This is a genomic window from Nocardia sp. NPDC004340 (assembly GCF_053602575.1).
Genome location: NZ_JBSGDW010000003.1, coordinates 54,622 through 110,159, shown reverse-complemented (window position 1 = coordinate 110,159; position 55,538 = coordinate 54,622). Strand labels below are relative to the sequence as shown.

Here is a 55,538-nt window from a genome sequence, read left to right as displayed (position 1 = left end):
TGGACAGCGGCTCCCCGCACAGCGGACACGGCGGGCGGCCCGCCGCGATCACCCGCGCCGACCGCAACGCGAACTCCCGCGCCTGCACCGGGGTCAGGAACACCCGCACCGCGTCGGGACCCTCCTCGGTGTCGTCGAGAACCACCGATTCGTCGACCTCGGTCTCGGTAATCGCCAACAGCTCCACCACCACCGCGCCCGCGTCGGCGTCCCAGCCCAAACCCATGGTGCCGACCCGGAATTCGGCGTCGATCGGCGTCACCAGCGGCGCGGTGTCGGCCACGTCGGCGGCCTGTGGGGGCACCGAGGTCCCGAAGCGCCGTTGCACCTCGTCGAGCAGCAGACCCATCCGATCGGCCAGCACCTTCACCTGCTGCTTCTCGAGCAGCACGCTGATCACCCGCGGCTCCTGCACCGCCTGCAGGTAGAACGCGCGGTCGCCCGGCTCGCCGACGGTGCCGGCGACGAAACGATCGGGGGTGCGGAAGATATGGATTGCCCGGCCCATTGCACCTCCATTCGGTTCACTCACACTGATGAATCGGGGCGTTCGCCAGCCCCATTATCCGTACTGTCGGTGGTACCCGTTTCTCCGCCGGGAACCGGCCCCGAGCGCGATTCGCCGCCAGTTCGCGGTGAAATCGCCGCCAACCCGGACAGATCGGTACCCGTGTCATTGAGCCGCCACACATAAGGGGCGTTCGGGGTGTAGCGGACGACGCTGATCGACGCCGGTTCCACCACGATCCGCTGGAAGCCGTCGAGGTGAAGGCCGAACGCGTCGGCCAGCACCGACTTGATGACATCGCCGTGCGTGCACGCAATCCACAACACATCGCTACCATGCCGCTCGGCGAACTGCCGATCTCGTTCGCGCACAGCGGACACGGCACGGAACTGCACCTCCGCCAGCGACTCACCCGAGGGGAACCGTGCCGCCGACGCCTGCCGCTGCACCACCTTCCACAACGGCTCGGTGACCAGGTCGGCGAGCGCCTTGCCCGTCCAGTCGCCGTAGTCGACCTCGAGCAGCCGCTCGTCCGGGTCGGCCTCGATGCCCAGCTTGTCCGCGAGGGGGGCGACGGTGCGCTGGCAGCGCAGCAGCGGCGAGCACACGATGTGCTCGATCGGCAGCGATCCCAGCCGCTGAACCAGGCTCGCGGCCTGCTCACGGCCACGGTCGGTCAGATCGACGCCGGCGCTGCGCCCGGCCAGGGTGCGGGCAATGTTCGACGTGGACACGCCGTGCCGCAACAGGATCACCGTCACCGGGACAGCCTACCGACTAGGTCGCCGACACGACGCCGGTCGCCAGCAGCGCGATCACCGTCAACCCCAGCACGATGCGGTAGCCCACGAACCAGTCCAGCGAATGGCGCGCCACGAACTTCAACAGCCACGCCACCGACGCGTAGCCGACCGCGAACGACAGCACCGTGGCCACCAGCAGCTGCGGTCCCGACGCATTGAGGCCCTCACCAGCGGGTTCGAAGGCATCGGGGAGGCTGAACAGGCCCGAGGCCAGCACCGCGGGAATGGCCAGCAGGAACGAGAACCGCACCGCCGCCTCACGAGTCAGACCGCAGAACAGGCCCGCCGAGCTCGTCGCGCCCGAACGCGACACGCCCGGGATGAGGGCCAGGCACTGGGCCAGGCCCATGATCAGGCCGTCGCGGGTGGTGAGCAGTTCGATCGGGCGGCGCGCGCGCCCGTAGGTCTTGCCCGAGTAGTACTCCGCCGCCGCGATCACCAGCGCGAACACGATCAGCATGATCGAGATCAGCCACAGATTCCGTGCGCCGGTACGGATCTGGTCCTTGAACAGCAGACCCAGCACCCCGATCGGGATGGTGGCGATGATCACATACCAGCCGACCCGGTAGTCCAATTCGCGCTGGGTGTCGGGATCGGGGCCGTAGGCGAAGGAGCCGTCCTCGGTCAGCACCGGCAGCTGCGTGGTGGCGCGCTCGTGCAGCGGCACCGAATCGCGTTGACGCCCAGCGACCTTCATCCACACCGTGGTGCACCAGGCCACCAGGATCCGCCAGATGTCCTTGGCGAAATACACCAGCACCGCCGCCTCGGTGCCCAGCTGGGTGACCGCGGTGAACGACGCGCCCGCGTCATCGCCGAAGAACACCGCCGAGACGATCCGCAGATGCGCCGAGGAAGAGATCGGCAGAAATTCCGTCAGACCCTGTACCAGGCCCAGCACCAATGCCTGCACCCACGTCATCGACTCGCCCACGCAGCCTCCAGTCCCGAATCATCAGCTCCCGGTGAGCATTTCGACGCCCCGGGCCGCCACCGGCGCGGCGTTCGCGCCCCGCCGCAACGCTGCGACCCTACCGGGCCGTGATGGCGCGCCCGATACCCCCGGGTGAAATCGGGTTCCGGCTCGCGCGCGCCGGAATTCGCCGCGCTCGGCGCGGGCCGTAGCCGGGCGCGGGCCGCCGGTGCGCCTAGGCTGACGCGTGTGACGAAAGGGCAAGCGCGGTGATGCAACAACGGACGGTCGGCCGCAGCGGACTGCGGGTGTCGAGGCTCGGGCTGGCCACCCACACCTGGGGCAGGGAGACCGACGCCGAGGACGCCGCGGCCCAGCTGCTGGCGTTCGTCGAAGCCGGCGGCAACCTCGTCGACACCTCCCCGGCCTACGGTGACGGCGCCGCCCAGCACATCCTCGGCGAGCTGATCGCCGAAGTCGGCCGCGAGGACCTGGTGCTGTCCGGAAGTGCCGGATACACACCGATACTCAGCGACGCCGCCGCCGACGCGCCCGCCGCCGTGCGCTGGACCGTCGACGCCTCCCGGCGCACCATGCGCCGCCAGCTCGACCACACCCTCACCCAGCTCGGCACCGACCACCTCGACCTGTGGACAGTCGCCGCGTGGGACCCGCACACCCCCCTGGAGGAGATCGCCGACACCTTGTCGTGGGCGGTGCGCTCGGGACGCGTTCGCTACGCCGGAGCGCGCGGCTACGACGGCTGGCAGCTGGCCACCCTCGCCGCCGCCGCGCCGCTGACCGCCGCCAAGACCCCCTACTCGCTGCTGGCGCGCGGCGTCGAGCACGAATTCGTGCCCGCCGCACAGCATCACGGCATCGGCGTCATCGCCACCGCACCCTTGGCCGGGGGGATCCTCACCGGCAAATACCGCGACGGGGTGCCCGCCGATTCCCGCGGCGCCGACGAGTCCACGGCCGCGGAGATCACCGCCCATCTCGACGACCGGGCGGTGCGGGTGGTCGACGCGGTCGTCACGGCCGCCGACGGGCTGGGGACCTCGCCGCTGGCGGTGGCGCTGGCGTGGATCCGAGACCAGCCCGCGGTCGCCTCGATGCTGGTCGGGGCCCGCGACATCGGGCAGCTCACCGGCATTCTGGCCGCCGAGACCCTCGAACTGCCCCGCGCCATCGCCGCGGCCCTCGGAGACGTGAGCGCACGCACAGAATGAGCCAGGCTAGCCTTGCCTGCATGAGGTGTCTCGTGAATGCCCGCACCGCCGCCCGCACGCTGGTGATCCTGCTGCTCGGTGTCGGTCTCGTCGCCGGGGTCACCGCCTGCGGCTCGGGCACCACCACGAGCACCGGCGGCCGCGGACCCGTCACCGCCGAGATCGGCGACCTCGACCCGGTCACGCTGGGTCCCGAACCGGTTGCCACGCTGCCGGTCACGGTCACCTCCTTCGACGGCACCCCGGTCACCGTCACCGACACCTCCCGCATCATCGCCGCCGACCGCTACGGCACCCTCGCCCAAACCGTCGTCGCCCTGGGGCTGCGCTCGAAGCTGATCGGGCGCTCCAACTCCGCGGCGTTCCCCGCCGTGCGAGACCTGCCCACCGTGTCCTCGGGCAGCGGCACCCTGAGCGTGGAAGCTGTTGCGGCACTGCGGCCCACGGTGTTCCTCACCGACACCACCACCGTCACCCCCGCGCTGCGCGACCAGCTGCGCGCCCTGGGCATCACCGTCGTCTACTTCGACACCGGACGCACCATGGCCGGAGTCGTCCCGCAGATCGAGGCCGTCGGCGCCGCGCTCGGTGTGCCCGACGCGGGCAAGGCGCTGGGGCAGCGCACCCGCACCGAGATCGACGCCGCCATCGCCTCGGTGCCGCATCAGGACGCCAAACCCAAGATCGCGTTCCTGTACCTGCGCAGCGCCGCCATCACCATGATCGCCGGACCCGGCTCGGGCGCCGACTCGCTGATCACCGCGATCGGCGGCATCGACGCCGGAACCGCGTCGGGCATCACCAAGGACTTCCTGCCCATCACCAGCGAGGCCATGATCGCCGCCGCCCCCGACGCCCTGCTGCTCATGAGCGACGGCCTGGCCTCGGTCGGCGGCGTCGACGGCCTCGAGAAGGTCCCCGGCATCGCCCAGACCCCCGCCGGACGCGACCGCCGCGTCATCGACATGTCCGACGCCGTCCTGCTGTCCTTCGGCCCCAACACCGGCCGCGTGCTGTCGGCCCTCGTGAAGGCCGTCTACGGCCCCGCCGCCGCATGAGCAAGCGCCCCGGAGCGGCCGACAACCAAGGCCCCCACATGGATTCACCGAGCAACACACACGACGACCGCACCGCAGCGCACAACGGCGCTGCCACCGTGCTCGGCCCCGGCGACCCGGCACACGATGCGCCCGCCGACTCAGCACACGATGGTCCCGCCGACGCGGGACAGGGCGGTCCCGCCGATCCGGAGCACGGCGGCCCGGCGGCCCCCGCGCAGGACGGCCCGGCCGAGCGCTCGTCCGGCGGGAGTGCCGAACAGGCAACGGCGGCGGCGGCGAAGACGCCGGCTGGGTCCAGCGCACCGATCAGCGGCGACGAGGCGATGACCGCGGAGTCGGCGGTCAAGGCGCTGCCCAGCGCACGCCGCAAGTGGTCGCGCAACGCGATCATCTTCACCGGCGCGCTGGCCGCGCTGGTGGTGCTCGCGCTGATCTCCGCCGCCATCGGCCAGGTGCCGACCAGTCCCGCCGAGGTCGCGGGCGCGTTCCTGCACCGCATCGGGCTGGACTGGGGTCCCATGCCCGCCCACCCCGCCGGATACGTGACCCTGTGGGAGGTGCGGTTCCCGCGCGTCGTGCTCGGCATGCTCGTCGGCGCGGCCCTGGCCACCGCCGGCGCCCTGCTGCAGGGCGTGTTCGCCAATCCGCTCGCCGAACCCGGCGTGATCGGCGTGTCCGCGGGCGCGGCGGTCGGTGCGGGCACCGTGATCGTGGCCGGGGGCGCGTTCGTGGCCGCCTGGTCGGTCGCGGCGGGCGCGTTCGCCGCCGGACTGGCCACCACCCTGCTGGTGTATCTGCTGGCCCGCTCAAACGGCCGCACCGAAGTGGTGACCCTGGTGCTGACCGGTGTCGCCATCAATGCCTTCGCCGGCGGACTGATCTCGTTCCTGCTGTTCTCCGCCTCGCCCGCGGCGCGCGACCAGATCGTGTTCTGGCAGATGGGCAGTCTCAACGGCGCCACCTGGCAGTCGGTGAACGTGGTGTGGCCGCTGACGCTGCTGGGCCTGGCCGCCGCGATCTGGATGGCCCCGCGCCTGGACCTGCTCGCCCTGGGAGAGTCCGCGGCCCGGCATCTGGGCGTGGACGTGGAACGGTTGCGGCGCAATGTGATCGTCGTGGTCGCGGTGCTGGCCACCGCCGGGGTCGCGTTCACCGGCATCATCTTGTTCGTCGGGTTGATCGTGCCGCACCTGGTGCGCATGCTGGTCGGGCCCGGCCACCGGGTGCTGATCCCGCTGTCGGCCATCGTCGGCGCGGTGGTGCTGGTGGCCGCCGACATCGGCGCCCGCGCCCTGGTCCACAACGCGGACCTGCCGCTGGGCATGATCACCTCACTGGTCGGCGGGCCGTTCTTCTTCTGGCTGCTGCGCCGCACCCGCTCACGATCGGGAGGCTGGGCATGAGCGGCCTACGCGAGCTCACCACCATCTTCGGGCGCACCCCCGCCCTGCCGGAAACCCCCGAACCGGGTGCGGCGACCCTGCGCGCCCGCAAGGTCAGCGCCAAACGTGGCGAACGCACCGTGCTCGAGGGCATCGACTTCGATGTCGTCGCCGGGCAGATCGTGGCGTTGGTCGGTCCCAACGGCGCGGGCAAGTCGACGCTGCTGGCCGCGCTGGCCGGGGAGCTCGAATTGAGTGGCGGCAGCGTCGAACTCGACGGCCACGCCCTCACCCACTGGACGCATCTGGACATGGCCCGCCGCCGCGCGGTGCTACCCCAGTCGCACACCGTCGGATTCCCGTTCAGCGCCCGCGAAGTCGTCGCCATGGGTCGTTCCCCGTGGGCGCGCACGCCGCGTCAGGTGGACGACGAGCGGGCCATCGCCGCGGCCATGGCCGCCACCGACGTCGAACGCTTCGCCGCACGCCCGTTCCCGGCCCTGTCCGGCGGTGAGCGTGCCCGTGTCGCCCTGGCCCGCGTCCTGGCCCAGGACACCGCGACGCTGCTGCTCGACGAACCCACCGCCGCACTCGATCTCGGCCACCAGGAACAGGTCCTGCGCCTGGCCCGCGAGCGCGCCACCGCGGGCGCGGCAGTCGTGGTCGTGCTGCACGATCTGGGTGTCGCCGCCGCCTACGCCGACCGCGTCGCCGTGCTCGATGCCGGACATATCGCCGCCGACGGCCCGCCCCGCGAGATCCTCACCGCCGAACTGCTCACCCGCGTCTACCAGCATCCGGTCGACGTGTTCGACCACCCGGTCACCGGCGCCCAACTGGTGCTGCCCGTCAGAGGCTGAGCGCCCGGGGTCAGAGCTGCTGCTGACCCCACACCAGCCGCAGGACGCCGTTGGCCAGCCAGATCGCGAAGAACACGATCCCGGCCACCGGCGTCCACGCCAGACCCAGCAGCACCGCCGCCGCACCGAACCACACGACCTCCAGGGCGATACGCCGCCACCCGGTCTGCGGGAACCGCGCGTCCTTGGCCGCGCCGAACAGCGCCCACACCACGATGAACACCGCCGGAACCGCCAGCCCCGCCACGATCCGCACCACCAGCGGCGTGGACACGGTGAAACCCCACCACGCGCCCGCGGCCAGCACCCCCAGTTCCAGCAGGAACATCAACAGCAGGTTCGCGCCCTTGAGCACGTTCATCGCCAGACCAACCTCAACACCGCAGGAGTCAACAGCATGCGAATCACGGTGGCGTCCAACACCAATGCCGCGATCATGCCGTAGGCAATGTATTTCATCAGCACCAGATCCGAGAACCCGAACGCACCGGTCACCACGATCAGGATCGCGGCCGCCGAGGTGATCACGCCACCGGTGTGGGCGATGCCGTAGCGGATCGCCTCGGGCGCGTCAGCGCCGGACGCGCGAGCCTCGGCCATGCGCGATTGCAGGAACACCTCGTAGTCGGTCGACAGGCCGAACAGGACCGTCACGATCAGCACCAGCACCGCGAACATCAAAGGGCCCGGCGTGAAGTCGAACAGTCCCGCCCCATGCCCCTCGACGAAGATCCAGGTCAGCACACCCAGCGTCGCGCCGAGGCTGAGCGCGCTCATCACCACCGCCTTGATCGCCAGCACCAGCGACCGGAACGCCGCGTACATCAACGCGATCGCCGCCGCGACCAGGATCAGCACCAGCAACGGCAGACCCTTGATCAACCCCTGGATGCTGTCGCGTTCCAGCGCGGGCACTCCCGCCACCATCACCGCGACCCCGTCCGGCTGCGGAATCGAGCGCAGCGCCGCGATCACCGAGTCGGCGTCGCGTTTGTCGGACAAGCCGCTGGCCAGCACCGTCACCTGATCCTTGGTCGGCGCGGCCGGATCGAACGGACCCGTCATCCGCGGACCGACCAGCTGGTTGGCCTCGTAGCGGATATCGGAGAGCTGCTGCGGATTGGCGCCCACCACCACCAGTTTCAGCGGCTCGGTGCGGAAATGCGGGAACAGCCGATCGAAGTCCTGCTGCGCCACCCGCGCCGGATTGTCCGCGGCCAGATACCGCTCGCTCAACCCACCGAACTCGATACTGCGGAACGGCAGGATCAACGCCAGCAGCATCAACACCACCGGCACGATCACCAGCCACGGCTTGCGCATCGCGAAAACCGCCAGCCGCGAGAAGAATCCGCGATCGATCTGCTCGGCGGTGCGGATACTGGCCAGCCGATGCCAGCCCCACAGATCGATACGCGGCCCCACGATCGACAACACCGCCGGCAACGCCGTCACCGACAGCACCGCGGCCAGCAGGACCGAGGAGATGCCGCCCAACGGCACCGACCGCAGCACCCCGTTCGGGTAGATGAACAACGCGCCCAGGCTCACCGCGATGATCGCCGCCGAGAACAACACCGTGCGCCCGGCCGTGGCGATCGTGCGCGCGGTCGCCTCCTCCACGCTGCGCCCAGCCGCCAGCTCCTCGCGGAACCGGGTCACCGCGAACAACCCGTAGTCGATGGCCAGACCCAGGCTCACCAGCGTCACCACCGCCGAGGCGAACACATTGACCTGCAGATGATTGGTCAGCAGCCGCATGATGCCCTGGCTGCCCAGGATCGTCATGCCGCCGATCAGCACGGGCAGCAGCGCCCCCACCACGCCGCCGAACACGAAATACAGCAGGATCGCCACCAGCGGCAGCGCGATCAGCTCCGCGCGCTCGATATCGCGCTGCATGCCGGTGTTGATGCCCTCCACCACCGGCTGCAGGCCCGCCAGCTGCACCGTCGTGCCGCCCGGGCCGGAACCGGTTGCGCCGGCATGGAATTCGTTCTTGATGGCCAGATAGTTGTCGACGGTGTCGGTGCCGCCGTCACCGCGCAACCCGATACTGGCGAAGGCGTGGGTGCGGGAGGCGTCGGCGAACTGTCCCATCAGCGCGCCGTCCCAATACGAGTCGATCTTGAGGATGCGGTCGGCGTGCTCGGTGCGCAACCGCGTCAACTCCGCCGCCACCGCCGACCGCACCGGCTCGTCGTCGACGGTCATCCCCGCCGGGGCGGTGTAGATCGCGATCAGATCGGCGTCGGTGTCGCGGCCGAAGGTGGAGTCGGCCAGCTTCGACGCCGCCACCGACTGACTGGATTCGTCGAACCAGCCCTCCTGGGTCAGATGATCGCCCAGGTCGCGCCCGTAGAACCCGGACACCAGCACGGCCAGGCCGAACACGGCGAACACCAGGAACCGGAAGCGGTGGATCAGGCGCCCCCACCGCAGGGATCCGGCCTCGAGCATCAGCCGCAGGCCGCGGTCTTGTAGTCGGCCGACCGCAGAATCCCGCACAGATCCGTGCGCGAGATCTTCCAGTGCCCGTCCTTGGCCACGAAATGCACGACCGTGGTGCGCACGTTCGTGCCGGTGCCGTCCTTGTCCAGGCTCAGCGTCGCGGTCAGCGTGCCGTCATGGTTGTCGAACACCGGGTCCTTGACCCCGTACACCGCGCGCGGATTGTCGGCCAGCGCCTTGTACATGTCGGGGATCGCGTCCTTGAACGCCTCCCCGTCCTCGATCAGCGCGGTGCGATCGCTGTCGGGCAGGTTCGGGTCCAGCGCCCGCTTGATCTGCGAGTCCAGCTCCGCGGCGCTCGGGATCCCGGGCCGGTTGACGCTGCTCTGCGCTGCGGCGGCCTGCGAGGACGAACTCAACGCCGCGTACGCCGAGGACCGCGCTTCGGCGATCTTCGATTCGTCGTCGGAGCCGCCGCACGCGGCGAGCGATGCGCCCAGCACGGTCAGCAGCAGCACGGTGGCGGCCGGTCGTCGAAGTCGCATCAACATCCTCGGAAGTTCGAACTGCGGTTGTGTGCCGTTAGTTTGGCACGGCCCGCGCCCGGAAGTGATCTCTGTGTCACAGACAGCGCCGCCCACGGGCGTCAGCGGCCCTCGATCACCGCGCCCAACCGGCCCAGCAGCGCGCGCACCGTCGTCGCCTCCCGCGGCTGGGCGGCCGGGACCGGGACGGCCTGCGGGATCAGGTCGCGGACCAGGGCCACCACGCTGCGTTCGTCGTCGAGATCGATATCGGTGACCGGGGCCACCGCGATCGCCTCGACGTCCTCCGGCGCCGGAACCGCGGTGGTCACGCCCGGGCGGTAGATCTCCACGGTGAGGGTGGATCGATGGGTTCGGAAGGCGAAGGACCGCCCGTCCCCGGTGACACCGAAGCCGTGCGCGTAGCGCCCGACGGTCACGTCCTCGACGGTGAACCCCGCGCTCTGGTCGGCAACCAACAGATCTCCCTGATACAGACCGCTTTTGCACTCCACGGTAACCGCATGCCCCGACACCGCCACCGAATCCCCATGTCACATCATGCAAGTCGGCGCCGGATGCACGCGGGAGATCGGCACGCGGACCCCCGGTCACACGGTTGGAACCCGGGACATGGTCAGATTAGAGAGCACGCATGATTTCGTCGGTCAGTTCGGTCAGTAAGGAGTTCGCTGCATGCGCCGTCGCGGCTGGATCGGTTCAGCCCTCGCGGGTGTGACCGTGGTGACCCTGCTGACCGGATGTTCGGACCAGCCGGACAACGCGAACAACGCCACCCGCGACCCGGCGACCCCGGCCGCCGCGCCCACCGCCACCCCCGCCCCGGCGGGGCAGGTGAGCGCGAGCGCGCCCATCGCGCTGCTGCTCGACGAACCTGCCACCGGCATCCTGGCCGCGGTCGTGGACTCCGGCACCACCTTGAACCTGATCGACAAGGGCGTCACCCGCCCGGTCACCCTGCCCGGCAAGGCCGCCGCCCTGGTCGCGGGCAAGCCCGGCGAGGTGCTGATCGCGGTGCCCGGCAAGATCGTTCGCGTCGACGTCGCCAGCGGCGCGCTGACCACGGTCGCCGTCGACGGCGACCTGCACTCGGTGGGTCTGCGCCCCGACGGGTCGCTGGTGGCGGGGCTGGCCGACGGCCGGGTGCTGCTGCTCGACGCGGACGGCACTGTGCGCCACACCATTACGGGCCTGTCGGCCGCCGACGCGATCGACACCGGCGAGGGCAGGGTGGTCGTGGTGGACCGCCGTCAGTCCGCGATCGTGGAGCTCGACCTCGACGCCCACAAGCTCGGCCTGGCCCTGCGCGCCGGTGACGGGGTGACCAACATGATCGGCGACCACTTCGGCCGACGCCTGGTCACCGACACCGCCGGCGCCGAACTGCTGGTCTACACCGCTGATCCTTTGGTCCTGCACCAGCGTTTCCCGGTAGGCTCTTCGCCCTACGCGCTCGCCTACGATCAGCGGTCGGAGACCGTGTGGGTGACGCTGACAGGCAGCAACGAAGTCGTCGGCTACGAGCTGTCGACGGGTATACCGGTAGAGGTGGGGCGTTACCCGACGGTGCGCCAGCCCAACTCGGTCACCGTCGATGCCCGCACCGGTGACCTGTTCGTGGGATCCGCGACCGGCGACGGTCTGCAGCGGATCGGCGCGGACCAGCGGAAGAGAGGGCAGTGATGGCTCGGGCCTCACGATCGGCGCACCAATCGCGCACATTACCGGAAGGCTGGGAGGAATCCAGCGACGAATGGGAGTACGTGCCCCTGCGGCTGCCACCCGGCATCACCAGGGTCACCGCCACCATGCGACTGTCCATTCACGCCGAATTCGGCGGCTGGGAACTCTCGCGGGTGCGCGCCTACACCGACGGCAGCCGCCGCGTGCTACTGCGCCGCCGCAAGACCACTCCCCTGCTATCCCCGACACCCGAGGCGGTGATGTAACCCCCTATGTATGAGCGCCTGTACGCCCTGCTGCTGAAGCTGATGTTCCTGCTCCCGCCGGAACGCATCCACCATCTGGCCTTCGCCGCGATGAAGCTGGCGACCCGGTTCACCCCGGGCCGCGCCTTCACCAGCAAGGTCCTGGTGGCCGACGATCCGATCCTGCGCACCCGCGTGTTCGGCGTGGACTTCCCCGCGCCGCTGGGTCTGGCCGCCGGCTTCGACAAGAACGCCGACGGCGTCGACGCGTGGGGCCCGCTCGGTTTCGGCTACGCCGAGATCGGCACCGTCACCGCCCAGGCCCAGCCCGGCAATCCCGCGCCGCGGCTGTTCCGCCTGCCCGCGGACCGGGCGCTCATCAACCGCATGGGGTTCAACAACTTCGGCGCCGACGCCGCGGCCGAGCATCTCGCGCACCGGCTGCCCGGCGGCGTCCCCATCGGCGCCAATATCGGCAAGACCAAGGTCGTCGAACCCGAGGACGCCGCCGACGATTACGCGATCTCGGCGAAACTGCTGGGCCCGCTGGCCGACTTCATGGTCGTCAACGTCAGCTCCCCCAACACCCCCGGTCTGCGCGACCTGCAGGCCGTGGCCTCGCTGCGCCCGATCCTGCAGGCCGTGCTCGACTCGGTGTCGGTCCCGGTCCTGGTGAAGATCGCCCCCGACCTGTCCGACGACGACATCGACGCCGTGGCCGACCTCGCCGTCGAACTCGGTCTCGCCGGCATCGTCGCCACCAACACCACCATCCGCCGCGACGGCCTGGCCACCCCCGCCGCCACCGTCGACCCCATCGGCGCCGGCGGCCTCTCGGGCCCACCGGTCGCCGACCGCTCCCTCGAGGTCCTGCGCCGCCTCTACACCCGAGTCGGCGACAAACTGGCCCTCATCTCCGTCGGCGGCATCGAAACCCCCGACCAGGCCTGGTCCCGCATCCTCGCCGGCGCCTCCCTCCTGCAGGGCTACACCGGCTTCATCTACGGCGGCCCCCTCTGGGCCAAACACATCCACCACGGCCTCGCCGCCAAACTCCGCGAACACGGCTACACCAACCTCTCCGAAGCCGTCGGCGCCGAACACCGCGCCCGCGCCTGACCCGTTCGCGGTCAACACCTTTCGAATCGCCGGGGAGACCGCACGGCCGGTTGGTCGTGCGGTCAGCCCCACAGATGCTGGGAGCGGGCCCCCGTCGACGCCGCCCCGTGCGCGGCGGTGCCCCAACCCGACAGCATCGCCGCCGGCGGCCCGGGCTCCTCGTCGAGCAGCTCCCGGTGCAGGCGTTCGGCCAATCGCTGTGCCAGCAGAATCACCGCGCGCTCGACCCCGATCCCCAGCCGGGTCGCCAGATCGGCGGCCCACAGGTGTGCGGCCTCGTCGTAGACGACCTCCGGATCGGAGAGCACCTCGTCGAGCTCCATCCCCGCCCGGGCCTGATCGTGGGTGAGGTGCTGTGCCGGAAGCCAACTCAACCGCCACACCACCTCTCCGCGCCGGTATTCGCGCAGCGCGTATTCGGGGCTGATGTCACTGGTCATCGCCCGCGTCGTGATATCGATCGTCATCAGGACCTCCCAAGGCCATCGGCGCACGCCACGGGATCTCCGTCCGTCCACCGTCTTCGGCCCGCCGCGACCGGTCGCCGCCGCGGGCCCTGCCATCCCCTCATCGACTCTGCCCCACCCCTCGGATCCGATCGGTCGGTACCTCAAGCCGTCCGCCGTCGCAGCAGCAGAAACACCGCCTGCTCCAACGGAATCCCCAACTCGCCCGCCGCGGCGACCATCCGCCCCTGTGCGGCCTCCCCGCGCGGATACGGGTCGACGGCCACCACCTCGGCCAGCACCATCGCCGCCAGCGCCTGCGCGCGGGTCAGCAACCGATCCGGCATCCAGCTGCACCGCCACGCCAGCATCCAGCGGTCGGCCACCCGGACCGCGCTCTCCTCGGTCAGATCGCTGGTCATCGCCCAGTCGTCGGTGGTGTAGATGGTCATGACTCTCCCCGTTCCCTGCGACGCGCGCGCAAGACGATGCGGGCATCCTCGAGATCGATGCCCAGGGCGGCGCCGAGGGCGCACGCGCGCTCCCAGGCCGCGCCGTGATGACCCGGCTCCCGCCGCAGGAGCTCGGTCAGTTCCATGGCCGCGAGCGCTTCCTCCCGCGTCAGCAGCGGCGACTGCCGCCAGCTGAGCTGCCATGCAGGTTCCGGGTGGCGGGGCAGCCGTTCGGCGCACTCGCCGGTGATGCTGCTGGTGATCGAGCTGGCACTCGGGTAAATCATGATGGCCTCCGATGAGACGAGGAGGCGTCACCGCCGGATCGAGTGTGACGCGGAGCAGGGCCGAGGCGACCTGGACGGGCGAATTCGCCTATCGCACTTGGATGTTCGCCCGGAGTTCGGGATCGGCCGCACCACAGGCGCGGGGCGCGCGCCGCTGGATCCGCCGGATCGTGGGTAGTCCGGTCATCGGGAACCTCCCGGTACATCTGGTCGGGCGGCGCTCATTTGCCAATTCCAGGATGGCATTTGGCACTTCCGAATCGCAGTTTGACGCTGTCACAATTGGATTGCCGTTTCCGCCGACGTTCAAACGTGGACGGTCTTATGGTTGGGGCGAATGATGATGCAGCCGAACCTGGGAAGCAGTGGCGCCGACACGGCCGCGCAGGACAACGACGTGCGCGCCGTGCGTGACACCCTGCTGCAACTGCGCAAGCGCTGGGCCATGGGCGGTGACCGCGACCGCTCGGTCGACCTCGGCGCGCTACTCGGCCTGGTCATCGTCCGCCGCGTCGCTCACCTCACCGGCCGCGACCCGAAAGCGGCACTGCCCGAAGCGCTGCGGTTCATCGCGGGCACGCTCGACCCGGCCGACCGCCTCATCGTCGACGCGGAACTGAACCTGTCCATGCTCGCCGACCAGCTGCCGACATCGATCGCCGAAGAGCTCTACGGCCCTGAACTGGGGCAGCGACGAGACAGTCTCGCCCTGCATTGGATGACACTGCACGAACATCTGGGCGTGCCGGTCGCTCAGGTGCCGCGCAATAATCGCGCCTTGCGCGGTCGGCGGGAAGAGGACGCGTTCACGGCGCTGGCACGCGGGCTCACCCTCGAGTCCGTTGCCGCCGAAGGCCTTCCCGGTGCGACGATACGGCCGAGCGCCGTGGTGATCGGCGACGCCGCCTGGGACCGTATCTGCACCGTCGATGTGCTGCCGCAGGCCGGGGACTCGCTGTACGGGGAATTCTCCGAGCACGCCGGAGGCAAAGGACTGAACCGCGCGGTCGCCTTGGCCAGGCTAGGAGTGGACGCGCGTCTGTTCGCCGCCGTCGGTGACGACGACAAAGCCGGGCTGATCGTCGACTACCTGCGTGCGCGCGGTGTCGATACCAGCCTGTTGCGTGCGAGGCGCGGACCCACCCCGACTGCGGCGGTGACTGTCGCCCGCGACGGCGGGAACTACTCGGTGGCAGGCAAGGACGATCGGATCCGCTTCGACGCCAGGGATATCGCCGATATCCCGATCACGCGTGCGCTCGTCCACGCCGACGCCGTGCTGTTGACCTTCGAACAGAACGTCGAAGTGCTCGCGGCGGTCGCGGACGCGATCGCCGACCGGGAGTCGCGGCCGTGGCTGTTCGTCAGTGCCACCCCACCACCGAAACGATTCCCCGCTCTGTTGCCCGGCTACCTCCAGACGGTGGACTACCTGATCGCCTCGGTCGGCGAGCTCGCCGCGCTGCGACCCGGGGTCGAATCCGCCGACATCGCCAGGCAATTGGTGAAGCACGGGGTCGGGTCGGTCGTGGTGCTGTATGGCGACAGTTGTGCGATGTACTCGGCCGAAGATCCCGCCGCGGAGCCGGTGTGGGCCGACATCCAAACCGATCGCCCGGGAGCGCCCGGGGCCTCATCGGCGTTCGCCTCCGCGTTCATTGCCCGATTGATGACCCAGCCCCGGCCCGCCGATCCGGCCCGCCGCCGACAGGCCGGGCACGCCAACCTGGTGTGGGCCGCCGCGGCGATTCAGGCGCGCGCCAGCAAAGAGACGAGCATCCCCGACTCCATGCCCACCCGCGAGGCGATCGACGCGACCCTGGACGCGTCCTAGAGGTCGGGCGACCACGGTGGGTCGTCGGTTGGAATCCAGTGCCCGTGACGGCGTTTGGCCTGCTGATAGTCGGCTTCCCGGCGAGTCCGCGGCTGGGTGCGCAGCGGGATCACGGTGGCGTGGATCTCGGCGTCGCGCACGGCCTGCAGTTTGTGCGGATTGTTGGTCATCAACCGCACCTCGGTCAGTCCGAGTGCGACCAGCGCCTGCGCGGCGTGGGTGTAGTCCCGCTTGTCCTCGCTGTACCCCAAAGTCCGGTAGCTGTCGTAGGTGTCGAGGCGGTTGCGCTCGCTGATCTCGTAGCCGCGCGCCTTCGCCAGGAGCCCGTACCCGCGGCCTTCCTGCTCGAGGTAGACCAGGATCCCTGATCCGGCGGCCTGGATCAGGTCGAGGGAGCGTTCGAGTTGCGGCCCGCAGTCGCAGTCCTGGAACGACAGCGATTCACCGTAGAGACACTGCGAGTGGATGCGGACCAGGCAGTCGTCGTCGATGGACCCGAAGGCCAGAATGTGCCCGGTTTCGGCGTCGGTCGGCAGGTCGGTGACCCGGACGCGGAGCTCCTGGCCCTTGCGGGAGATCCAGTGGCTGGCGTGGTCGAGGCTGGCCCATATCGCTTGTCGGCTAACGTCTTTCGCCGGCCGAGAACCCATCAGTGAATGGTATGTCCCGATGCCGTCCTGATTGTCCGGATCGCTGAACAGGGCATAGCGGCGCGCGCCGGAATCGGTGGCCGATAATTCTCTCCGGATACGCTCCGTGATCGCCGGGAAAGGGTAGGCTTCGGCACCGTCTGCGTGTGCCGCCTGGCAACTCCGCAGCAACGGTCGGATCGCTGCCCCCGCGCACCGTCCTGACCGGCGGTTACCACACACCAACGGACACTGTCGGGCGGCGGATCGCGGCCCGCGGGGATACGAGGCGGTCACGTGAGCGTTGCGGACGAGTCGATTGCTGTTGCGGGTCTGGTGAATTCACAGAAACTCGCCTGCACCAGTCATCTACTCACCCGCAAGGGTGCCGAGATCCGCGTGCGGGTCCACTCGATACCGGGACGCGACGGCGGCCAGGCCCTCATCTTCGGCGATATCGGTCGTTTCCCCGCCCCGCTGGTGCGCATCCACTCCCGCTGCCTCTACGGCGACGCCCTGCACTCCGACGACTGCGACTGCGGCCCCGAACTCGACCAGGCCATGGATATGATCCAGCGCGCCGACGCCGGCGTGCTGCTCTATCTCGAACAGGAAGGCCGGGGCGCGGGCCTCGAGGTCAAAGCGGAAGGCCTGCGCCTCACCCAAACCGAGGGCCGCAACACCTTCGACGCCTATCGCGCCCTCGGCTTCGACCCCGACTACCGCGAGTTCGACACCGCCGCCCGCTTCCTCACCGACCAGCTCGGCCTGCGCTCGGTCAGCCTGCTGACCAACAACCCCGACAAGGTGCACGCCCTGCGACGAGGCGACATCACCGTCACCCGGGTGCCCCTCATCACCGAGCCCCGCAGCCATTGGGCACGGGAGTACATGGAAGCCAAGCGAATCCACCGCGGCCATCGCCTGCCCCCCTTCTCCTTCCGCCGAATCGGCCGAAGGATAGAGCAAACCTGCTTCACCCTCGGCGTAGTGGCCACCGCCGTCGCGATCTACTGGGCCCCACGCGAACTCGCGGTCCTCGCCTTCATAACCCTGGTCGCAACCGCCGCAACCTGGCACCCCGCCCGCACCTCCATCCGCCTCCGACTGCGAGCATGGCGCCGCCAACTCACCCAGCGTCCACACAACGCCCCCACCCCCGTCATCTGAGCACCGTCCCCGGCGCGGTTCGGACGCCGGTGCGGTCGACCGATCAGGCAATTGACAATTCCGGCCACGCTTCTGGCCCATGTAGCCCGCGACACAGTCGTGAAAGTCTGGTTACGATGAGTGAGCCGCGCCACAGGTGACGCGTGGCCATCGCGTGACGGGTTGGTCGTGGTCTCGGACTTCGAAGGTTCGCGCTGGTGGGCGCGCGGGTGGACGGCGAAGCGAGAGGCTATCGGGAAAAGGGCTTATGACGACTGACATCGGGTATGCGCACGCATCGGGCAAGACCGTTCACACGATTCCGGAGGCGTTCCAGGAAACCTTGACGCTGCGGCCGGGGCAGGTGGCGTTGCGGACCGTGGGGGGTACGCGGCAGGTCACCTGGCGGGAGTACGGGGAGCGGGTGCGCGCGATCGCCGCCGGGCTGGCGGCGCTCGGGGTGGGGCGCGGGGACGCGGTGGGCATCATGCTCACCAACCGGCCCGAGTTCAATCTGGTCGACACCGCGGCGCTGCACCTGGGTGCGACGCCGTTCTCGATCTACAACACCAGCTCCCCGGAGCAGATCGCGCACCTGTTCACCAATGCCGAGAACCGGGTGGTCATCACCGAACCGGCGTTCCTGGACGTGGTGCGCGGCGCCGGCGTCGAGATGGAACACATTGTGCTGGTGGAGGGTTCGGCCGCGGGCACGCTGACGCTGGCCGAGGTGGAGGCCGCCCCGCAGCCCGATTTCGACTTCGACGCCGCCTGGCGGGCCGTGCAGCCCGACGATGTGGCGACGCTGATCTACACCTCCGGCACCACCGGCCCGTCCAAGGGCGTGGAGCTGACCCACCGCAATGTGGTCGCCCAGATCGTGGGCCTGGTCGACGGCCCGCTGACCGTCGGCCTCGACGACCGTTCGGTGTCCTACCTGCCCGCCGCCCATGTGGCCGACCGGATCTCGGGGCACTGCGCCAACCTGTTCACCGGCGTCCAGATGACGTGCGTGCCTGACCCGCGCGAGATCGCCGCCGCCCTGCCCGACGCCCGCCCGACCGCGTTCTTCGGTGTGCCGCGCGTGTGGCAGAAGATCAAGGCCGGTATCGACGCCAAACTGGCCACCGAGGCCAGCCCGGTGAAGAAGGCCCTCGCGAACTGGGCGCTCGGCGTCGGTGCGCAGGCCGCGCGCGCCGATCTGGCCGGCACCGGCCGCGGCGCCCTGCTCGATGTGCAGCACAAGCTGGCCGACGCGCTGGTGCTGTCGAAGCTGCGCCACGCGCTGGGCTTCGACGAGCTGCGCGTGGCCGCCTCCGGCGCGGCCGCCATCCCGCCGGAGACCCTGGAATACCTGCTGGGCCTGGGCTTCACGGTGACCGAGGTGTGGGGCATGTCCGAGACCAGTGGTGTCGGCACCTACACGCCGCTGGCCAAGCCGAAGCCGGGCACCGTCGGCATCCCGCTGCGCGGGGTCGAGGTGCGCCTGGCCGAGGACGGGGAGCTGCTGCTGCGCGGCGGCATCGTCACCCACGGCTACCGCAAGATGCCCGACAAGACCGCCGAGGCCATCGACGCCGACGGCTGGCTGCACACCGGCGACGTGGCCACCATCGACGGCGACGGCTACGTCTCCATCGTCGACCGCAAGAAGGAACTGATCATCACCGAGGCGGGGAAGAACCTGTCTCCCACCAATATCGAGAACACCGTGAAGGCGGCGTCCTCGCTGGTCGGCCAGGTGGTCGCGATCGGCGACGCCAAGCCCTTCATCTCCGCGTTGATCGTGCTGGACCCCGATATCGCGGTGGTGCGGGCCAAGGCGCTGGGCATGCCCGACGCCGACCTGAAAACCCTTGCCACGCACCCGGAGATCATCGCCGAGATCAAGGGCGCCATCGCCGAGGCCAATGCCAAGCTGAACCGGGTCGAGTCGATCAAGCGGTTCACCATCCTGGATCAGGGCTGGGAGCCCGGCGGTGACGAACTCACCCCGACCCTCAAGCTCAAGCGCAACCCGATCGCGGCCAAGTACGCCACCGAGATCGCCGCGCTGTATCTGACCCCCGCACCCGAGGGCGTCATCAACCTGAGCTGATCCCGGGGCGCTGCACCCCCGGAATCGATGTGGGCCCGGACGTGATGTCCGGGCCCACAGCCGTTCCCAGCCGGGCCCGGCGAGTCTCAGCCGCGCACCGCGACCCGGGTGACCCGTGCGAGCCGATCACTCATCGCCTCGGCGACCCGGCCCATGCGGGTGTGACTGTGCTCGGCGGTGTCGTACTCCACCTGCACCGTCAACCGCCCGCCGACGGTGAAGATTGTCATCTTCGGCGGCATGCCCGCCGCCATCGCGAACACCTCGTCGCGCACGAACTCCAGCCCGTCGGGCATCGGATGCGCGGGCAGCCGGCCCATATTCGACAACGCGATCGCCGGCGGCTGCGACAGCATCGCGGCCACCTGCGGCGCCAGCGGGCGCTGCGCGGCGCGCATGAACAAGGCCGGGAACCGGCTCTCGCGCAGCACTCGCATGGTGGTGTCGACGACCGCGCCCACCGCCAGCGGATCGGCATCGCGATCGACCAGCGCCGGAGTCCCCGCGCCCGAAGCGCAATTGAGGATCGTCGACACCGGCACCGGCGGCGACAGATCCGGCCGCAGATCCGCGGCATGCCCGCACATCAAGGGAATCGGACCGTCCCCCGCGAGTTCCCCACGCACCGCCGCCAAGGCGGCCCCGGCCAGCACACTGTTGACCGAGATCCCCCGCCCCCGAGCCACTTCGACCAACTCCGCGGTCTGCCCCGGCGACAACTCGATGCGCCGCAACGCCAATCGCCCTCCCGCGTCCCCGACCCCGTCCCCGTCGTGAGGCATCGTGTGCGGCGCGTCCGCCGGCGAGGCCTCGGCGATCTCCTGCGCCAGGTGTGCCAGGAACCCGTCGACCTCCGCCTCACCGACCACTGCGGCCAGCAGCTCGTCGACCCCGCCGAGCAGTGCGTCGTCCGAATCATGCAGCGGCGGTTCGGTACCCGCCGCGTGCGCGGCATACCGCCGCCACATCTCCTCGAGCAGCGCGAATGCCGAACGCCCGTCACTGATCCCGTGATGGATGACCAGCACGATCCGGCTCTCGCGCACCCCGCGCAACAGCACCGCCCGGAACAGTCCCGCCGCCCAGTCCTGCGGACTGTTCACCAGCTCCCAGTACTCGTCCACGCCACCCTCGCGCACGGTCAGTGTCGGCATCACCGGTTCCCCGGCCACGAACCGCGCGACCCCGCCGACGGTGTCCACGCGACTGCGCAGCAGCACATGTCCGGCGGCGAGCTCGCCCAGCACCCGCCGCAGGATGTGCTCGTCGACCTTGCCGCGCACGGCGGTGCCGATGAACAGCGGCATCCCGCCGACGGGCACGCTGCCCAGCCGGGCGTCCGCGGCGAAATATCCGGATTCGAAGGGAGACAACGGTCGTGCGGTCATATCGGACTCGTCTTCCGTGCGTTGGGATCGTGCCATCACCGACCATACACACGTTTCATACGTATGTTCAAAACAAATGTTTGAAACGTGCGTTACAAACAACCGTTCACCCCGCTGTTAGGCTGACCCGCGTGGGAACCCGAGAAGACCTGCTGGCCGCCGCCAAGCACTGCCTGGCCGAACGCGGCTACGCCCGCACCACCGTGCGCGACATCGTCGCCGCGTCCGGGGCCAACCTGGCCGCCATCAACTACCACTTCGGCACCCGCGACCGGCTGCTCAACCAGGCCATGCTCGAGGCGACCGCCGCGGCGGTGTCACACATCCTCGACTCCCTGCCCGCCGACGGCGACGGGGATCCAGCCGCGCGCCTGAACACCTTCTGGCAGCGGCTGATCGACTCCTTCACCGGCGACCGGGTGATCTGGGCGGCCAATGTCGAATCCATGGCCCAGGCCATGCACTCCCCCAGCCTGCGCACGGAAATCGGTGCCGCGCAGGAACAAGCGCGCGCGGGCCTGTCGCAGGACCTGGGCGGCGGCGACCCCGCGGTCGGCGCGGTGCTGCAAACCCTCATCGCGGGCCTGCTGGTCCAGTACCTCATCGATCCCGAGCACGCGCCCGCCGCCGAGGACCTCGCGGCGGGACTGCGCGGCCTGGCCGAACAGTCGGCCGGGTAGCGCCCGGTCCGCCGCTAGACCACCCCGGAAACGACGTGTGGGCCCGGACGTATCGTCCGGGCCCACAACGGTTTCGAGAGCTACTTGGCCGGTTCCTCGTAGGTGGCGACGATCTGCGCGCGCCCCAGCGTGTGGAAGAACAGGTTGAAGCCCAGGTAGGCCGGGGTGCCGTTGGCGTCGATGTCGAGCGCCTCCACATCCACGGCGTGCACGGTGATGAAGTACCGGTGGTAGCCGTGTCCGGCCGGCGGGGACGCACCCACGAATCCGGCGAACGCGCCGTCATTGCGCAGCTGCACCGCACCGGCGGGCAGGCTGCCGCCCTCGCTGCCCGCGCCACTGCCCAGCGAGGTCACCGAGACCGGAATGTTGGCCACGGCCCAGTGCCAGAAGCCCGACGCGGTCGGGGCGTCCGGATCGAACACGGTGATCGCGAAACTCTTGGTCTCCGGCGGGAATCCGGACCACGACAGTTGCGGCGAGATGTCCTTGCCACCCGACCCGAACACCCCCGACACCTGATCGTTGGCGAACGGCTGACCGTCGGTGACATCGGCGGAGGTGACGGTGAAGCCGGGCACCTGGGGCAGCGCGGCGTACGGGTCGTACGAATAGTCGGGCACGAGCAGTCCTTTCGAATCGTCAGCTGTGCAACAGGAAGTGTTCCAGCACGCGGGCGCCGAATTCGAGCGACTCCACCGGAACCCGCTCGTCGACCCCGTGGAACAGCGCCGAGAAGTCCAGTTCGGGCGGCAGCCGCAGCGGCGCGAACCCGAAGCAGCGAATCCCGAGCTTGGCGAACGCCTTCGCGTCGGTGCCGCCCGAGAGCATGTAGGGCACGGTGCGCCCGGCCGGATCGTGGGCCAGGATGGCGTCGTTCATGGCGTCGACCAGATGCCCGTCGAAGGTGGTCTCGTAGGAGTCGAGCTTGGTGATCCACTCGCGCTCCACATCCGGGCCGATGAGCGCGTCCACCTCCCGCTCGAACTCGGCCTGACGCCCCGGCACCACCCGGCAGTCGACGACGGCCTCGGCGGTCTGGGGAATCACATTGGCCTTGTAGCCCGCGCGCAGCATGGTCGGGTTGGCGGTGTCGCGCAGCGTCGCGCCGATGATGCGCGAGATGGTGCCCAGCTTGGCCAGCTGATCCTCGATACCCGGTGCGGCGGGATCGAATTCGAGCCCCGACTCCTCCGACACCGCGGCCAGGAACTCCGCCACCGAATCCGACACCACCAGCGGGAAGGTGTGGGTGCCCAGCCGAGCCACCGCCTGCGCCAGGATCGTCACCGCATTGTCGTCGTGCAGGAACGAGCCGTGCCCGGCGCGCGCCTTGGCGCGCAACCGCATCCAGCCCAGACCCTTCTCCGCGGTCTCGACCAGGTACAGTCGCCGCTCACCGCCGTCGGGCCGCGGCACGGTCAGCGAGAACCCGCCGACCTCCCCGACCGCCTCGGTGACGCCCTCGAACAGGTCGGGGCGGTTCTCGACCAGCCACTGGCAGCCCCAGCGGCCGCCGTTCTCCTCGTCAGCCACGAACGCCCACACGATGTCGCGCGGCGGCACCGTGCCCTCGATCTTGAACTGGCGGGCCACGGCCAGCATCATGCCGACCATGTCCTTCATGTCGATGGCCCCGCGACCCCACACGTAGCCGTCGCGGACCGCGCCGGAGAACGGGTGCACACTCCAGTCGGCGGCCTCGGCGGGCACCACGTCCAGGTGCCCGTGCATCATCAGCGCCCCGCGCGAGGAGTCCGCGCCCTTCAGGCGCGCGAACACATTGCCGCGGCCCGGCGCGCCGGATTCGACGTACTCGGTCTCGTACCCGGCGGCCTCGAGTTGCTCGGCCACCCACTGCGCGCATTCGCGCTCGCCCTTGGTGGTCTCCAGTTCGCCGGTGTTGGAGGTATCGAACTGGATCAGCTTGCTGACCAGGTTCACCACTTCCGACACGGCACGGGGGGTGTGGGTTTCGGCGGTTTCGGGCACGTCACTTTCCTACCACCTCCGCGCGCCCGGGTGTCGGCCCGCCGCCCACAGCACCGCGGCGCGCCGCAGGTCGGGCCGTGGTCGGCGGTTGAAATCAGTGATCACGCAAGGATTCCCGGGTCAGCGCAGCACCCGGATCGTGGTGGTGAGGGTGGCGAGCAGCGAACCCAGGCGCTGATCGGCGATGCGACGCTCGAGAACGTCGAGGTCCAGGCGGCTCGCGGTGGCCCACAGCTCCCCGATGCGCGACTGCACATCGACATCGGTGGCGGCCAGCACCCACAGCAGCGGCGGCCACAGCCGCGCGGCCTGGGCCAGCGCGGGCAGCGTGAGCAGGGTGGCCGCGTCGAGGCGGGCCAGCCGCAGCCCGGCGCGGCGGCGCACTTCGTCGGGCGTGCGAGCCAGCGATTCCAGCACCCCGCGCCACACCCCGACATCGCTGCTGCCGTCGACCGCGTCGACCAGGGCGTCGGCGATCTCGGGCAGCACCGGGTTCAATGCCAGCCGGGTCAGCGCGTGCGGGCTGAGCCGGCCCACGAACCGCAGCATGTCGTCGGTGGCGTCGGCGGCGATGAACGTCGACAGCAGATCGGCCACCGCCGAGGGCGGCGCCACCTCGAACAGGATGTCGCCGACCGCGGCGATCACATCGGGAGTGCAGCGCGCGAACACCGACAGCGCCGCCAGCCGTAACTCCTTGGAACCGTTGATGACCGCGCCCAGCAGCCGCGGCACCCGCCGTGCCTCGCCCGCCAGCAGTTGCCGCATCACGGCGCTGATCGACTCCGAGGAATAGGCGAAGGCCGCCGACTGGATCAGTCCCTCGTCGTCGGGAACGCCCTGTTCGACGGCACGGATCAACTCCGGTGTGGCATAGGCCAGGAACGGTCCCGCGGTGATGTAGTCGCGGCGCGCGAGCAACTCGTTCACGATCGCCACCACCGGTTCGGGCGGGGCGTCGTCGGCGAGCTGGCCGACCGTGCGCGGGTCCAGATACGGCGCGCAGTCCGCGGCGTAGCCGACATCCATGCGCAACAGGGCCTCGATGGCCTTGGCCGGATACTGCACCCCGATCGCGCCGGCCGCGCGACCGGTCATGGTGGGCGGCACCAGTTTCTGCACGATCGGCAGCGAGATGGCCAGCGGAATGATCGGGACCAGCTTGGCGATGCGGTCGAAGACGGACGCGTGCCGGTCGAAGAGGTCGGCCGCCATGCGCTGCTGCAGCTCGTGCAGCCGGTGCGGGCCGAGGTGTTCGAGGTGGGCGAGCCGCTGCACCGGCACGTGCAGGGTCCGGGCCAGCAGGACGAGCTGGGCTCGCGTCACCAGGTCGGTCATAATCGCGTCCGCTCCGTGTCCGCCCGGCAACCCGCGAATTCGACTGTGGCGGACATGTTTTCCCCGTTTCCTCGAGTGGCGTGGACCCGGCTTCCCGATGTCGAGCGCCCATCATAGAGGTGACTACCCGGCAAAAAGTGCAAAAAGTGCAGACTCCCTGTACGACGATAGGATTCGGGCCATGAGTCAACCCGCGGGGTGGTACCCCGAGCGTCCCGGATCCCCAGTTCTGCGCTGGTGGGACGGCAGCCAATGGACCAATCACACGCAGCCCCAACAGCAACCCGCACCCCCGGCCCAGCAACCCGGCCGGCCGCAGCAGCCGCAACAGCAGCAATACGCTCCCCAGCATCACCAGCAGGGCACCGGCCAGCAGCAATACGCGCAACAAGGCACGGGCCCGCAGCATTTCGCGCAGCAGAGCGCGCCCCAGCAGCAGTACGCCCAGCAGAGCGCGCCCCAGCAGCAATACTCGCAGCAGAGCGCACCTCACCAGCAGTTCCCTCAGCAGGGCGCGCCCCAACAGCCCCACGCCCAGCAGGGTTACGCCCCGCAGCAGCCCCAGCAGTTCGCCCCGCGCGGTGAGGCCAGCCCCTGGGAGATCGAGGTCGGCAGCGCGAACAACCCCGGCGACATCCAGCGCCAGGTGCAGCAGCAGGCCGGGGTCGCGCCGGCCCAGAACGGCGGCGGGACCGTGTTCACCGAGCCCGTGCTCGTGGTGAACCAGAAGGTCAAGTTGATCGAAATGGTCAACGAGTACAGCGTGTTCGACCAGCACGGCCGTCAGATCGGCGCGGTCGCCGAGGTCGGGCAGTCGGCGCTGAAGAAGGCCGTGCGCTTCCTGTCCAGCTACGACCAGTTCATGACCCACAAACTGGAGATCCGCGACGCCCACGGCCAGTGCCTGATGCGGATCACCCGGCCCGCCAAGGTGTTCAAGTCGAAGTTCCTGCTCGAGCACGGCAATGGCGCGCCGATCGGTGAGATCATCCAGGAGAACATGATCGGCAAGATCAACTTCGCCTTCATGGTCAACGGTCAGCAGATCGGCGGTATCCGTGCCGAGAACTGGCGGGCCTGGAACTTCGCGATCCACGACCACACCGGTCAGGAGGTCGCCCGCATCACCAAGACGTGGGAGGGCCTGCTCAAGACCATGTTCACCTCCGCCGACAACTACGTCGTGCAGATCCACCGCCAGCTGCCCCAGCCGCTGCTGTCGATGGTGGTCGCGTCCGGACTGGCCATCGACACCGCCCTCAAGCAGGACCAGCGCGGCTGGAACTGACCGCGTAAGCCGCACGCAAGCCGACGCAAGACTCCGGCAATCGGCCACCACCACAGTGATTCCCATGAACGAGACACGAGAAGTGGTGGTGGCCGGGGCCGGACCGGTCGGACTCATGCTGGCGTGCGAACTGCGGCTGGCGGGCGTGGACGTCCTGGTCGTCGAACGACTGGCCGCACCCGATCGACCGCACCCCGGGCGCGGCATCCGGTCTCCGGCGTCGGCACCCGGTGAGTGGGACAGGCGTTTTCGGTCCGCGCGCGGTGCTGGGACCGTTCGCGATGGACGAGACGAGAGGACGGTGCGGTCGTGGTCGACGCGGGAATGTCGTGGGATGTCGAGACCGATGTGGTGGTCGTGGGCTTCGGCGGGGCCGGGTGCGCGGCCGCCATCAGCGCCCACGACGCCGGGGCCCGAGTACTGGTGCTGGACAAGGAGTCCGGCGCCCGCGCCGGCGGCAGCACCCGGGTCTCGGGCGCGGTGTGGTTCGACAACCAGGACCCCGAGCGGGCCGCCGTCTACCTGCGCAGTCTCAGCGCCGGACGGCCCATCCCCGAACCGGTGATCGAGGTGTGGGCGCACGAGACCGCCCGCAACAGCGCCTGGATGGAAAGCCTCGGCATCCCGATCGGTCTGGCGGTCGCGCCGCCCGCGGAGTTCCCCGACCTCGAGGGCAGCGACGTCATGCGCGGCTGGATCGGCGTCGAGGGCCGCATGGGCGACGGACTGCTGTGGGCGGCCCTGTCCGATGCGGTCCGCGCCCGCGGCATCGAGGTTCGTCTGGGCACCCCGGCCCGCGAACTCGTCACCGACGACGGCACGGTCCTCGGCGTACTCGCCGAAACCGCCGACGGAACCACCCTGCGAATCCGGGCCGCGCGCGGAGTCGTCCTGGCCACCGGCGGTTTCGAGGCCAACCCCGACCTGGTCCGCGACCACCTGCGCCTGACCGACCCCGTCGTGTGGGGCACCCCCGCCGCCACCGGTGACGGCCTGCGCATGGCCGTCAAGGCCGGAGCCGACCTGTGGCACATGTCCAACATGATGACCCTGCCCGGCCTGCGCGCCCCCGGCTACGAAGCCGGCTTCTACACCGCCTTCCCCGCCACCAACGCCTTCGTCTACCTCGGATTCGACGGCCGCCGCCTGTGCAACGAGCGCGTCGCCCTGGGTCACGGCCACGCCCGCATCAACGGCAGCTACCAGCTGTTCCCGACCATCCCGATGCACATCGTCTTCGACGAGTCCGCCCGCCGCGCGGGCCCGATCGTTCCCGGGCGTGAACGCCTCGCCGTCGGCTGGGCCAGCCTCATCGAAGGCTACGAGTGGAGCTCCGACAACAGCGCCGAGATCGGCAAGGGCTGGATCCACCGCGCCGACACCGTCGAGGAACTGGCCGAGCTGATCCACGTCGACCCGAAGGTCCTGCGCGCCACCCTGGACCGCTACAACGCGGCCTGCGCGGCCGGATCCGACGACCAGTTCGGCCGCCCCGCAAAGACTCTGGCCCCGATCTCGGAGCCGCCCTACTACGCCTTCACCAGCGCCCCCATCCTGGCCTGGAGCAATGGCGGCCCCCGCCGCAACGAGCACGCCGAGGTCCTCGACCCCTTCGGTGCGACCATCCCCGGCCTCTACGCCGCGGGCAATGTCAGCTCCACCTACTCCTGGTGCAAGGACGGTGGCTTCCACATCGCCGACGCTCTCGCCTTCGGCCGTGTCGCCGGATCCCGGGCCGCAGCCCGCACCACCGACAGGCGGTAACCCACGCCGCGATCGCCTCGCCCGCACGGAATTCGGCAAACACGCCGAATTCTGCACTCGGTGCAAACGTGCGTGCGATGCCGTCGCCGCCTGCGAGCTGGACACATACCTTCCGGTCAGTGTCTGAGGAATTAGTGCGTACTTGTCGCCCGGCCCGGAGCCCGGCAACCTCGATACAGCGCGCGCCGAAAGTCCTCGACCCTGCCAGAAGGAGTTGTCCCGCAATGACGAACACCCAGCACAGCCCGGTCACCGTACTGGGGCTCGGGGCGATGGGCCGCGCGCTGGCCACCCGACTCGTGCACGCCGGAATCCCGGCCACGGTGTGGAACCGCACGCCGGGCCGGGACGCCGATGTCCTCGCCGCGGGCGCGGTGGCGGCAGCGACCGCCGGAGCCGCCGTGCGCGGCGGCGAACTGATCATCACGGTCCTGCTCGACCACGCCTCGGTGCACGAGACCCTCGATCCCATCGCCGCGGACCTGACCGGCAAGCAGTGGCTCAATCTGACCAGCACCACGCCCGAGCAGTCCCGCGAGCTCGCCGTGTGGGCGGCCACGCACGGCATCGAATTCCTCGACGGCGGCATCATGGCGGTCCCCGACATGATCGGCGGCCCCGGTGCGAGCATCCTCTACAGCGGCTCGGCCACCGTCTTCGAAGCGTGGCGCCCGGCCCTCGAATCGCTGGGCGCCGCCGACTATCTCGGAGCCGGCCCGGGCCTGGCCGCGCTGTGGGACTTCGCGCTGCTGACCGCCATGTACACGATGTTCGGCGGCTTCTTCCAGGGCGCGGCGCTGGTCGGTTCGGCCGGAGTGACGGCCTCGGAGTTCGCCACCCGCGCCGCCGGGTGGCTCACCGCCATGACCAACACCCTGCCCGCCTACGCCAAGATCATCGACGGCGGCGACTACACGGCCGACGTCTTCCAGGACCTGGTGTTCACCAAATCCGCCTTGGACGCCTTGCGTGGCGCGGCGGCAGACGCCGGAATCACCGACGAACCCCTCGGCGGACTGGCCGCCCTCGTGGACCGGCAGGTCGAAGCGGGCCACGGCACGGCGGCGTTCGAGCGGACCATCGAGGAGCTGCGGGGCGCGCCCGCGCGGCGATAACCGTTGGTGCGGGCCGGAATCCCCCGGCCCGTACTCCTGCGGTGCGCTACTCCTTCGACTGCGCGATGAGCGCGGTCAACTCCTCGCCCAGCCCCAATTCGGCGACCTGCTCCAGCGTCGCCGGATCGAACAGCGCGATCACGGCGGCGAACTCACTGGTCACGGTGGGTTCGGTGCGGCTGGTCAGTGTCAGCAGACCCCGCCACACCGCGGGATCGGTGGACCCGTCGACCGCATCGGTGAGCGCGGCGAGAGTGTCGGGTTCGGCCACAATGGGATTGGCGGCCAGCCGATCCAAGGCCTCCGGGCTCAACCCGGCGACGAAACGTAGCGTCTCCCCGACGGCTCCCGCGTCGAGGAAGGTGCGGATCAGATCCGCGATCTGCTCGGGTGAACCCTGATCGAACAGGATGTCGCCGATCGCCGGGATCACATCGTCGTCGCAGCGCGCGAAGACCGACAGCGCGGCCAGCCGCAGCTCCTCGGACCCGGACAGGATGGTGTCCACCAGTTTCGGGATGCGCTTGCCCTCACCGGACAGCAGGTGGCGCAGGATGACGCTGATGTTCTCCCCGGAGTACGCGAACGACGCCGACCGGATCATGCCCTCGTCGTCGTGCACATCGCGTTCGACCGCCTGCACCAATGTCGGTGTGGCATAGGCCAGGAACGGGCCCGCGGTGACGTAGTCCCGCAGGCGCAGCAGCTCGTTGATGATGGCCATGACCGGTCCGGGCGGAGCGATGTCGGCCAGTTGGCCCACCGCGTGCGGGTCCATGTAGGGCGCGGCCTGGGCGGCGTAACCGGGATCGAACAGGGCGACGGCCTCGGCGGACTTCTTCGGATGATCCACCCCGATAGCGCCGGCCGCGCGCCCGGCCATCACCGGCGGCACCATGCGCTGCACCAGTGGGATCGAGATGCTGAACGGAATGATCGGCACCAGCAACGACAGCCTGGAGAAGATCGCGTTGTGTTCGGCGAACATCACCTTCGCCATGCGTTCTTGCAGTTCGTGCAAGTTGGCGGCGCCCAGCTTCTCGAGGTGGGTCAGCTTCTCCTCGGGCACGTGCAGCGTCCGCGACAGCAGGGTGATCTGCGCGCGGGTCACCAGATCGCTCATCGCCCCTACCCGAGCTTATTGCCGAACATGATCTTCTTGGCCGCGGTGCGCAATGGCCACGGCAGCGCGCCGACAGTCTTGTCGACGGCCTCCACCATGGCGAGGTTCTCGGTGCGCTGCGCCTGCTGGAACACCGCCAGCAGGTCGGCCGTCTCGGCCTCGTTCAGCAGGTCGAGCGCGGGCAGCGGCCCGCCCAGTTCCCGCTCCAGTTCGGCTCTGGCGCTCATTGATTCATCCCCATCCCCCGGAATGACTCGAATCACCCCGATCGTTCGTACACCAATCTCTACCAAGATCGATGGCACTGCGCCAGACCTGCGGGGGAATCCGCGCACGCCAATTGAGGTCGACTGCATGCAGTTCGGTGGGGCGCGGGTCCGCACGTGGTGTGGAATGCACCGTGCGAGACCCGGTCCGGGTGGACGCACGATGCCGACCATGCCCGGTTGGCCGGGTCTTTCGCGGGTGTTCACGTGATGTTGGCGTCGGAGGTGCCGAAGGTAACCCGGTACCCTGCACGATCGGCCTCGTGCGCATCGTTCAGCTGGCGAACTTCTACGGTCCGCGCTCGGGTGGGTTGCGAACCGCACTGCATCACCTCGGCGCGGGCTACGCCGCCGCCGGACACGAGGTGGTGCTGGTGGTGCCCGGCACCCGGCGCGCCGAGGAGGTGCTCGCCACCGGAGTCCTGCGAATCACCCTGCCCGCACCGGAGATCCCGTGGACCGGCGGCTACCGCGCGGCAGACCCCCGCCGCGTCGCCGACACCCTCACCGGATTGCGGCCCGACGTGCTGGAAGTGTCGGACCGGTTGACGCTGCGCGGCTTCGGCCGCTGGGCGCGCCGCCGCGACATCGCGGGCGTGATGATCTCCCACGAGCGCCTCGACCGTCTGCTGGGCCAGGTGCTGCCCGGCCCGCTGGCCCGCCGCGCCGCCGACGCCGCCAACCGGCGCACCGCGCAAACCTATGACGTCGTCGTCTGTACCACCGAGTTCGCGCGCGAGGAATTCCAGCGCATCGACGCCGCCAATGTCGAACTGGTCCCGCTGGGCGTGGACCTGGATATGTTCCGGCCCGACCGCCACGACCACCGCCTGCGCACCGACCTCGGCGCGGACGGCTACCCGCTGCTGGTCCACTGCGGCCGTCTCTCGGTCGAGAAGCGCGTCGACCGCAGCATCGCCGCGGTCGGGGCACTGCGCCGCGGCGGCCTGGACGCGCGCTTGGTGGTGGCGGGCGACGGACCGCGCCGCGAGGCCCTGGAACGCCGCGCCCGCCTGATCCCCCCGCTGCCCGACGGCCGGCCCGCCGTCCACTTCACCGGATTCATCGACGACCGAACGACTCTGGCGACCCTGCTGGCCACCGCGGACGTCTCCCTGGCCCCGGGCCCGCACGAAACCTTCGGCCTGGCCGCGCTCGAGGCCCTGGCCGCGGGCACCCCGGTGGTGGCGAGCCGCTCCTCGGCACTGGCCGACATCGTGACTGCCGAAGCGGGCGCGGTCGCCGCCGACCACCCGCGCGCCTTCGCCACCGCCGTCACCGACGTCCTGGCCCGCCCCCGCGCCGAACGCCGCCGCGCCGCCCGCAGTCGTGCCGAGCAATTCACTTGGCCCGCAGCTGTTTCCGGGATGCTCGACCTGCTGGGTCCGAGCTGAAACCTGACCCCACCCGCAAGGCGGCGCTGGACGTTGAGGCGGCGCTGGACGTTGCCGCCCGCAAAGCTCGTGGACAGCCTGCCGCGTGGCCGGTCAGTCGCGCCTCGGGTCCGGCTCCCACGGGACGTAGTCCCGCCCGTCCGCCGCGGCCGCGTTCTTGGACGAATTCAGCTGATACGGCGTGATTCCGCCGGGCTGCCACGGCCCCGCCGAGCCCGCCGCCACCGCCGACCCGTTCTTGGCGACCAGGCCGATCTCGTCGCGCACCACCGCGATCGGGCGGTCGGCGAGGCTGAACCAGTCCAGGTCGAGGAAGTCGTGGCTGCCGCGGGTGAGCGCGCCCCGGCGCATGGCGTCACCGAGCCGAGTGGCCATGCCCGAGGTGCTCAGGTGCCCGGCATCGGCCTCGAACAGGCCCGCGCCCGCCCGCAGGTAGCCGGTCTCGAACAGCGAGATGACCATGGCCAGCAGGCTGAAGGCCCGCGGATCGTCATTGGCGCGGGCCATGAACGCGAACACCTCGATCTCGTTCTCGAGGGTGGTGCCGTACCCGGCGAGCACGTGCACCCAATCGTGCTGGGCCAGCAGCGGCGGCGCGGACCCGGGTAGGCCGGGGGTGACGAAGCCGCGGTCCCGGTAGAAGTCGGCGACACCGCGACCCAGGGTGCCGACCGGCAGCTCCCACAGCTCGGCCCAGCGCCCGGCCAGGCCCGCGTCATCGGTGACCGCACTCCACGAACTGTCCAGTCCGGCGGTGTGCAGGGCGTCCAGCCGCAGCGTGTCCGTATTGCCCAGATAGCCATTGCGGGTGAAATCGACCGAGGCCAGATCCACCGCGCCCTCGGCGTAGCGCTGAGCCACCGCGATCATGTCGTCGTCGACACCGAGCGCGTCGGCGAACTCCCGCAACTTGTTCCCGGTCGCCGCCGGCAGCGGTCGCACCACCAGCGCGGACAGCAGCATGGTCTGCACGATCCGCTCCCGGAAGATCCGATTGCGCCGTGCCATCCCCACCGCGAACTCCGCCGCCCCGATCGGCGTCACCTCGGCCAGCTCCACCGGATGCCCCGTCATCGACAGGAACAGCGCCGGAATCAGCAACTCCTGCAGGGGCGTGAGCCCTAGATCGCAGGTCGCCGCACTCACCACGCCCCGCGCCAGGAACCGCACCTCGGCGGCATCCGGCGGCGTGAGCAGCACCTCTTCCATCTCCCACAGCCTCCACAGCATCAGGGGACCGAACGGCCCGCGACCCATTGTCATCGCGAAAAACCGCGCGTGCGTGATCGTTTCACTCTCGGCGTAGCCCTCGCTGTGAAGGCCCGGCGGCACCCGGCCGATTCTTTTGGCCCGCGCCCGAGGTCTACCTGAACAAACGAAAGGACCTCAGCGATGACCGTTCCCGCCACGATGCGCGCGCTGCGCCAGCACTCCCTGCGCGGCCCGCAGGACATGTCCCTGATCACCGACGTGCCGGTGCCGCGACCGGGCCCGGGCGAGGTACTCATCCGGGTCGCGGCCGCCGGAATAAACTTCGCGGATCTGTCGAAATCGCACGGAACGTTCCGCGACGGTCCGCAGCCGCCCTACACCGCGGGTTTCGAAGCCGCCGGAGAGGTCGTGGCACTGGGCGAGTCGGTCACCGGTCCCGCCCTGGGCGCTTCAGTGGTCGGGATCGGAGACGGCGCGTTCGCCGACTACATGCTGCTGCCCGTTGCCGCGGCGGCACCGATCCCCGACGGCTGGACCTCCCAACAGGCACTCGGTCTCCTGGTGAACCTGCCGACCGCCCTCGCCGCCCTGAAACTCGGCGGCCTCGCCGCCGGACAGGCCGTGCTGATCCACGCCGCCGCCGGCGCGACCGGGCAGGCCGCGACGATCCTTGCCAAGCATTACGGCGCGACGGTCATCGGCACGGCCTCACCGGGCAAACACGAGACCGTGCTCGGATTGGGCGCGGACCACGTACTCGATTCGCGCGCAGCCGATCTCGCCGTCCAGGTCAAGCGGCTGACCGGGGGTACGGGTGTCGACCTGGTGCTGGAGTCCGCGGGCGGATCCACCTTCGAACACAGCCTGGCCGCCGCCAAGCGGGTCACCGGCCGGGTGGTCGTCTTCGGCCTGGCGGGCGGGGAAGCGTCGATCACCAACTGGGACTTGGTTTACAAGCATCAGATCCAGCTGATCGGACTCAATATCGGCGTCCTCATCGACGCGGCCCCGCAGCTGTTCGGCGAAATCATGGGCGACCTGTTCGCGCTCATCGCCGCCGGGGTACTGAAGCCGGGCGTCAGCACCGCCTACGACCTGGCCGGCGGCCCCAAGGCGCTCGCCGAACTGGAAGCCCGGGCCACCGTCGGCAAGCTGGCCCTGCTCCCCCACCCGGATGCCCTCTGACCAGGTATTAGATTCCTTTGCCGCGGCCCGGCGGTCGTCATGGGTGAGGGTCTCGACCGGCGGGACCCACCCGCGTGAGGAGCAGCCCATGACCGATCGATCGGCGACACCCCCGAGTCCTACACTCACGACATGACGGCGCAGCTGCGGCAGGCGGCCGGCCGAGACCGCTTCGCCGCCGATACCGAGCGGTTCCGCCGCGAGCTGCTGGCCCACTGCTACCGCCTGGTCGGCTCCGCGCACGATGCCGAGGACCTGGTGCAGGACACCTACCTGCGGGCCTGGCGCGCCTACCCGTCCTTCGAGGGTCGCTCCTCGATCCGCTCCTGGCTCTACACCATCGCCACCAACGTCTGCCTGACCACCTTGCGGCAACGCAGGATCCGGATCCTGCCCTCGGGACTGGACGGCCCGGCCTCCGGTCCCGAACACGGATCGAATCCGATTGCTCCGGGCGAGGTCTCATGGCTCGAGCCGTTCCCCGACGAATGGATCGCCCCGGCCGCCGACGATCCGGCGGCGGTCGTCGTCGCACGGGAATCCCTGCGGCTGGCCCTCATCGCGAGCCTCCAGCACCTGCCCGCCCGCCAGCGCGCCATCCTGCTGCTGCGCGACGTGCTGGCCTTCTCCGCACCGGAGACCGCCGCCATCCTCGGCACCACGACGGCCGCGGTCAAGAGCGGTCTGCAACGGGCCCGCGCCCGCCTGCGCGAACTCGAACCCGAGCCGGCGGAACTGCTCGAACCCGCTGATCCACGGGCTCGCGCCCTGCTCGACGGCTACATCGCGGCCTTCGAACGCGCCGATGCGAGCCTGCTCGAACAGGTCCTGCGCACCGACGCCACGTTGGAGGCAACCCCGTTCCGCGATTGGCAGTCAGGGTTGGCGAACTGTATTCGGATGCTCGACTCGCAGGTCCTGGATACGCCCGGCCAATGGCGGCTCACCGCCACCACCGCCAATGGGCAACCCGCCGCCGTCCTCTATCGGCGCGATTCGGACGGAACTCTTCGGGCGGGCGGGGTGGTCGTGCTGTCTCCCACGCCGACGGGCGTCTCCCGCGTGATCGCGTTCCACGATCCCGCGCTGGTTGCCCTCTTCGGTTTCGCGGATAGTCTCCCCGGCTGACCACGCGGCGCTACTCCGCCAGCGCCTCTTCCATCAGAGGCCACGAGTCGTGCAGATCCTGCTGCCAATACGGCCACGAATGCGTGCCGCGCGGATGGAAGACGAAGGTCGCCGGAATATCGATCTCCTGGAGCCGCCGCCGGAACGATTCGGTGCAGCCGCGCACGAGATACTCCAGCACTGCACCGAAAGTCACCGCCTGCGGCATCAGCGGATCGGTCAGCGATTCCGGCCCCGGCGTGCCGTTGCCGGTCGACACGTACACCGCTTTACCGCGCAACGCGTCAGCGTTGGTGAGTGGATCGTGCGCCGCCCAGTCCGGGTCGCCGTCGGGTCCCCACATGTTCTCGGGATTACCGCCGACCCAGCTCACCGAATTCCGGATGGCGAGTTTGGCATTGGTGCTCATGGTGTCCAGACAGCCGCTGAACGCCGCGAATCCGCGATACAGCTCCGGATACCGGGTGGTGAGCGCCGCCGCCGACAGCGCGCCCATCGACAGCCCCGCGATCGCATTGCGCCCGCTGCCGTGGAACCGCTGATCGATCAAGGGCGGCAGTTCCTGGGTCAGGAACGTCTCCCACATCTGCACCCCGCCGAGTACGGGATCGGGCCGCTCCCAATCGGAATAGAAACTGCCCTTGCCGCCCACCGGCAGCACCACATTGACCCGCTTGTCGGAGAAGAACGACACGATATCGGTCTTCTGCGTCCAATTCGTCTCCATCGCACCGGAATCGACACCGTCGAGCAGGTAATAGGAGGGTCGCGGCTGATCATCGGCGGGATGCAGCACGTCCACGGTGACCGCGCGGTCCATGGCCGCGGAGTACACCGAGATCCTGGTGCGCGAGGGATCGGCGTCGGTGGCGCTCAGAATGGTCGATTCCCCGGCCGGTTCGGCGTGGGCCGCACCGGTTCCGGAGATCAGAATTGTGACGAAGGTGATGGCCGCGGCCGCGGCGGCACGAAAATTTGCATTCATCGATGTCCATTCATCGGGCGCGGCATTGAATCGGAAACGATGGGAGCGCCCGGGACGGGCTACTCGAATGCTAAGTGAAACGTAGGTGATCCAGCGGTAGCGACGCCGCACCGATCTCGCCGGCTGTCGGATACATCACCACATCACCGCTCCCCTCATCGTTTCTCAGTGCCCCGGCCCGGTGCATCCCTGCGGCACCAGCTCGCCGGTGAGCAGCTCCTCGACCCATTTCGTGGTCAACGGAATCGAGAGCGCGCCCGCGACGAAGTGCTCACCGGGAAACGGCTGCAACCGAACCCGCGCGCCGAGCCCGCACCAGTCGTCGAAAAGCTCCTTCGCGCCCTCGAACGGCACGAAGATCTCGTTGACGCCGTGGAACAGGTAGACCGGCGCGGCGGGCGCCATTCCGCCGGGACGGTTCTCGTTCAGAATCTGTTGCACCATGGGCAGTTTCAGCGGATCCGGGACCACGGTCAGATCTTCGACCCGCAGGGGCGCGATGATCCCGAGCATCGTCTCCTGCGAGATGCAGATGTCGCGGAACATATGGGCGATCCGCCAGCCGTTGTCGTTCAGAATGCTCAGCAGTTCGGGGTATTCACGGGCCAGCCCCAGCGCGGCCGCCAGCATCACACCCGTACCCCAGTTGCCGTTCATGGCCGGCATCAGCATGTCGTAATCCGCGGGTTCGCCGCCGATGATGGTGCCCGCCAATCGGATCTCGGGCGCATACGTCGACGCGAGCTGCGCGGCCCAGCTGGTCGCGATGGAACCGCCGGAGTAGCCCGTCATCACCACCGGCGTGTCCGGGTTGAGCTCCGGTGACGTCCAATGGGTCACCGCGCGAATGGAATCGAGCACCGCGTGCCCACCCATCAGCCCGGCCGCGTACGCCTGCTTCGGTCCCTGATGATCGGGCACGACCACCGCGAAGTTCTTGGCCAGCAGCAGTGAGATGGCGACGACGTCGGCCGACACGCTCTTCTTCAATTCCGTCGAGGGCGCACACGAATACCCCATCGACGAGATCGGAATGTTGTAGGAGACCAGCGGTCGGGGCCCCGGCCCCGTCCACGCGGCGCGCGGCAGCAGCAGGGTCGTGGTGATGGCGACCGGTTGACCGTGGGAATCGGTGGACCGCACCAGCAGCTCGTAGGCGTCGGCGGTGAAGAACATGCCGCCGGTCGGGCGTGCGCTCAGCACGGTGCCCGGCGACGTGTTCTCGAAGCCCGGCGGGGGCGTGAAGAACGGGTCGGCGGGCAGCGTCGGCAGCACGCTCGCCAGATCATGGCTCGGGCTGATCAGCTCCGAGAACGGGTCGGCTTGCGCGTGTAGCGGCAGCAGCGTCGTAACCAGCGCTGCGAGCATCAGGATCCGTGTTGACCGGCGAGTTGCCACGGCCAGGAATCCTCACACGGAAACGGCCCGGACCACCGGATTTGGCTCGGTGCGGCGGGTCCCGTGCGGGCCGGAATCCCGGAACCGCACCGCGACCGGCGGGTTCTGGCACGCTGTCCCCATGAGATGGTCAATCGTCCTGGTGGCGGTGCTGACCCTCGCGGTCGGCTGCGCCGACCGAACCCCGGACTCACCGTGGCGGGAACTGCCGCTCCCCCAGCCCGGCGCGCGGATCCTCGCCTTCGCTCCCACACCGGGCGGCGGCGTGCTGGCCCTCGGCTCGATCCCCGCCGCCGACGTCCGGGCCCCCGCCGCCTGGTCGACCACGGACGGCACCCACTGGATCCCCGTCCCAGTCCACCCGGAAACCCCGTACAGCGCACGGGCGGAACTGATTTCGGCCGGTACCGGCGAGCACACCGTCGTCCTCGGACGGGCTTTCGGTGGCGCGCACAGCAATCCGCGCATGAGCGTCTGGAGCGGCGACACCCACGGCCTGACCGAACACGAGCAGGCCTTCGAGATGTTCGGCGGCCCGCACGGTCTTCGGCCAATCCGTCGGCGCCGACCCGCACGTCCTGTGCTGGCCCACGCCTGATACCGGGCCCCTGCCGGGGCCTGCCGCGCGCAACGTCGATGTCCAGCAGGTGGTTCCGACGCCTTCCCGAATGCTGGCCCTCATCGCGTTCGACCACCGTGCCAGCCTGGTGTCGGTTTCCTCGAATTGCACCGACTGGCAACAGATCTCGCTCCCCGCGCCCGCCGATCAGGCACGCATGGCCACCCTGCCGGTGGGACTACTGGTGGCCGGAACCGACGCCGAACACGCCGGACTATGGCTGTACACCCTATGAAAACGCCACCGACCTGGGCGAATAATTGCCGACCTGGGCGAATAAGTAAGGATTCAAATATGTTTCATTGTCGACGGGTCGCTCGGAATACTCGTAAGTCCGGTTGACAGAACATTGCCGTAACTTTTGAATTGCGACACCCAGAACTTCTTGCCGACCAGCGGCGTTCGTGGCACCGTATACGACGGTTTGACTCAGTTCAACTCACAACGAGGAGTTTGGAAATGAGGAACAACCTTTCTTACGACGCGTCGCTCGGGAACGCTTTCGACTTTCTGCAGGTTCAGACCGACAATTCCGCCGTACACGGTGGGAAAAATTCGCGGAACCGATCTCTGCATATCGTTCTGGTCGCTCCCCCGTATTTCGACATTCCGCCGGTCGGGTACGGCGGCATCGAGGCGGTCGTAGCAAGCCTGGCCGATGAGCTGGTCGACCAGGGCCACCGCGTGACCCTGCTCGGCGCGGGCCGGGCCGGGACGAAGGCGGACTTCATCCGGGTGTGGGACGAGGTCCAGACCAAGCGCTTGGGTGAGCCGTACCCGGAGATCGTCAACGCCATGAAGGCCTGGCAGATCATCGAGTCGCTGCACGCGTCGGACCCGATCGACATCATCCACGACCACACCTTCGCCGGTCCGGGGAACGCGCCCGCGTACAAGATGCTCGGCATCCCTACCGTCGTCACCGTGCACGGCCCGGTCGACGCCCAGATGGACGAGTACTACCGGTCCCTGGACCGCTGCGTGAAGCTGGTGGCGATCAGCGACCGGCAGCGTGAGCTGGCGCCGGACCTGAACTGGATCGGTCGCGTGCACAATGCGATTCGCCCCTCGGAGTGGCCGTTCCGCACCGAGAAGCTCGACTACGCGCTGTTCCTGGGCCGCTATGCGCCGTACAAGGGGCCGCACCTGGCGCTCGAGGCCGCGCACGCCGCGGGCGTGCGGCTGGTGCTGGCGGGCAAGTTGAACGAGCCGCCCGAGCACGAGTTCTTCAACGAGTACATCACCCCGCGGCTCACCGAGTCCGACGATGTCTTCGGCGAGGCCGACGCCGCCGCGAAACGCCAGCTGTTGGCCGGGGCGCGCTGCCTTTTGTTCCCGATTCGGTGGGAAGAACCCTTCGGGATTGTCATGATCGAAGCCATGGTCTGTGGCACCCCGGTGATCGCACTGCGCGGCGGCGCGGTGGAAGAGGTCGTCGAACACGGCGTGACCGGATTCGTTCTAGACGATCCGGCCGAACTGCCCGGCGCGATCGCGCGCGCCCACGAGATCGATCCCTACGCCTGCCGGGAACGGGTCGAAAGACTGTTCTCCACCGGGCTGTTCGCGCAAGGCTACGAAGCGGCCTACCGCAAGGCGATCGAACTCGCGAAGTCCCGCACGATCGCCGGCTCGGTCCGGGTGCGACTGCCCGGTGACCCGCGGATCCTCAGCACCCACGTGCCGGGTGGTCGCGCGTGAGTGTTTTCAACGCCGGTCCGCCGGTGCTCATCGAGGGTGGCGCGGGCGTCGTCACCCTCGTCGAGGCCGGCACCTTCTGCCTGTCCGATCAGCTCGGCGATATCCACCCGGGCACCGCGCACGGCTTGTTCTACCGGGACACGCGCATCCTGACCCGCTGGGAGCTGCGCGTGGACGGTCTTCCACCGGAACAGCTTTCGGTGGTCGTGCGCGAGCCGTTCCGGGCCCGGTTCGTGGCGCGCAAACCGCCACCGCACGGGGTGGCCGACGCGACGGTGCTGATCCAGCGCCGTCGCATCGTCGGCGAGGGCATGCAGGAGATCATCAGCGTGCTCAACCTCGGCGACGAGGACACCGCGCTGACGATCGTCCTCGACGCCGAGGCCGATTTCGCCGACCTGTTCGCGGTCAAGGAGGGCCGCGTGGGCAGTGGTGGCGGTGAAACGACCGCCACCGAGCACGGCCTGCGCATCACCGACCGCGCGCTGCAGGGCCGTGGCGTGGTTATCACCGCCACCGAGGAGCCCGAGATCCAATCCGGGTCGCTGACCTGGCGGACCCTGATCCCCGCCCACAGCAATTGGCAGACGGTGGTGCGCTGTCAGCCCATCGAGGACCACCGGGCCGTCCCGATGAACTTCGACGACGGCCACGAGGACGGTCCCGAGGGCAAGATCCGCCGCTGGCGCGCCAGCACCACCACGCTCACCGCCAGCGGCGCGGGCCTCAACACCATCCTGCAGCGCACCGAGACCGACCTGGGCGCGCTGCGCCTGGACGATCCCGCCGACGGCACCTCCTACGTGGCCGCCGGCGCGCCCTGGTTCATGGCGCTGTTCGGCCGCGACAGCCTGCTCACCTCCTGGATGGCGCTGCTGCTGGATTCGGACCTGGCCGTGGGCACGCTGCGCCAGCTGGCGAAACTGCAAGGCACCGAGACCAATCCGATCACCGAGGAGGAACCCGGCCGCATCATGCATGAGCGGCGGCACGGGCCCGGCAGCGATCGGGTGCTCGGCGGCACCGTCTACTACGGCACCGCCGACGCCAGCCCGCTGTTCGTGATGCTGCTGGCCGAATGCCATCGCTGGGGTGTCGGCGACGCGGCCGTACGCGAACTGATCCCGGCCGCCGACGCGGCGCTGGGGTGGATCGACACCGACGCCGACCTCGACGGTGACGGCTTCGTCGAGTACCGGCGCAAGACCGACCGCGGTCTGGCCAATCAGGGGTGGAAGGACAGCTGGGACGCCATCAGCTTCGCCGACGGCCGCCTCGCCGACCCGCCCATCGCGCTGTGCGAGGTGCAGGGCTACGTCTACGCCGCCCGCATCGGCCGCGCCGAACTGGCCGACGAGTCCGGCGACCACCCGCTCGCCGAGCGACTGCGCGCCCAGGCCGCCGACCTGAAAGCCCGTTTCGACGAGGCCTTCTGGATGCCGAAGAGCGGCTGCTACGCGATGGCCCTCGACGGCGCCAAGCAGCCGGTCGACGTTGGATCCAGCAATCCCGGCCACTGCCTGTGGACCGGCATCGTGCCCGACGAGCGCGCCGCCGAACTGATCGAACGGCTCGGTGCGGCCGACCTGAACAGCGGATTCGGTTTGCGCACCCTGTCTTCCACCGCGCGCCGGTTCAATCCCATGGGCTACCACACCGGTTCGGTGTGGCCGCACGACACGGCCATCGCGGTGGCCGGCCTCATGCGCTACGGCCACATCCCCGGTGCCCTCGACCTGAGCGTCAAACTGGCGAGCGGACTGCTCGAGGCCATCCAGGAGTTCGGCGCCCGCCCACCGGAACTGTTCTGCGGCTTCGCACGCGACGAATTCCGTTCCCCGGTACCCTATCCCACCTCCTGCTCGCCGCAGGCGTGGGCGAGCGCGGCGCCACTGCTGCTCATGCGATCGTTCCTGGGCCTCGCGCCCGACGTCCCCAACCGCAGCCTCACCATCGCGCCCCGCCTGCCCGACCGCGCGGGCACGATCCGGCTGACGGATCTACGGCTGGGCCCGGCCACGATCACCCTCGAGGCCTGCGGCATGGACGCGCGGGTCGAGGGCCTGCCGCCGGACTGGCAGCTGAACCGGAAGTAGTGAGAGGTCGGTGCGTGAGGTAGGTCCGACGTGAGTACCAGCACCGATCTGGCCGGTCTGCGCGCCGAGCGGCGGGATGTAGTCGACTTCTGCGCCACTCTGACCGACGCCGAGTGGATGGCGCCCAGCCGGGCCAGTGGCTGGACGGTCAAGGACGTCGTCGCGCACATGACCGGCGATCTCCGCACGCTCGTCACACCGGACTTGCTGTCCTACGTCACCACTTCGCGGATCGAGCAGCTGAACGAGCGGGGCGTCACGCGTTCCCGCGGTAGGTCGCCGGATCAGGTGCTGCGCGACTTCGCGCGCTGGACCCGGCCCGGAATCGCGGTGCTGTTCGTGGTCACCGCCCCGGGCATCCGGGCGATTCCGATGCGGGTGGGCGAACTCGGTTGGTACCCCATGCGACTGCGATGGCTCGACGTCCCAGTGGGACTTGTTCTCACCGGTGCCGGCGGTGGCACCTGGCGGGTCGAACCGACCGGGCGTGGCCTGCGGGTGCGGCGAGGGCCGGTCGGCGGGACCGCCGCTCGCATCACCGGTTCCGCAGCCGATGTCCCGCTCTGGTCGACCACGCGGGTGCCCTGGAGGACGTGCGATATCGAGATCGACGGGGACGCGGAGATCGCCACCAGATTCCTCGACAACCTCGATCTGGTGTAACCCTGCCCTTGATACGACGAAGGCCGCTGCGATGCAGCGGCCTTCGTCTTCACTGTGTCCGGAGGGGGACTTGAACCCCCACGCCCTAATACGGGCACTAGCACCTCAAGCTAGCGCGTCTGCCATTCCGCCACCCGGACCGGTGGTGCTCAGCAAGGTTATCGGATCGGGCCGCGCGGACCAAATCGGTCGATGTAGTGCGTGTTTGCCGAGCAGAGGAGGCGGTGGGAGTGGTTGCCGCCGGGCCGGATGCCGGCCCGGCAGGCCACCCCCCGATCTCAAGCCTTCAGCGCCTCCAGCAGCGCGGCGCGCTGCCGGGAGCCCAGGCCGCCGATGCGGCGGTCGGCGGGGATCTCGGCCTCGTCCATCAGCTTGGCCGCCTTGACCGGGCCGATACCCGGCAGCGCCTTGATGACCGCCGCCACCTTCGTCTTCTTGACCAAGTCTTCCGCGTCGGCGCGCTTGAGCACCTCGGCGAGACTGACAGACCCCTTCTTGACCTGCGCGATGAGTTCCGAGCGGGCCTTACGAACCGCCGCGGCCTTCGCCAGCGCCTCGGAGCGTTGTTCGGGGGTCATGGTGGGCAGAGCCATATGTCCTTACCTTTCACTCGTTCGCTGGTATTTCGCCGACGATTCAACAGGACAGTGGGCCCTCCGCAAGTACGACACACCGCGTGGACGTGGCCGACACGTCGACCGACCGGCGAAATTTGGACACGGGAGGCCCGTCTCGAGCCTCCCACGACACCGGTCGACTGACCAGAAGTTTGCTGACAGACGTAGCTGGCAAATACCCGACCCCATGCCGGGCATCGGTACTACGGTGGGCGCGAATATCACCGGGCACCGGCGAAGGGCGGGGCAGATGCAGGGGTCGTATCCGTACGCCGAACCGGCCGCGACCGTGCCTTCCCTGGCCGATCGATACGCCGGCGCGAACCCCGTGACCTGGAACGGAGCGCAGGTCTACCCGCTGCACTCGGAGACTCTCGGGGACTCCCCCGCGACCGTCCGGCTGACCCTGCGCACGGCCGTCGCGCGGGCGGGGGTGCGCAGCCTCGGCATCGGGCTGGCCGTGGACCGGGGGAATGTGTTGCTGGGTGGCCGCCAGATCAGGGGGGTTGACGTCTGGAGTGACGCGATGGACGGCGGGATCGACCTCGAGGTGTGCCCCACCGACACCGACGCCGCGATCACGCTGACCCCCGTCTGGGTCGATGACAGCGGCGCGACCGTCTCCTGGGTCGGCAATTACGGGATGCTCATCACCCGCGAACCGGCCATGACCGTCCTGCACTGTTCCACCGGCGTCGGACCGCCTGATTTCGGAGAACTCGTCGTCGAGCTCGCCACTACCAGGAAACCGCCGCGTCCCGATCTGCCCGCCGAGGCCAGTCGCTACCAGAACGCGCTCTACGAGCTGGGTGTGGCGATGCAGAGCCGCGGCGACGAGGAGCAGGCCTGCCAACTATGGGCGCAGGCAGCCGAATTCGGGCATGTGGGCGCGGCCTACGACCTGGGTGTGGTCCGCTACCGCCGCGGCGACTACCCCGAGGCCGAACGTTGGTGGCGCACGGCCGCCACCCACGGCGACCCGCGCGCGATGGCGGGCCTGGCCGAGTTGCTCGGTCGCCGCGGCAGCCGCGGTGAGGCGCAGGCCTGGCGCACGGCCGGCGCCACCGACTACCGCTGAGGACTCCCGGCGCGTGCTGTGACGCAATTCACGCGACCCGGAGTTGAATCTCCGGGTCCGCCCCCGATTGCGGGTCGGTCGAGCCCATCTACAGTGGCGGTCGATCGCGCGGCCGCCTCGGCCCCGCGCACGACCCACGAGGAACGCATGATGAACACCGCGCGATGGACGGCCGTGGCGGCCGCCGCACTGGCCGTAACCCTGCTCTCGGGTTGCTCGGATGTCGAGAAGGCGCTCAACCAGGGCGGCGACACCAAGTGCAGCGACTACCTGATCCAGAGCGCCGACACCCAGCGCGTCACCATCACCAAGTTCATCAAGCAGCAGGGCACCCAGAACGAACCCTCCGGCACCCAGGTCGACCTCTCCATGGCGGCGGTCCAGAGCCTCTGCCAGATCCAGGCCAACAAGGACACCCCCATCAAGAACGCCAACCTCCTCGGCATCCTCCACTAGCCCCAAACCCTCCCCCGCGCACCCCATTTCGCCTGGCCCAGCCCCGATTTCCGTTTCCGCCAACCCCTCCGCTAATCTTGTCCCGCACCACCGGTCCGGGTGGCGGAATGGCAGACGCGCTAGCTTGAGGTGCTAGTGCCCGTATTAGGGCGTGGGGGTTCAAGTCCCCCTCCGGACACCATGAACACCCGAATGCTGTGCACCACACAACATTCGGGTGTTCCTTGTTTCAGCCACCGAGCTTGCCGGGAATCGGGTCGCGGGCAGCGCGGCGGCGAGCGGCGCCGCCGATCCCGTCCCCGGGATCGCTTGCCAGCCACGAGAAGTCAGCAGTATCCCGCATCGACCGGGCCAATCGGCCGGGCGCTACGCCTCGATCGGGGCGTACCAGTCGGCGTTCTCGAGCAGCACCCTCGTGCCCAGGTCGCGGTCCCATTCCGGCTCGATGCCGTGGCGCCGGAAGATCGGAAACACCACGTCGTCGAGCAGCCGGGTCACATCGGCGGTGTAGAGGTCTGCCTTCGCGTCATCGCTGAGCGCGTCGTAGCCGGCCTCGTCGAAGTCCTCGGGCGGGAACGCGCCGTAGCCGATGTACGTCGCGCCGTCCTCGAGGAGACGGCTGGTGTCCTGCTGATGGAAGTAGACGTAGCCTTTCCAGTGCCGGCTGTCGTCGCGTTCGTCCCAGATCTCGCCGGACGCGCAAGTGCCGCAGCAGGAGAAGTCCGCTCGCGCGACCACGCCGTTGGTATTGAGCTCCTCGAACGCGGCGATCGTGCGAGAGGTGTGCGCACCGATCTCCGCCTGCTGGAGCAGCCGCGCGGCGCGGAGAGCGGCGAAAGCCGCCCCGAGCTGCTCGTCGGTGAGGTCGTAGTCCTCGCTGTAGCTGTCCACGAAATCGTCGGCGTCGCCTCGGCCGGCGATCAGCTGATCCCAGATCTGCCCGGCCAGCTCTTCGCGGCCGGCCGCATCGAGAGGCAGGTCGGGCAGTGTGGCATAGGGCGGCAACGTGTTCGGGTTCGACAACGCGCTCACAGCGAAACCTCCAGACAACGAGCGAAACCGTGCGAATCACCCGCGCTGGCGATGCTAGCTTCCGCCGATCCGTGAGCGCACCTGATTGCAGCGCGGCTGCCAGGGCGGCGACGAGCAGCTGGCGGGACATATGTCGTTGCAGCAGTTGGACTTCGATCAGCGCGTGGGTGCCTGGGCTTCGCGGTCCGCGGCCCATCGGCGCTATTGACATTTAGCGACCGATTGGTTGCAATCTTCGGTGTGACCGAGAACCCACGTGTGCGCCGCACCCAGGCGGAGCGCACCGCATCCACGAAGGCAGCGCTGGTGGACGCGACGATCGAGACCATCGCCGAGATCGGCTACCACCGTGCTTCCGCCGGAGAGATCTGCGCACGGGCGGGCGTATCCAAGGGTGGACTGTTCCGCCACTTCGACTCGCGACTCGCACTGGTCGTCGAGGCCGCCGAAGAGGTCGGTCGCCGGAACCTCGCGGGCTTTCGCGCGCTCGGCGACGCGCCCGTCGGCGACATGCTCGCGTTGACGCGAAGCCAGTCGCGAGCGCAGATCAACGCGGTCTGGTTCGAGTTGCTGGTCGCCGCTCGCACGGACGCCGAGTTGCGCGAGCAACTCGCTCCGGTGGCGAGCCGGCTCTACGCCGCCATCGACGAGCTTGCCGTGGTGCCGTCGTCGGGCGCAGGAGTCGCTCCCGCGTTGCTTCAGTTGATGGGCACGTCGCTGGTGCACATGTTCGACGGAGAGGCTGTCCTCCGAGAGGTCTACCCGCGACCCGAACTCGAAGACGCCCGTTTGAAAGCGGCGACCGAGCTGATCAATGCCCTTGTCGCGCTTCGCCGCGACTACCCGTCCGTCGCCGTCGAGCGACTCGACAAGGAGAAATGACCCATGGCTGGAGGTTTCCCGCCCGAAACATCCGCGGATTACATCGTGGTCGGTGGTGGCAGCGCCGGAGCGGCCGCAGCACGTCGGATCGCCGATGCCGGCGCCGAGGTCCTGCTGCTCGAAGCCGGCGGTCGCAACGACTCCCAGCTCGTCCGGGTTCCGGGCATGGTCGGGCCGATGCACGGGGTCGGCCGCCTGCAACGCAGTGTCACCTGGCAGCCTCGCACCAGCCCCCAGCCGGATGCCGCGGGACGCCGGGTATCGCAGATGCACGGGCGCGGGCTGGGCGGAGGGGGCGCTGTCAACGGGATGATCTGGTCGCGTGGGCACCACAAGAACTACGACGACTGGGCGGCCGCCGGTTGCGCCGGCTGGAGTCACACCGACGTTCTCCCGATCTTCAAGCGCATGGAGGCGTTCGAGGACGGCGCGAACGAATACCGCGGCGGCTCAGGCCCGATCGGTGTCACCCGGGCGCGCGATCTCGCCGAGGTGACGACAGCCTTCCTCGACACACTCGCCACGACCGCGGGAGTCGCCCACAACGCCGACTACAACGCCGCCGAGCAGGAGGGCGTCTCGGTCGCCCAGTGGAATGCGGCCGGCGGTCGTCGTCAGAGCTCGGCCGAGGCGTACCTGCGCGATGCGCCGCCGAACCTGCATGTGCGTACGGGTGCGCAGGTCACACGGATCATTATCGACAAGGGCACCGCCGTCGGCGTCGAAGTCGCCACCAAGCGAGGCACGGAGCGGCTCATCGCGCACCAGGAAGTCATCGTGAGCGCCGGCTCGTTCCGCAGTGCTCAGCTCCTCATGCTCTCCGGAATCGGACCCGCCGAACACCTTGCCGGACACGGGATCCCGACACTCAGTGACCTCCCGGTCGGCGAGGGCCTGCAGGACCACCCCGTTGTTCCTGTGGTCTACAACGTGACCCGAGGTCCCGTTCTCGGTCCAGCGAAGCTTCTGACCGCGATGGCGAAGGAGCGCATCCGGCCGAGCTCGACCTTCTTGGCCGGCTCCTACATGGAGGGTGTGGCCCACCTCAGGTCGGAGTACGCCGACGCCGTGCCAGATCTGCAGTTCTTCGCGACTCCGCTCGGTCGCCGAGGCGCCGATGCCACGATCCCGGGAGTTCACCCCGACATCGACGGCGCCTGCTTCACGGTCTACGTCGTGCTGCTCTATCCGCAGAGCTCGGGAACAGTCCGGCTGGCCTCGCGCGATCCGCACGTGGCGCCGGTGATCGATCCTCGCTACTTGAGCGCATCCGCGGATCTCGACGTGCTGATGTCGGGAGTGGAGCTCGTTCGCGAGGCGATGGCACACCCGCGGGCCTCCTCCTACGTCCGCGCCGAAGTGGCGCCCGGCCGAGCCGCCACCACCCCTGAGGCCGTCAGAGAAGATGTGCGCCAACGGATTTCAAGCGTCTACCACCCGACCGGCACGTGTCGGATGGGCGTCGATGAGCGAGCTGTGGTCGACCCCAACCTGAAGGTGCGCGGCATCGAGCGTCTGCGCGTCGCCGACGCCTCGGTGATGCCGTCCATCCCCGGCGGCAACACCAACGCACCCTCGATGATGATCGGCGAGCGCGCCGCCCAACTCGTTCTGGAGAACGCATGACCCCGATCCATGAGGTCGCTGTGATCGGCGCCGGCATCTCCGGCCTCGGCACCGCGATCAAGCTGCGCGAGGCGGGGATCACCGACTTCGTGATTCTGGAGAAGGCCGACAGCGTCGGCGGTGTCTGGCGGGACAACACTTATCCGGGTTGCGCGGTCGACATCCCCTCGGTCGCCTACTCATATTCTTTTGCGCCCCACGACCGTTGGAGTCGCAAATTCGCCCCGCAGCCGGAGATCCTGTCCTATCTGCGCGAGACCGCCGATCGCTTCCGCGTCGGTCAGCATCTCCGTCTCGGGGTCGAGGTGTTCGATGCGAGTTGGGACAGCGTGGAGCGCTGCTGGGTCTTGGACACCAGCGGCGGCGAGATCCGTGCGCGCTCGCTCGTTGCCGCCGCGGGCCCCTGGCACGAGCCGAGCCTGCCCGAGATCGAGGGCCTCGACGCCTTTCCCGGGCCGGTGTTCCACACATCGCGCTGGGATCACGACGTCGATCTGACCGGACGGCGGGTGGCGATCGTCGGAACCGGTGCCTCGGCGATCCAGGTGGTGCCGAGCATCGCCGAGCAGGTGGCCGAACTCCATGTCCTGCAACGGACCCCGCAGTGGGTCGTGCCCAAGGCGGAGCCCAGGCCATCCCGGGTCGTCCGCCGCCTGGGTCTGCATCGACTCGGGTCGGTCCATCGCTTCAACCGTCGGCGTGAGGAACTGATCCTCGAACTCACCAACATCGCGTTCCACCGTCCTTGGGGGCAGGCTGCCTTCAAGTGGATCGGACGGCAGAACCTGCGCGCGGCCATCGATGATCCCGAACTGCGTGCGGCCCTCACGCCCGAGTGGTCCGTCGGCTGCAAACGGCTGCTGATGTCGAGTGAGTACTACCCCGCGCTGGCGCGCCCGAATGTCTCTGTCGTCTCGACCGGCCTGACGGAGGTCCGCGGGAACACCCTCATCGGTGAAGACGGCTCCAAGACCGAGGTCGATGTCGTGATCATGGCGACCGGGTTCAAGATCCTCGACATGCCGATCGCGGGCAGGGTCAGGGGCATCGACGGACGCAGTCTGGCCGAGCACTGGGACGGCAGCCCGCAGGCCTACCTCGGGACCACCGTGCACGGCTTCCCGAACCTCTACATCCTCTTCGGGCCGAACGTCTCGGCAGTCGCTTCGGGGTTCCTGATCATCGAATCCCAGTTGCAGCAGGTGGTTCAGGCACTGGCTCATCTGCGGCGCAGCGGCGCCGTGTCGCTCGAGGTCCGCGATTACGTGATGCGGCAGTTCAACGACGACGTCCAGGTCGCGCTGCAGAACACGGTCTACAACTCGGGCGGATGCCGCAGCTACTACTTCGACAAGAACGGCCGCAACGGCTTCTCCTGGCCCTGGTCGGCGCGTCGGCTCCGTCGGGTGACCGCCCGCTTCGACCCAGCGGACTACGTCGTGACGCAGTCGTGAGGGCTTTGCTCGAGCCGCGACCCGCTGATCGAAGCTGGCGAATCCCGTTCGGACAGACCGTTCTCCAGCGAAGGAGTGGACACAACCCCTCGGCCATAGGCTATGGTTAGCCTAACCTGACCTGAAGGAGATCTGCTCATGATTCGCAAGTTCGTCGTGGCCTCGATGCTGTCCGCCAGCTTGTTGGCGCCGGCCGTCGCCGTCGTCGCGACCGCTCCGGCCGCCGTGGCCGCGCCGGCCACGCCGTCCGCGGGTGAGCTGCAGGGCAAGCTGCAGGCTGCGCTGAACGGGTCCGCCGCCGAGCTGGAGTCCGGCGACGCGAGCCAGATCGGCAACGTGAATCAGGTGATTCAGCGGATTCCGGGGTACAGCTGGGACGTGTCGGGGCCGATCTCGGTCGACGGTGACGTCCTGTCCGCCACGCTGAACAGCCGGCTGGGATCCTATGCCTTCCCGTTCTCGGTGACCTGGAAGGACGTCGGCGGCACCTGGAAGCTCTCGCGCGAGAGCGAGGAAATGCTCGCGAGCTACGCGAACATGGCCTGGTGACGGCGCACAGCCTCTACTGAGGAAAGACGGGAACCGGTACGCGCGTGGTCGCGTTCGGGTTTCGGACCTGGGGACGGCGAACATTGCGGGCGCTCATAGATACCCGCCATGACGTCGTCCTCTCGGTCACCCATCCGGCCGGCGAATCGTCGGGCAAGGCAGCCAGTTGACGCCTCACACGCGAGCGCGCATGCGGTGCCGCCCTCCGGTCGCGGCCCCGGTGTCGCGCATGGCGGGCAACTCGACCGTGGGTTCGTCGAGCGCGCGATGCAGTCGCGCGAGAAATTCGTCCAAACTGCCATACCGGCACCGGATCTCGCTCAGCAGGTTCATGGTCACGTCCATCACCGGGCTCACTTCCCGCCAGTGCCAGGTTCGCGCCGACCTGCGCGCCCTGGCAATCTGAACCGACAAGCGGCATGGTAATCAGACAGCAAACCGATAGGCCCAGTTTGCCTATGACAAATTGCGCCATTCTCACCGTCAGCTAACTCCCTGCAGGGCTTAAGCCGAGGTCGTCCAGTTTCGGGAAGCGTCACCGGCGTCAGTGGCCCGATACCTCGCGCCGACGTCGCGGCCACGAGGAGCTGGGCCGCGACGTCGACGAGCCGCCCTCGGCGGCGAACTGGCAGTTGACGACGCCTCCCCATTGTTGCTCAGCGCGGTGACCCCGGTGCCGTTCATCCGTAGGTACACGTTCGCGAAGGCCGTCGATCGCAGCGTGGTGATGGGTGTGTTCCCCAGGCTGGCGAGCTCGGCTGCTGACAATGGCATGGTGAGCCTTCTTCCGTCCGGCTTATCCCCTGCCCGGCTCGGAATCTGTTCCGCTGGTGGCGATTTCGTCCGAGCCGGTGATTTCAGTGGACGGCATCCGATCCCGCCGGGGAAAGGGTCTTTGGTCCCGAATCGTGCTTGCTGGAATCCGCGAAACCGGTTGGCTTGCAACGGAGCTCGTGATCGAGAATGGGCTAGGGTCGCCGTTTTCGGGCGTTTGATCATGGTCGCCGGGACAATGGGGCAAATGTACGATTACGGCCTGGGCAGGGAGTGCGCTGCCGGCCCCGCCAAGGAGTCGGTTCCGCGCCCGTGCGGGCCCCGGCGATAGGAAAGCACTCACCTGGGGTACGCGAATTCAGTAGTTGACCCCTCCGTTTACCGAAATTCGAGTACGCCACTACTCGATACCTGGCGATTCTTCCGCGCGACACTCGATAGGTGTCTACAGAATCGGCGGCGAAGAACATCGTCATCTGTCTCGACGGGACAGGCAATCAACTCCGGGCCACCGGCAGCACGAATGTCGTCCGTCTGTTCGAGATGCTCGATCTGAGCGATTCCGCCCGCCAGATCGCGTTCTACGATCCGGGCGTCGGCACCTTCAGCGCCCGGGGCGCGTGGTCACCGCCCGCGCGCTGGGTGTCGCGCATGCTCGGCCTGGCCGTGGGCAGCGGTCTGCGCTCGAATCTCGCCGAGGCCTACACCTATCTGATCGAACACTGGCGACCGGGCGACCGGGTGTTCGTCTTCGGTTTCAGCCGCGGCGCCTACACCGCGCGGGCCCTGGCTGGGCTGCTGCACGAGCCCGGGCTGCTGCGGCCCGGCAGCGAGAATCTCGTCCAATACGTCGTCAGCGCCTATACGCGCAAGACGACGGATTGGCCCGAACTGCGCCGCTACGCCCGCTCCTTCTGCTCGAAGACCCCCGAGCGCGAATTCTCGATTCCCATCGAATATCTGGGGGTCTGGGACACGGTGAAGGCGGCCGGATTGTTCCGCTGGAATCTGCACTGGCCTTTCACCCGTCAGATCCCGAATGTCGAACGCGTCCGGCACGCCGTTTCCATCGACGAGAAGCGACGCCCGTACGAGCAATATCTCGTCGTTCCGAAGGGCGAACGGCCCGTCCTCACCGAGGCCTGGTTCGCCGGGGTCCATTCCGATGTCGGCGGCACCTTCGAGGACGATCCGCGCCTGGCCGGGATCGCGCTGAAATGGATCGCCGACGGCGCGATCGAGGCCGGACTGACCCTGAAGCCCAAGGCCTACCGCGATGTCTGCGCCCTGACCGAGAACCATGCGAGCGGCCGAGTGCACCGCATGGGCTGGATCTGGGCACTGCTCACCTACCGTCACCGCCGCATCCCCGCGGATGCCCTGTTGCACGCGAGCGTGCGGACCCGGTGCGAGACGGATACGAACTACGGCAAGCGGATCCCGCGCGCAGTCCGGTGGGAGGACGAGCAATGGACGAAACCGCACCTGTAGTCGCCTACAGCATGGGCGGCATCTGCCCGCCCGCACGCCGCCGACTGCGGACCTTCGCCTTCGACCCCATGTCGACGCGCCTGACCGGCCGCTTCCTCACCCTGGACATCCCGTTCGAGAAGTTCAAGGGCCCCGGCCCGGACGGTGGACTCGTGCAGGTCGTCGACTACGACGCCAGCCGCGAGAAGTGGTACGCCCCGATCGACCTCGACGACCCGTATCTGTTGGCGCAGGACGGGATTCGCCCGACCGAGAGCGATCCCCGCGCCCATCAGCAGGTCGTCTACGCCGTCGCGATGAGCGTCCTGGAACGCTTCGAGCGTTTCATGGGCCGCCGTTTCCGCTGGCACCGCGAGCAGGTCCTGCGCCTGGTTCCGCACGCCTTCGAGGGCCAGAACGCCTATTTCGATCCGAAGCGCCGCGCGGTCCTGTTCGGCTACTACCGGGCCGATGCCGAGAATCCGGGCGCGAATCTGCCCAGTCAGATCATCTTCACCTGCCTGTCGAGCGACATCGTCGCCCACGAGGTGACCCACGCGATCGTGCACCGAATCCGCCGTCTCTACAGCGAATCCACGCATCGGGACGTCTTCGCCTGGCACGAGGCGGTGGCAGATCTGATGGCGTTGTTCCAGCATTTCACCCACCGCGACGTCGTCGTCGACGCCATCACGAAGACCTCGGGCGAGCTCGGCAAGAGCGGCGGACTCCTGGATCTGGCACGGGAATTCGGCGAATCCACCGGCCGCGGCGCGGCTCTGCGCTCGGCGATCCGCAGCCCGGACCGCACCCCCAATCAGTTTCTGGCCGCGCAGGAGCCGCACGAACTGGGCGCGTGCTTCGTGGCCGCGGTCTTCGACGCCTACCTCGACTCCTATCAGAGCGCCATCGCGGACCTGCTGCGGATCGCGACCGGCGGCACCGGCGTGCTGCCGCCCGGCCACCTGCATCCGGATCTGGTGTCCCGCATCGCCGACGAGGCGGTCAAGACCGCGGACCGCCTACTCGGAATGGTGGTGCGCGCCTTCGACTATCTGCCGGTGGTGGATGTCCGCTTCGGCGATGTGGTGCGCGCGATCGTCACCGCTGACCGCGGCCTCTACCCCGAGGACCGCGAGCATCTGCGCGCCACCTTGGTGGAGGCGCTGCGCCGGCGCGGCATCTGGCCGACCAGCGTCGCCTCGCTGACCGATGAGGCGCTGGTCTGGCATCAGCCCGACACCGGCCTGAACGTCAGCCGCGGCAAGCACGCGGTGGACCTGTCCAAGGTCATCCTGTCGGCCTCCCGTGACCTCGACCCGGGCGGCGCGGCGGGCGAACTGCGCACGCCGCCGGTCCCCGACGGCAATGGCAGTCCCCGCGCCCTGGAGCTCCCGACGACGAGTGTGGTCTTCCGTGAGGTCGCCATCGGCATCACCGCTTGGGCCCGCGTGAACGCCCTGCAAATCGGACTCGATCCGAAGCTGCCGATCAGCTGTGAAGGCATCCACGTCTCCTACCGGCGGGCGGGCGACCGGCTGCCGCGCCCGGAGCTGGCCATTCAGCTACTGCAGCGGCGCACCGACCTCGAGGACCCGAAGCAGTACAAGCCGCCGGCGATCCGCGCGGGCACCGCCCTGGTCGTCCGGGTGGACGGCGGCGTCGAATACATCATCGCGAAGCCGCTGCCCCTGAGTGATCCGGCGGTGGCGACCGACGACAACGCCAGAGAGTTCCATGAAGCCGGGAAGCAGCGGCTCGCCGAAATGACCCAATGGTTCGAGTCTTTGGAGGCCGCGGACCCGTTGAGCGACTTCACGGCCGAGCACGCGATCCACCGTCTCGGCTTCGCCACGATCCATTCCGACACCGGGGAGTAGGTGCGAGATGGCCACCCGGACAACGATTTCGGTCCGCATGTACAACGTGGGCTTCGGCGACGCGTTCACGGTGACCGTCCGCCGCGGCGACGACACCTGGCGGATGCTGGTCGACTGCGGCGTGCACAGTCAGGGCCGGGCCCGCCCGATCCGCGACTCGGTGCGCGCCATCATCGCCGATCTCACCGAGGCCGCGCCCGACCACCGCCCGCACCTCGATGTCGTGGTCGCCACCCACCACCACGCCGACCACATCACCGGATTCGCCTGCGAGGAATGGGAACAGGTGCTGGTGGACGAGGTGTGGGTGCCGTTCGTCGAGGACCCCGACGACGCGGACGCGCGCCGTATCCGCGGCGGTCAGGCCGAGGCCGCCAACGGCCTGCTGGCGCTGAGCCAACGGCGCGTCGCCGAACTCGACGGCCGTCTGCCCGCCGGTGTCGAACAGGCCCGCATGTTCGCGCTCAACGCGCAGGGCAATGCCGCCGCGACCGATCGGCTGCTGGGCCGCAATCAGCGCGGGTTCGCCGCCCCGCATCGGGTTCGGTTCCTGCCCAGCCGGACCGAGGCCGAGAACCGGATCGCCGTGGACCGCGTCGGCGTGATCGCCCACATTCTCGGGCCCTCCCGCGACATCAAGTTCCTCAAGCGCATGGATCCGCCGGCCCAGCAGTCGTGGCCGCTG

At 69.0% G+C, this 55,538-nt stretch carries 54 protein-coding genes, 2 tRNA genes and 1 pseudogene (2 of these 57 only partly in view); 33 read left to right on the top strand and 24 right to left on the bottom strand.

Features of this window, described 5'->3' with window-relative positions:
* The 3 genes in view from ACWEOI_RS12560 to ACWEOI_RS12550 are tightly spaced (at most 20 nt apart) and all read right to left on the bottom strand, a layout consistent with a single transcriptional unit that may run on beyond the window.
* Window positions 1-508 carry the 5' portion of a DUF3090 domain-containing protein gene (locus ACWEOI_RS12560; protein WP_433665817.1) on the bottom strand. 98 nt of this gene lie to the left of the window's left edge, so the window shows 508 of its 606 coding nt (coding positions 1-508); it begins with the start codon at window positions 506-508; its stop codon lies off the left edge, out of view.
* A gap of 20 nt (window positions 509-528) precedes the next feature.
* Window positions 529-1,269, bottom strand: a complete 741-nt coding sequence (locus ACWEOI_RS12555) for a histidine phosphatase family protein (RefSeq protein ID WP_433665816.1) — start codon at window positions 1,267-1,269, stop codon at window positions 529-531.
* 16 nt (window positions 1,270-1,285) lie between these two features.
* On the bottom strand, window positions 1,286-2,236 hold the full coding sequence (locus ACWEOI_RS12550; RefSeq protein ID WP_433665815.1) for an undecaprenyl-diphosphate phosphatase: 951 nt from the start codon (window positions 2,234-2,236) through the stop codon (window positions 1,286-1,288).
* Between the two features lie 263 nt (window positions 2,237-2,499).
* Between ACWEOI_RS12550 and ACWEOI_RS12545 the strand changes: the two genes are divergently transcribed.
* The 4 genes from ACWEOI_RS12545 (at window position 2,500) to ACWEOI_RS12530 (ending at window position 6,762) form a co-directional block, all read left to right on the top strand.
* A complete protein-coding gene (locus ACWEOI_RS12545; RefSeq protein ID WP_357277124.1) occupies window positions 2,500-3,459 on the top strand; it encodes an aldo/keto reductase in 960 nt (319 codons plus the stop codon).
* 20 nt (window positions 3,460-3,479) lie between these two features.
* Window positions 3,480-4,517 carry a heme/hemin ABC transporter substrate-binding protein gene (locus ACWEOI_RS12540; RefSeq protein WP_452359649.1) on the top strand — a complete coding sequence of 346 codons (1,038 nt, stop codon included), beginning with the start codon at window positions 3,480-3,482 and terminating at the stop codon, window positions 4,515-4,517.
* A 326-nt stretch (window positions 4,518-4,843) separates the two neighbouring features.
* Window positions 4,844-5,923, top strand: a complete 1,080-nt coding sequence (locus ACWEOI_RS12535; protein ID WP_452360130.1) for a FecCD family ABC transporter permease — start codon at window positions 4,844-4,846, stop codon at window positions 5,921-5,923.
* Window positions 5,920-6,762 (top strand): heme ABC transporter ATP-binding protein, encoded by an 843-nt coding sequence (locus ACWEOI_RS12530; RefSeq protein ID WP_433665813.1) that lies wholly within the window; start codon window positions 5,920-5,922, stop codon window positions 6,760-6,762. The genes ACWEOI_RS12535 and ACWEOI_RS12530 overlap by 4 nt, the downstream gene beginning before the upstream one ends.
* Window positions 6,763-6,772: 10 nt before the next feature.
* Here ACWEOI_RS12530 and ACWEOI_RS12525 read toward each other — a convergent pair whose 3' ends face one another.
* The 4 genes from ACWEOI_RS12525 to ACWEOI_RS12510 form a co-directional block, all read right to left on the bottom strand.
* Complete coding sequence (locus ACWEOI_RS12525) at window positions 6,773-7,123, bottom strand: YrdB family protein (RefSeq protein WP_452359648.1); 351 nt, start codon at window positions 7,121-7,123, stop codon at window positions 6,773-6,775.
* Window positions 7,120-9,222, bottom strand: a complete 2,103-nt coding sequence (locus tag ACWEOI_RS12520; RefSeq protein ID WP_452360129.1) for an MMPL family transporter — start codon at window positions 9,220-9,222, stop codon at window positions 7,120-7,122. Before ACWEOI_RS12520 ends, ACWEOI_RS12525 begins: the two co-directional genes overlap by 4 nt.
* Entirely contained in the window at window positions 9,222-9,758 is a 537-nt protein-coding gene (locus ACWEOI_RS12515; RefSeq protein WP_452359647.1) for a hypothetical protein, read from the bottom strand. The genes ACWEOI_RS12520 and ACWEOI_RS12515 overlap by 1 nt, the downstream gene beginning before the upstream one ends.
* A gap of 101 nt (window positions 9,759-9,859) precedes the next feature.
* Window positions 9,860-10,216 (bottom strand): hypothetical protein, encoded by a 357-nt coding sequence (locus tag ACWEOI_RS12510; protein ID WP_357098536.1) that lies wholly within the window; start codon window positions 10,214-10,216, stop codon window positions 9,860-9,862.
* A 217-nt stretch (window positions 10,217-10,433) separates the two neighbouring features.
* On the opposite strand from ACWEOI_RS12510, the gene ACWEOI_RS12505 reads away from it, so the two are divergent.
* From ACWEOI_RS12505 to ACWEOI_RS12495, 3 genes are read left to right on the top strand one after another with little or no spacing between them, the layout of a single operon-like run.
* On the top strand, window positions 10,434-11,441 hold the full coding sequence (locus tag ACWEOI_RS12505; protein WP_433665808.1) for a YncE family protein: 1,008 nt from the start codon (window positions 10,434-10,436) through the stop codon (window positions 11,439-11,441).
* Window positions 11,441-11,707 carry a DUF5703 family protein gene (locus tag ACWEOI_RS12500; RefSeq protein ID WP_213555396.1) on the top strand — a complete coding sequence of 89 codons (267 nt, stop codon included), beginning with the start codon at window positions 11,441-11,443 and terminating at the stop codon, window positions 11,705-11,707. The genes ACWEOI_RS12505 and ACWEOI_RS12500 overlap by 1 nt, the downstream gene beginning before the upstream one ends.
* An 18-nt stretch (window positions 11,708-11,725) precedes the next feature.
* Complete coding sequence (locus tag ACWEOI_RS12495) at window positions 11,726-12,805, top strand: quinone-dependent dihydroorotate dehydrogenase (RefSeq protein WP_452360128.1); 1,080 nt, start codon at window positions 11,726-11,728, stop codon at window positions 12,803-12,805.
* A gap of 62 nt (window positions 12,806-12,867) precedes the next feature.
* Here the strand turns inward: ACWEOI_RS12495 and ACWEOI_RS12490 are convergent, their stop codons facing one another.
* From ACWEOI_RS12490 to ACWEOI_RS12480, 3 genes are all read right to left on the bottom strand, one after another.
* Window positions 12,868-13,272 (bottom strand): hypothetical protein, encoded by a 405-nt coding sequence (locus ACWEOI_RS12490; protein ID WP_433665807.1) that lies wholly within the window; start codon window positions 13,270-13,272, stop codon window positions 12,868-12,870.
* 143 nt (window positions 13,273-13,415) lie between these two features.
* Window positions 13,416-13,703, bottom strand: coding sequence for a hypothetical protein (locus tag ACWEOI_RS12485; protein WP_452359646.1), 288 nt, complete (start codon window positions 13,701-13,703; stop codon window positions 13,416-13,418).
* A complete protein-coding gene (locus tag ACWEOI_RS12480; RefSeq protein WP_433665805.1) occupies window positions 13,700-13,990 on the bottom strand; it encodes a hypothetical protein in 291 nt (96 codons plus the stop codon). The genes ACWEOI_RS12485 and ACWEOI_RS12480 overlap by 4 nt, the downstream gene beginning before the upstream one ends.
* 337 nt (window positions 13,991-14,327) lie before the next feature.
* On the opposite strand from ACWEOI_RS12480, the gene ACWEOI_RS12475 reads away from it, so the two are divergent.
* The gene (locus ACWEOI_RS12475; protein WP_433665804.1) at window positions 14,328-15,824 is read left to right on the top strand and encodes a PfkB family carbohydrate kinase; all 1,497 of its coding nucleotides are present in this window, start codon (window positions 14,328-14,330) and stop codon (window positions 15,822-15,824) included.
* Here ACWEOI_RS12475 and ribA read toward each other — a convergent pair.
* Window positions 15,821-16,474, bottom strand: a complete 654-nt coding sequence (gene ribA, locus ACWEOI_RS12470; protein WP_433665803.1) for a GTP cyclohydrolase II RibA — start codon at window positions 16,472-16,474, stop codon at window positions 15,821-15,823. The two genes, ACWEOI_RS12475 and ribA, sit on opposite strands and share 4 nt — an antisense overlap.
* A gap of 276 nt (window positions 16,475-16,750) precedes the next feature.
* Here ribA and ACWEOI_RS12465 point away from each other — a divergent pair, with 276 nt between their 5' ends.
* Together ACWEOI_RS12465 and ACWEOI_RS12460 are read left to right on the top strand one after the other, a co-directional pair.
* On the top strand, window positions 16,751-17,623 hold the full coding sequence (locus ACWEOI_RS12465; protein WP_452359645.1) for a GTP cyclohydrolase II: 873 nt from the start codon (window positions 16,751-16,753) through the stop codon (window positions 17,621-17,623).
* Window positions 17,624-17,870: 247 nt separating this feature from the next.
* A complete protein-coding gene (locus ACWEOI_RS12460; RefSeq protein ID WP_452359644.1) occupies window positions 17,871-19,700 on the top strand; it encodes an AMP-dependent synthetase/ligase in 1,830 nt (609 codons plus the stop codon).
* 86 nt (window positions 19,701-19,786) lie between these two features.
* Here ACWEOI_RS12460 and ACWEOI_RS12455 read toward each other — a convergent pair whose 3' ends face one another.
* On the bottom strand, window positions 19,787-21,088 hold the full coding sequence (locus ACWEOI_RS12455) for a phthiocerol/phthiodiolone dimycocerosyl transferase family protein (RefSeq protein WP_452359643.1): 1,302 nt from the start codon (window positions 21,086-21,088) through the stop codon (window positions 19,787-19,789).
* A 131-nt stretch (window positions 21,089-21,219) separates the two neighbouring features.
* Here ACWEOI_RS12455 and ACWEOI_RS12450 point away from each other — a divergent pair, with 131 nt between their 5' ends.
* A complete protein-coding gene (locus ACWEOI_RS12450) occupies window positions 21,220-21,768 on the top strand; it encodes a TetR/AcrR family transcriptional regulator (protein WP_452359642.1) in 549 nt (182 codons plus the stop codon).
* An 80-nt stretch (window positions 21,769-21,848) separates the two neighbouring features.
* On the opposite strand, the gene ACWEOI_RS12445 is transcribed toward ACWEOI_RS12450, so the two are convergent.
* From ACWEOI_RS12445 to ACWEOI_RS12435, 3 genes are all read right to left on the bottom strand, one after another.
* Window positions 21,849-22,391 carry a YbhB/YbcL family Raf kinase inhibitor-like protein gene (locus ACWEOI_RS12445; protein WP_452359641.1) on the bottom strand — a complete coding sequence of 181 codons (543 nt, stop codon included), beginning with the start codon at window positions 22,389-22,391 and terminating at the stop codon, window positions 21,849-21,851.
* A 19-nt stretch (window positions 22,392-22,410) separates the two neighbouring features.
* On the bottom strand, window positions 22,411-23,760 hold the full coding sequence (locus tag ACWEOI_RS12440; RefSeq protein WP_433665798.1) for a M20/M25/M40 family metallo-hydrolase: 1,350 nt from the start codon (window positions 23,758-23,760) through the stop codon (window positions 22,411-22,413).
* A gap of 120 nt (window positions 23,761-23,880) precedes the next feature.
* Window positions 23,881-25,098, bottom strand: coding sequence for a hypothetical protein (locus ACWEOI_RS12435; RefSeq protein WP_452359640.1), 1,218 nt, complete (start codon window positions 25,096-25,098; stop codon window positions 23,881-23,883).
* Window positions 25,099-25,279: 181 nt separating this feature from the next.
* Between ACWEOI_RS12435 and ACWEOI_RS12430 the strand changes: the two genes are divergently transcribed.
* The 4 genes and pseudogenes from ACWEOI_RS12430 (at window position 25,280) to ACWEOI_RS12415 (ending at window position 29,265) form a co-directional block, all read left to right on the top strand.
* The gene (locus tag ACWEOI_RS12430; protein WP_452359639.1) at window positions 25,280-26,386 is read left to right on the top strand and encodes a phospholipid scramblase-related protein; all 1,107 of its coding nucleotides are present in this window, start codon (window positions 25,280-25,282) and stop codon (window positions 26,384-26,386) included.
* Between the two features lie 64 nt (window positions 26,387-26,450).
* Window positions 26,451-26,555, top strand: a pseudogene (locus tag ACWEOI_RS12425) (FAD-dependent monooxygenase); the annotation flags it as partial.
* Between the two features lie 140 nt (window positions 26,556-26,695).
* Window positions 26,696-28,150 (top strand): FAD-dependent oxidoreductase, encoded by a 1,455-nt coding sequence (locus ACWEOI_RS12420; protein WP_452359638.1) that lies wholly within the window; start codon window positions 26,696-26,698, stop codon window positions 28,148-28,150.
* Window positions 28,151-28,374: 224 nt separating this feature from the next.
* Window positions 28,375-29,265, top strand: a complete 891-nt coding sequence (locus tag ACWEOI_RS12415) for an NAD(P)-dependent oxidoreductase (protein WP_452359637.1) — start codon at window positions 28,375-28,377, stop codon at window positions 29,263-29,265.
* A 46-nt stretch (window positions 29,266-29,311) separates the two neighbouring features.
* Here the strand turns inward: ACWEOI_RS12415 and ACWEOI_RS12410 are convergent, their stop codons facing one another.
* Both ACWEOI_RS12410 and ACWEOI_RS12405 read right to left on the bottom strand, forming a co-directional pair.
* Complete coding sequence (locus ACWEOI_RS12410; protein ID WP_452359636.1) at window positions 29,312-30,388, bottom strand: hypothetical protein; 1,077 nt, start codon at window positions 30,386-30,388, stop codon at window positions 29,312-29,314.
* Between the two features lie 5 nt (window positions 30,389-30,393).
* Window positions 30,394-30,615 carry a hypothetical protein gene (locus ACWEOI_RS12405; RefSeq protein WP_379099724.1) on the bottom strand — a complete coding sequence of 74 codons (222 nt, stop codon included), beginning with the start codon at window positions 30,613-30,615 and terminating at the stop codon, window positions 30,394-30,396.
* Between the two features lie 302 nt (window positions 30,616-30,917).
* On the opposite strand from ACWEOI_RS12405, the gene ACWEOI_RS12400 reads away from it, so the two are divergent.
* The gene (locus tag ACWEOI_RS12400; protein ID WP_433665792.1) at window positions 30,918-32,048 is read left to right on the top strand and encodes a glycosyltransferase; all 1,131 of its coding nucleotides are present in this window, start codon (window positions 30,918-30,920) and stop codon (window positions 32,046-32,048) included.
* 93 nt (window positions 32,049-32,141) lie between these two features.
* Here ACWEOI_RS12400 and ACWEOI_RS12395 read toward each other — a convergent pair whose 3' ends face one another.
* Window positions 32,142-33,278, bottom strand: a complete 1,137-nt coding sequence (locus ACWEOI_RS12395) for a hypothetical protein (RefSeq protein WP_452359635.1) — start codon at window positions 33,276-33,278, stop codon at window positions 32,142-32,144.
* Between the two features lie 162 nt (window positions 33,279-33,440).
* Between ACWEOI_RS12395 and ACWEOI_RS12390 the strand changes: the two genes are divergently transcribed.
* Both ACWEOI_RS12390 and ACWEOI_RS12385 read left to right on the top strand, forming a co-directional pair.
* A complete protein-coding gene (locus ACWEOI_RS12390) occupies window positions 33,441-34,445 on the top strand; it encodes a zinc-binding dehydrogenase (protein WP_452359634.1) in 1,005 nt (334 codons plus the stop codon).
* Between the two features lie 132 nt (window positions 34,446-34,577).
* Window positions 34,578-35,573: an RNA polymerase subunit sigma-70 gene (locus tag ACWEOI_RS12385; RefSeq protein ID WP_452359633.1), complete on the top strand. Its 996-nt coding sequence runs from the start codon at window positions 34,578-34,580 to the stop codon at window positions 35,571-35,573.
* 10 nt (window positions 35,574-35,583) lie between these two features.
* Here ACWEOI_RS12385 and ACWEOI_RS12380 read toward each other — a convergent pair whose 3' ends face one another.
* Together ACWEOI_RS12380 and ACWEOI_RS12375 are read right to left on the bottom strand one after the other, a co-directional pair.
* Window positions 35,584-36,558: an alpha/beta hydrolase gene (locus ACWEOI_RS12380; protein WP_452359632.1), complete on the bottom strand. Its 975-nt coding sequence runs from the start codon at window positions 36,556-36,558 to the stop codon at window positions 35,584-35,586.
* 165 nt (window positions 36,559-36,723) lie between these two features.
* On the bottom strand, window positions 36,724-37,926 hold the full coding sequence (locus ACWEOI_RS12375; protein ID WP_452359631.1) for a lipase family protein: 1,203 nt from the start codon (window positions 37,924-37,926) through the stop codon (window positions 36,724-36,726).
* 151 nt (window positions 37,927-38,077) lie between these two features.
* Here ACWEOI_RS12375 and ACWEOI_RS12370 point away from each other — a divergent pair, with 151 nt between their 5' ends.
* From ACWEOI_RS12370 to ACWEOI_RS12350, 5 genes are all read left to right on the top strand, one after another.
* Window positions 38,078-38,554 (top strand): hypothetical protein, encoded by a 477-nt coding sequence (locus ACWEOI_RS12370; RefSeq protein WP_452359630.1) that lies wholly within the window; start codon window positions 38,078-38,080, stop codon window positions 38,552-38,554.
* A 70-nt stretch (window positions 38,555-38,624) separates the two neighbouring features.
* Window positions 38,625-38,810: a hypothetical protein gene (locus ACWEOI_RS12365; RefSeq protein ID WP_452359629.1), complete on the top strand. Its 186-nt coding sequence runs from the start codon at window positions 38,625-38,627 to the stop codon at window positions 38,808-38,810.
* 224 nt (window positions 38,811-39,034) lie between these two features.
* The gene (locus ACWEOI_RS12360; protein ID WP_433665785.1) at window positions 39,035-40,276 is read left to right on the top strand and encodes a glycosyltransferase; all 1,242 of its coding nucleotides are present in this window, start codon (window positions 39,035-39,037) and stop codon (window positions 40,274-40,276) included.
* Complete coding sequence (locus ACWEOI_RS12355) at window positions 40,273-42,372, top strand: amylo-alpha-1,6-glucosidase (protein WP_452359628.1); 2,100 nt, start codon at window positions 40,273-40,275, stop codon at window positions 42,370-42,372. The genes ACWEOI_RS12360 and ACWEOI_RS12355 overlap by 4 nt, the downstream gene beginning before the upstream one ends.
* Window positions 42,373-42,402: 30 nt before the next feature.
* Window positions 42,403-43,035 carry a maleylpyruvate isomerase N-terminal domain-containing protein gene (locus ACWEOI_RS12350; RefSeq protein ID WP_452359627.1) on the top strand — a complete coding sequence of 211 codons (633 nt, stop codon included), beginning with the start codon at window positions 42,403-42,405 and terminating at the stop codon, window positions 43,033-43,035.
* A 55-nt stretch (window positions 43,036-43,090) separates the two neighbouring features.
* Here ACWEOI_RS12350 and ACWEOI_RS12345 read toward each other — a convergent pair.
* Both ACWEOI_RS12345 and mihF read right to left on the bottom strand, forming a co-directional pair.
* Window positions 43,091-43,175, bottom strand: a tRNA-Leu gene (locus ACWEOI_RS12345).
* Between the two features lie 138 nt (window positions 43,176-43,313).
* Window positions 43,314-43,628 carry an integration host factor, actinobacterial type gene (gene mihF / locus ACWEOI_RS12340; protein WP_357081650.1) on the bottom strand — a complete coding sequence of 105 codons (315 nt, stop codon included), beginning with the start codon at window positions 43,626-43,628 and terminating at the stop codon, window positions 43,314-43,316.
* Between the two features lie 274 nt (window positions 43,629-43,902).
* Here mihF and ACWEOI_RS12335 point away from each other — a divergent pair, with 274 nt between their 5' ends.
* From ACWEOI_RS12335 to ACWEOI_RS12325, 3 genes are all read left to right on the top strand, one after another.
* Complete coding sequence (locus tag ACWEOI_RS12335) at window positions 43,903-44,730, top strand: tetratricopeptide repeat protein (RefSeq protein ID WP_452359626.1); 828 nt, start codon at window positions 43,903-43,905, stop codon at window positions 44,728-44,730.
* A gap of 150 nt (window positions 44,731-44,880) precedes the next feature.
* Window positions 44,881-45,186: a hypothetical protein gene (locus ACWEOI_RS12330; RefSeq protein ID WP_433665778.1), complete on the top strand. Its 306-nt coding sequence runs from the start codon at window positions 44,881-44,883 to the stop codon at window positions 45,184-45,186.
* Window positions 45,187-45,279: 93 nt separating this feature from the next.
* Window positions 45,280-45,367, top strand: a tRNA-Leu gene (locus tag ACWEOI_RS12325).
* Between the two features lie 185 nt (window positions 45,368-45,552).
* Here the strand turns inward: ACWEOI_RS12325 and ACWEOI_RS12320 are convergent.
* Window positions 45,553-46,218, bottom strand: coding sequence for a DUF6891 domain-containing protein (locus tag ACWEOI_RS12320; protein WP_452359625.1), 666 nt, complete (start codon window positions 46,216-46,218; stop codon window positions 45,553-45,555).
* Window positions 46,219-46,458: 240 nt separating this feature from the next.
* On the opposite strand from ACWEOI_RS12320, the gene ACWEOI_RS12315 reads away from it, so the two are divergent.
* The 4 genes from ACWEOI_RS12315 (at window position 46,459) to ACWEOI_RS12300 (ending at window position 50,729) form a co-directional block, all read left to right on the top strand.
* Window positions 46,459-47,100 carry a TetR/AcrR family transcriptional regulator gene (locus tag ACWEOI_RS12315; protein ID WP_452359624.1) on the top strand — a complete coding sequence of 214 codons (642 nt, stop codon included), beginning with the start codon at window positions 46,459-46,461 and terminating at the stop codon, window positions 47,098-47,100.
* Between the two features lie 3 nt (window positions 47,101-47,103).
* On the top strand, window positions 47,104-48,726 hold the full coding sequence (locus ACWEOI_RS12310) for a GMC family oxidoreductase (RefSeq protein WP_452359623.1): 1,623 nt from the start codon (window positions 47,104-47,106) through the stop codon (window positions 48,724-48,726).
* Complete coding sequence (locus tag ACWEOI_RS12305) at window positions 48,723-50,180, top strand: flavin-containing monooxygenase (RefSeq protein ID WP_452359622.1); 1,458 nt, start codon at window positions 48,723-48,725, stop codon at window positions 50,178-50,180. The genes ACWEOI_RS12310 and ACWEOI_RS12305 overlap by 4 nt, the downstream gene beginning before the upstream one ends.
* A gap of 138 nt (window positions 50,181-50,318) precedes the next feature.
* Window positions 50,319-50,729 (top strand): hypothetical protein, encoded by a 411-nt coding sequence (locus ACWEOI_RS12300; RefSeq protein WP_433665773.1) that lies wholly within the window; start codon window positions 50,319-50,321, stop codon window positions 50,727-50,729.
* A 174-nt stretch (window positions 50,730-50,903) separates the two neighbouring features.
* On the opposite strand, the gene ACWEOI_RS12295 is transcribed toward ACWEOI_RS12300, so the two are convergent.
* Window positions 50,904-51,074: a hypothetical protein gene (locus ACWEOI_RS12295; RefSeq protein WP_433665772.1), complete on the bottom strand. Its 171-nt coding sequence runs from the start codon at window positions 51,072-51,074 to the stop codon at window positions 50,904-50,906.
* Between the two features lie 870 nt (window positions 51,075-51,944).
* Between ACWEOI_RS12295 and ACWEOI_RS12290 the strand changes: the two genes are divergently transcribed.
* The 3 genes in view from ACWEOI_RS12290 to ACWEOI_RS12280 are tightly spaced (at most 7 nt apart) and all read left to right on the top strand, a layout consistent with a single transcriptional unit that may run on beyond the window.
* Complete coding sequence (locus ACWEOI_RS12290) at window positions 51,945-52,994, top strand: DUF2235 domain-containing protein (protein WP_452359621.1); 1,050 nt, start codon at window positions 51,945-51,947, stop codon at window positions 52,992-52,994.
* Window positions 52,973-54,853 (top strand): hypothetical protein, encoded by a 1,881-nt coding sequence (locus ACWEOI_RS12285; protein WP_433665768.1) that lies wholly within the window; start codon window positions 52,973-52,975, stop codon window positions 54,851-54,853. Before ACWEOI_RS12290 ends, ACWEOI_RS12285 begins: the two co-directional genes overlap by 22 nt.
* Window positions 54,854-54,860: 7 nt before the next feature.
* A protein-coding gene (locus ACWEOI_RS12280) for a hypothetical protein (protein WP_433665767.1) crosses the window boundary here: on the top strand, window positions 54,861-55,538 show its 5' portion. It continues 594 nt past the right edge of the window; the window shows 678 of its 1,272 coding nt (coding positions 1-678); it begins with the start codon at window positions 54,861-54,863; its stop codon lies beyond the right edge, outside the window.

Coding starts and splice junctions, on each gene's coding strand:
- ACWEOI_RS12530 (WP_433665813.1), top strand. CDS start 5,920: ATGAGCGGCCTACGCGAGCTCACCACCATCTTCGGGCGCACCCCCGCC.
- ACWEOI_RS12525 (WP_452359648.1), bottom strand. CDS start 7,123: ATGAACGTGCTCAAGGGCGCGAACCTGCTGTTGATGTTCCTGCTGGAA.
- ACWEOI_RS12390 (WP_452359634.1), top strand. CDS start 33,441: ATGACCGTTCCCGCCACGATGCGCGCGCTGCGCCAGCACTCCCTGCGC.
- ACWEOI_RS12370 (WP_452359630.1), top strand. CDS start 38,078: ATGAGATGGTCAATCGTCCTGGTGGCGGTGCTGACCCTCGCGGTCGGC.
- ACWEOI_RS12535 (WP_452360130.1), top strand. CDS start 4,844: ATGACCGCGGAGTCGGCGGTCAAGGCGCTGCCCAGCGCACGCCGCAAG.
- ACWEOI_RS12360 (WP_433665785.1), top strand. CDS start 39,035: ATGAGGAACAACCTTTCTTACGACGCGTCGCTCGGGAACGCTTTCGAC.
- ACWEOI_RS12405 (WP_379099724.1), bottom strand. CDS start 30,615: ATGAGCGCCAGAGCCGAACTGGAGCGGGAACTGGGCGGGCCGCTGCCC.
- ribA (WP_433665803.1), bottom strand. CDS start 16,474: ATGGGTTCTCGGCCGGCGAAAGACGTTAGCCGACAAGCGATATGGGCC.
- ACWEOI_RS12365 (WP_452359629.1), top strand. CDS start 38,625: ATGCTGGCCCTCATCGCGTTCGACCACCGTGCCAGCCTGGTGTCGGTT.
- ACWEOI_RS12380 (WP_452359632.1), bottom strand. CDS start 36,558: ATGAATGCAAATTTTCGTGCCGCCGCGGCCGCGGCCATCACCTTCGTC.
- mihF (WP_357081650.1), bottom strand. CDS start 43,628: ATGGCTCTGCCCACCATGACCCCCGAACAACGCTCCGAGGCGCTGGCG.
- ACWEOI_RS12295 (WP_433665772.1), bottom strand. CDS start 51,074: ATGGACGTGACCATGAACCTGCTGAGCGAGATCCGGTGCCGGTATGGC.
- ACWEOI_RS12415 (WP_452359637.1), top strand. CDS start 28,375: ATGACGAACACCCAGCACAGCCCGGTCACCGTACTGGGGCTCGGGGCG.
- ACWEOI_RS12410 (WP_452359636.1), bottom strand. CDS start 30,388: ATGAGCGATCTGGTGACCCGCGCGCAGATCACCCTGCTGTCGCGGACG.
- ACWEOI_RS12550 (WP_433665815.1), bottom strand. CDS start 2,236: ATGACGTGGGTGCAGGCATTGGTGCTGGGCCTGGTACAGGGTCTGACG.
- ACWEOI_RS12435 (WP_452359640.1), bottom strand. CDS start 25,098: ATGACCGACCTGGTGACGCGAGCCCAGCTCGTCCTGCTGGCCCGGACC.
- ACWEOI_RS12285 (WP_433665768.1), top strand. CDS start 52,973: ATGGACGAAACCGCACCTGTAGTCGCCTACAGCATGGGCGGCATCTGC.
- ACWEOI_RS12455 (WP_452359643.1), bottom strand. CDS start 21,088: ATGACCGCACGACCGTTGTCTCCCTTCGAATCCGGATATTTCGCCGCG.
- ACWEOI_RS12545 (WP_357277124.1), top strand. CDS start 2,500: ATGCAACAACGGACGGTCGGCCGCAGCGGACTGCGGGTGTCGAGGCTC.
- ACWEOI_RS12490 (WP_433665807.1), bottom strand. CDS start 13,272: ATGACGATCGATATCACGACGCGGGCGATGACCAGTGACATCAGCCCC.
- ACWEOI_RS12385 (WP_452359633.1), top strand. CDS start 34,578: ATGACGGCGCAGCTGCGGCAGGCGGCCGGCCGAGACCGCTTCGCCGCC.
- ACWEOI_RS12540 (WP_452359649.1), top strand. CDS start 3,480: ATGAGGTGTCTCGTGAATGCCCGCACCGCCGCCCGCACGCTGGTGATC.
- ACWEOI_RS12505 (WP_433665808.1), top strand. CDS start 10,434: ATGCGCCGTCGCGGCTGGATCGGTTCAGCCCTCGCGGGTGTGACCGTG.
- ACWEOI_RS12460 (WP_452359644.1), top strand. CDS start 17,871: ATGACGACTGACATCGGGTATGCGCACGCATCGGGCAAGACCGTTCAC.
- ACWEOI_RS12485 (WP_452359646.1), bottom strand. CDS start 13,703: ATGACCATCTACACCACCGACGACTGGGCGATGACCAGCGATCTGACC.
- ACWEOI_RS12475 (WP_433665804.1), top strand. CDS start 14,328: ATGATGATGCAGCCGAACCTGGGAAGCAGTGGCGCCGACACGGCCGCG.
- ACWEOI_RS12305 (WP_452359622.1), top strand. CDS start 48,723: ATGACCCCGATCCATGAGGTCGCTGTGATCGGCGCCGGCATCTCCGGC.
- ACWEOI_RS12300 (WP_433665773.1), top strand. CDS start 50,319: ATGATTCGCAAGTTCGTCGTGGCCTCGATGCTGTCCGCCAGCTTGTTG.
- ACWEOI_RS12520 (WP_452360129.1), bottom strand. CDS start 9,222: ATGCTCGAGGCCGGATCCCTGCGGTGGGGGCGCCTGATCCACCGCTTC.
- ACWEOI_RS12375 (WP_452359631.1), bottom strand. CDS start 37,926: ATGCTCGCAGCGCTGGTTACGACGCTGCTGCCGCTACACGCGCAAGCC.
- ACWEOI_RS12335 (WP_452359626.1), top strand. CDS start 43,903: ATGCAGGGGTCGTATCCGTACGCCGAACCGGCCGCGACCGTGCCTTCC.
- ACWEOI_RS12500 (WP_213555396.1), top strand. CDS start 11,441: ATGGCTCGGGCCTCACGATCGGCGCACCAATCGCGCACATTACCGGAA.
- ACWEOI_RS12310 (WP_452359623.1), top strand. CDS start 47,104: ATGGCTGGAGGTTTCCCGCCCGAAACATCCGCGGATTACATCGTGGTC.
- ACWEOI_RS12395 (WP_452359635.1), bottom strand. CDS start 33,278: ATGCTGTGGAGGCTGTGGGAGATGGAAGAGGTGCTGCTCACGCCGCCG.
- ACWEOI_RS12430 (WP_452359639.1), top strand. CDS start 25,280: ATGAGTCAACCCGCGGGGTGGTACCCCGAGCGTCCCGGATCCCCAGTT.
- ACWEOI_RS12480 (WP_433665805.1), bottom strand. CDS start 13,990: ATGATTTACCCGAGTGCCAGCTCGATCACCAGCAGCATCACCGGCGAG.
- ACWEOI_RS12330 (WP_433665778.1), top strand. CDS start 44,881: ATGAACACCGCGCGATGGACGGCCGTGGCGGCCGCCGCACTGGCCGTA.
- ACWEOI_RS12515 (WP_452359647.1), bottom strand. CDS start 9,758: ATGCGACTTCGACGACCGGCCGCCACCGTGCTGCTGCTGACCGTGCTG.